The 57,671-nt window shown below is 55.2% G+C and carries 47 protein-coding genes, 1 tRNA gene and 2 pseudogenes (2 of these 50 cut by a window edge); 34 read left to right on the top strand and 16 right to left on the bottom strand.

The window, feature by feature from the left end:
* On the top strand, positions 1–1,725 hold the 3' portion of the coding sequence (locus ACXJJY_RS12070; protein ID WP_456388168.1) for a hypothetical protein. The gene continues 165 nt to the left of window position 1, outside the view; 1,725 of the gene's 1,890 nt are visible here — the last part of the coding sequence; its start codon lies off the left edge, out of view; it ends in the stop codon at positions 1,723–1,725.
* Between the two features lie 19 nt (positions 1,726–1,744).
* Here ACXJJY_RS12070 and ACXJJY_RS12065 read toward each other — a convergent pair.
* Positions 1,745–2,803 (bottom strand): annotated as a pseudogene (locus tag ACXJJY_RS12065) (sigma-54 interaction domain-containing protein); the annotation flags it as partial.
* 20 nt (positions 2,804–2,823) lie between these two features.
* Positions 2,824–3,327 carry a Crp/Fnr family transcriptional regulator gene (locus tag ACXJJY_RS12060; RefSeq protein ID WP_456388166.1) on the bottom strand — a complete coding sequence of 168 codons (504 nt, stop codon included), beginning with the start codon at positions 3,325–3,327 and terminating at the stop codon, positions 2,824–2,826.
* A 166-nt stretch (positions 3,328–3,493) separates the two neighbouring features.
* Here ACXJJY_RS12060 and ACXJJY_RS12055 point away from each other — a divergent pair, with 166 nt between their 5' ends.
* Positions 3,494–4,048 (top strand): thermonuclease family protein, encoded by a 555-nt coding sequence (locus ACXJJY_RS12055; protein WP_456388164.1) that lies wholly within the window; start codon positions 3,494–3,496, stop codon positions 4,046–4,048.
* Between the two features lie 64 nt (positions 4,049–4,112).
* On the opposite strand, the gene ACXJJY_RS12050 is transcribed toward ACXJJY_RS12055, so the two are convergent.
* Positions 4,113–5,471 (bottom strand): hypothetical protein, encoded by a 1,359-nt coding sequence (locus ACXJJY_RS12050; RefSeq protein ID WP_456388162.1) that lies wholly within the window; start codon positions 5,469–5,471, stop codon positions 4,113–4,115.
* Positions 5,468–7,261 (bottom strand): ATP-dependent zinc metalloprotease FtsH, encoded by a 1,794-nt coding sequence (gene ftsH, locus ACXJJY_RS12045; protein ID WP_456388160.1) that lies wholly within the window; start codon positions 7,259–7,261, stop codon positions 5,468–5,470. Before ftsH ends, ACXJJY_RS12050 begins: the two co-directional genes overlap by 4 nt.
* Before the next feature lie 1,208 nt (positions 7,262–8,469).
* Between ftsH and nrfD (ACXJJY_RS12040) the strand changes: the two genes are divergently transcribed.
* Positions 8,470–9,663, top strand: coding sequence for an NrfD/PsrC family molybdoenzyme membrane anchor subunit (nrfD, locus tag ACXJJY_RS12040; RefSeq protein ID WP_456388158.1), 1,194 nt, complete (start codon positions 8,470–8,472; stop codon positions 9,661–9,663).
* A gap of 76 nt (positions 9,664–9,739) precedes the next feature.
* Entirely contained in the window at positions 9,740–10,183 is a 444-nt protein-coding gene (locus ACXJJY_RS12035) for a MerR family transcriptional regulator (protein ID WP_456388156.1), read from the top strand.
* 341 nt (positions 10,184–10,524) lie between these two features.
* On the opposite strand, the gene ACXJJY_RS12030 is transcribed toward ACXJJY_RS12035, so the two are convergent.
* Entirely contained in the window at positions 10,525–11,868 is a 1,344-nt protein-coding gene (locus tag ACXJJY_RS12030; protein WP_456388264.1) for a sigma-54 interaction domain-containing protein, read from the bottom strand.
* 30 nt (positions 11,869–11,898) lie between these two features.
* Positions 11,899–12,927 (bottom strand): annotated as a pseudogene (locus tag ACXJJY_RS12025) (PAS domain-containing protein); the annotation flags it as partial.
* A 432-nt stretch (positions 12,928–13,359) separates the two neighbouring features.
* On the opposite strand from ACXJJY_RS12025, the gene ACXJJY_RS12020 reads away from it, so the two are divergent.
* From ACXJJY_RS12020 to ACXJJY_RS11965, 12 genes are all read left to right on the top strand, one after another.
* A complete protein-coding gene (locus ACXJJY_RS12020) occupies positions 13,360–14,115 on the top strand; it encodes a 4Fe-4S dicluster domain-containing protein (RefSeq protein ID WP_456388154.1) in 756 nt (251 codons plus the stop codon).
* A gap of 101 nt (positions 14,116–14,216) precedes the next feature.
* Positions 14,217–14,909: a c(7)-type cytochrome triheme domain-containing protein gene (locus tag ACXJJY_RS12015; protein ID WP_456388152.1), complete on the top strand. Its 693-nt coding sequence runs from the start codon at positions 14,217–14,219 to the stop codon at positions 14,907–14,909.
* Positions 14,910–15,790: 881 nt separating this feature from the next.
* Positions 15,791–16,021: a hypothetical protein gene (locus ACXJJY_RS12010; RefSeq protein WP_456388150.1), complete on the top strand. Its 231-nt coding sequence runs from the start codon at positions 15,791–15,793 to the stop codon at positions 16,019–16,021.
* A 59-nt stretch (positions 16,022–16,080) separates the two neighbouring features.
* A complete protein-coding gene (nrfD, locus tag ACXJJY_RS12005; RefSeq protein ID WP_456388148.1) occupies positions 16,081–17,265 on the top strand; it encodes an NrfD/PsrC family molybdoenzyme membrane anchor subunit in 1,185 nt (394 codons plus the stop codon).
* 77 nt (positions 17,266–17,342) lie between these two features.
* Positions 17,343–17,711, top strand: coding sequence for a MerR family transcriptional regulator (locus ACXJJY_RS12000; RefSeq protein WP_456388146.1), 369 nt, complete (start codon positions 17,343–17,345; stop codon positions 17,709–17,711).
* 295 nt (positions 17,712–18,006) lie between these two features.
* A complete protein-coding gene (locus ACXJJY_RS11995; RefSeq protein WP_456388144.1) occupies positions 18,007–19,008 on the top strand; it encodes a pentapeptide repeat-containing protein in 1,002 nt (333 codons plus the stop codon).
* Between the two features lie 115 nt (positions 19,009–19,123).
* Positions 19,124–19,396 (top strand): 30S ribosomal protein S20, encoded by a 273-nt coding sequence (gene rpsT / locus ACXJJY_RS11990; RefSeq protein WP_456388142.1) that lies wholly within the window; start codon positions 19,124–19,126, stop codon positions 19,394–19,396.
* Between the two features lie 117 nt (positions 19,397–19,513).
* Positions 19,514–21,001 (top strand): anthranilate synthase component I, encoded by a 1,488-nt coding sequence (gene trpE / locus ACXJJY_RS11985; RefSeq protein WP_456388140.1) that lies wholly within the window; start codon positions 19,514–19,516, stop codon positions 20,999–21,001.
* Between the two features lie 144 nt (positions 21,002–21,145).
* Entirely contained in the window at positions 21,146–21,769 is a 624-nt protein-coding gene (locus tag ACXJJY_RS11980; protein ID WP_456388138.1) for an anthranilate synthase component II, read from the top strand.
* An 83-nt stretch (positions 21,770–21,852) separates the two neighbouring features.
* Positions 21,853–22,890 (top strand): anthranilate phosphoribosyltransferase, encoded by a 1,038-nt coding sequence (gene trpD / locus ACXJJY_RS11975; RefSeq protein ID WP_456388136.1) that lies wholly within the window; start codon positions 21,853–21,855, stop codon positions 22,888–22,890.
* Positions 22,887–23,657: an indole-3-glycerol phosphate synthase TrpC gene (gene trpC / locus ACXJJY_RS11970; RefSeq protein ID WP_456388134.1), complete on the top strand. Its 771-nt coding sequence runs from the start codon at positions 22,887–22,889 to the stop codon at positions 23,655–23,657. Before trpD ends, trpC begins: the two co-directional genes overlap by 4 nt.
* The gene (locus ACXJJY_RS11965) at positions 23,654–24,313 is read left to right on the top strand and encodes a phosphoribosylanthranilate isomerase (RefSeq protein WP_456388132.1); all 660 of its coding nucleotides are present in this window, start codon (positions 23,654–23,656) and stop codon (positions 24,311–24,313) included. Before trpC ends, ACXJJY_RS11965 begins: the two co-directional genes overlap by 4 nt.
* A gap of 29 nt (positions 24,314–24,342) precedes the next feature.
* On the opposite strand, the gene ACXJJY_RS11960 is transcribed toward ACXJJY_RS11965, so the two are convergent.
* Both ACXJJY_RS11960 and ACXJJY_RS11955 read right to left on the bottom strand, forming a co-directional pair.
* The gene (locus tag ACXJJY_RS11960; RefSeq protein ID WP_456388130.1) at positions 24,343–25,110 is read right to left on the bottom strand and encodes a septal ring lytic transglycosylase RlpA family protein; all 768 of its coding nucleotides are present in this window, start codon (positions 25,108–25,110) and stop codon (positions 24,343–24,345) included.
* On the bottom strand, positions 25,107–26,582 hold the full coding sequence (locus tag ACXJJY_RS11955; protein WP_456388128.1) for a hypothetical protein: 1,476 nt from the start codon (positions 26,580–26,582) through the stop codon (positions 25,107–25,109). Before ACXJJY_RS11955 ends, ACXJJY_RS11960 begins: the two co-directional genes overlap by 4 nt.
* Before the next feature lie 88 nt (positions 26,583–26,670).
* Here ACXJJY_RS11955 and ACXJJY_RS11950 point away from each other — a divergent pair.
* Positions 26,671–26,747: transfer RNA gene (locus tag ACXJJY_RS11950), tRNA-Thr, on the top strand.
* A 153-nt stretch (positions 26,748–26,900) separates the two neighbouring features.
* Here the strand turns inward: ACXJJY_RS11950 and ACXJJY_RS11945 are convergent.
* From ACXJJY_RS11945 to ACXJJY_RS11920, 6 genes are all read right to left on the bottom strand, one after another.
* Positions 26,901–27,656, bottom strand: a complete 756-nt coding sequence (locus ACXJJY_RS11945) for an acyl-CoA dehydratase activase (protein WP_456388126.1) — start codon at positions 27,654–27,656, stop codon at positions 26,901–26,903.
* 18 nt (positions 27,657–27,674) lie between these two features.
* Entirely contained in the window at positions 27,675–28,970 is a 1,296-nt protein-coding gene (locus ACXJJY_RS11940) for a double-cubane-cluster-containing anaerobic reductase (RefSeq protein ID WP_456388124.1), read from the bottom strand.
* Positions 28,971–29,381: 411 nt separating this feature from the next.
* Entirely contained in the window at positions 29,382–29,582 is a 201-nt protein-coding gene (locus tag ACXJJY_RS11935) for a cold-shock protein (RefSeq protein ID WP_456388122.1), read from the bottom strand.
* A 134-nt stretch (positions 29,583–29,716) separates the two neighbouring features.
* Positions 29,717–30,943, bottom strand: coding sequence for a DEAD/DEAH box helicase (locus tag ACXJJY_RS11930; protein WP_456388120.1), 1,227 nt, complete (start codon positions 30,941–30,943; stop codon positions 29,717–29,719).
* 168 nt (positions 30,944–31,111) lie between these two features.
* Positions 31,112–31,378, bottom strand: a complete 267-nt coding sequence (locus tag ACXJJY_RS11925; RefSeq protein ID WP_456388118.1) for an RNA recognition motif domain-containing protein — start codon at positions 31,376–31,378, stop codon at positions 31,112–31,114.
* 295 nt (positions 31,379–31,673) lie between these two features.
* Positions 31,674–32,579 (bottom strand): PilZ domain-containing protein, encoded by a 906-nt coding sequence (locus ACXJJY_RS11920; protein WP_456388064.1) that lies wholly within the window; start codon positions 32,577–32,579, stop codon positions 31,674–31,676.
* A 784-nt stretch (positions 32,580–33,363) separates the two neighbouring features.
* Here ACXJJY_RS11920 and fdhF point away from each other — a divergent pair.
* The 6 genes from fdhF (at position 33,364) to ACXJJY_RS11890 (ending at position 40,925) form a co-directional block, all read left to right on the top strand.
* Complete coding sequence (gene fdhF, locus ACXJJY_RS11915) at positions 33,364–35,412, top strand: formate dehydrogenase subunit alpha (RefSeq protein WP_456388062.1); 2,049 nt, start codon at positions 33,364–33,366, stop codon at positions 35,410–35,412.
* Entirely contained in the window at positions 35,412–36,491 is a 1,080-nt protein-coding gene (locus ACXJJY_RS11910; RefSeq protein WP_456388060.1) for a 4Fe-4S dicluster domain-containing protein, read from the top strand. The genes fdhF and ACXJJY_RS11910 overlap by 1 nt, the downstream gene beginning before the upstream one ends.
* Positions 36,488–37,375, top strand: coding sequence for an FAD/NAD(P)-binding protein (locus ACXJJY_RS11905; protein WP_456388058.1), 888 nt, complete (start codon positions 36,488–36,490; stop codon positions 37,373–37,375). Before ACXJJY_RS11910 ends, ACXJJY_RS11905 begins: the two co-directional genes overlap by 4 nt.
* A 66-nt stretch (positions 37,376–37,441) precedes the next feature.
* Complete coding sequence (locus ACXJJY_RS11900) at positions 37,442–37,858, top strand: secondary thiamine-phosphate synthase enzyme YjbQ (protein WP_456388056.1); 417 nt, start codon at positions 37,442–37,444, stop codon at positions 37,856–37,858.
* An 85-nt stretch (positions 37,859–37,943) separates the two neighbouring features.
* Positions 37,944–40,058, top strand: coding sequence for a thioredoxin domain-containing protein (locus tag ACXJJY_RS11895; protein WP_456388054.1), 2,115 nt, complete (start codon positions 37,944–37,946; stop codon positions 40,056–40,058).
* 15 nt (positions 40,059–40,073) lie between these two features.
* Positions 40,074–40,925, top strand: coding sequence for an ion transporter (locus tag ACXJJY_RS11890; protein ID WP_456388052.1), 852 nt, complete (start codon positions 40,074–40,076; stop codon positions 40,923–40,925).
* 72 nt (positions 40,926–40,997) lie between these two features.
* On the opposite strand, the gene tviB is transcribed toward ACXJJY_RS11890, so the two are convergent.
* Both tviB and ACXJJY_RS11880 read right to left on the bottom strand, forming a co-directional pair.
* Positions 40,998–42,275, bottom strand: coding sequence for a Vi polysaccharide biosynthesis UDP-N-acetylglucosamine C-6 dehydrogenase TviB (gene tviB / locus ACXJJY_RS11885; RefSeq protein ID WP_456388050.1), 1,278 nt, complete (start codon positions 42,273–42,275; stop codon positions 40,998–41,000).
* Between the two features lie 188 nt (positions 42,276–42,463).
* Positions 42,464–42,847, bottom strand: a complete 384-nt coding sequence (locus tag ACXJJY_RS11880; protein WP_456388048.1) for a 6-pyruvoyl trahydropterin synthase family protein — start codon at positions 42,845–42,847, stop codon at positions 42,464–42,466.
* Positions 42,848–43,334: 487 nt separating this feature from the next.
* On the opposite strand from ACXJJY_RS11880, the gene ACXJJY_RS11875 reads away from it, so the two are divergent.
* The 11 genes from ACXJJY_RS11875 to ACXJJY_RS11825 all read left to right on the top strand — a co-directional run.
* Entirely contained in the window at positions 43,335–44,705 is a 1,371-nt protein-coding gene (locus ACXJJY_RS11875; protein WP_456388046.1) for a DUF1015 domain-containing protein, read from the top strand.
* Positions 44,686–45,450: a tRNA1(Val) (adenine(37)-N6)-methyltransferase gene (locus tag ACXJJY_RS11870; RefSeq protein ID WP_456388044.1), complete on the top strand. Its 765-nt coding sequence runs from the start codon at positions 44,686–44,688 to the stop codon at positions 45,448–45,450. The genes ACXJJY_RS11875 and ACXJJY_RS11870 overlap by 20 nt, the downstream gene beginning before the upstream one ends.
* A gap of 3 nt (positions 45,451–45,453) precedes the next feature.
* Positions 45,454–46,986, top strand: coding sequence for a YifB family Mg chelatase-like AAA ATPase (locus tag ACXJJY_RS11865; protein WP_456388042.1), 1,533 nt, complete (start codon positions 45,454–45,456; stop codon positions 46,984–46,986).
* A 483-nt stretch (positions 46,987–47,469) separates the two neighbouring features.
* Entirely contained in the window at positions 47,470–47,703 is a 234-nt protein-coding gene (locus ACXJJY_RS11860) for a hypothetical protein (RefSeq protein WP_267928510.1), read from the top strand.
* A gap of 23 nt (positions 47,704–47,726) precedes the next feature.
* The gene (locus ACXJJY_RS11855; RefSeq protein ID WP_456388040.1) at positions 47,727–50,045 is read left to right on the top strand and encodes a molybdopterin-dependent oxidoreductase; all 2,319 of its coding nucleotides are present in this window, start codon (positions 47,727–47,729) and stop codon (positions 50,043–50,045) included.
* The gene (locus ACXJJY_RS11850) at positions 50,045–50,689 is read left to right on the top strand and encodes a hypothetical protein (RefSeq protein WP_456388038.1); all 645 of its coding nucleotides are present in this window, start codon (positions 50,045–50,047) and stop codon (positions 50,687–50,689) included. Before ACXJJY_RS11855 ends, ACXJJY_RS11850 begins: the two co-directional genes overlap by 1 nt.
* Before the next feature lie 16 nt (positions 50,690–50,705).
* Complete coding sequence (locus ACXJJY_RS11845; RefSeq protein WP_456388036.1) at positions 50,706–51,332, top strand: hypothetical protein; 627 nt, start codon at positions 50,706–50,708, stop codon at positions 51,330–51,332.
* 44 nt (positions 51,333–51,376) lie between these two features.
* Positions 51,377–52,309 (top strand): 4Fe-4S dicluster domain-containing protein, encoded by a 933-nt coding sequence (locus tag ACXJJY_RS11840; protein WP_456388034.1) that lies wholly within the window; start codon positions 51,377–51,379, stop codon positions 52,307–52,309.
* A 32-nt stretch (positions 52,310–52,341) separates the two neighbouring features.
* Positions 52,342–53,577 carry a sulfate reduction electron transfer complex DsrMKJOP subunit DsrP gene (dsrP, locus tag ACXJJY_RS11835; RefSeq protein ID WP_456388032.1) on the top strand — a complete coding sequence of 412 codons (1,236 nt, stop codon included), beginning with the start codon at positions 52,342–52,344 and terminating at the stop codon, positions 53,575–53,577.
* 514 nt (positions 53,578–54,091) lie between these two features.
* Entirely contained in the window at positions 54,092–56,704 is a 2,613-nt protein-coding gene (locus ACXJJY_RS11830; RefSeq protein WP_456388030.1) for a PAS domain-containing hybrid sensor histidine kinase/response regulator family protein, read from the top strand.
* A protein-coding gene (locus tag ACXJJY_RS11825; protein WP_456388028.1) for a hypothetical protein crosses the window boundary here: on the top strand, positions 56,701–57,671 show its 5' portion. It continues 760 nt past the right edge of the window; only the first 971 of its 1,731 coding nucleotides appear in the window; its start codon is at positions 56,701–56,703; the stop codon falls past the right edge of the window. The genes ACXJJY_RS11830 and ACXJJY_RS11825 overlap by 4 nt, the downstream gene beginning before the upstream one ends.

Genomic DNA, 57,671 nt, shown 5'->3' with positions numbered 1-57,671 from the left:
GGCGAGATCGAAGGCCATGGAGCCCTGCTGGTCTTGTTGAAGGATGCGATCAGGATTGGTGGCACTCTTATCATGCTTCCCGATTCAGAGCTGGAATCTGTTGTCGCGGAAGAAAGCTATACCGAGGAACTGGAGGATTCCTATGGTGAGATAGCCAATATTGTAGCCGGGGCCCTTACATCAACGTTCGAGGAGCTTTCTCCCAAGAGCTTTCGTCTCGTCCGGACTGAGCAGGAGATAATTGTCCCGGTCAAGGTGGATGTCGAGTCGGATAAACCGATTCCCAACGACACATATTATCTCATGACCTCCACTTTGCGGCTGGACGGGGTTGAAATGGGCGATATGCACCTCCTGCTTCCAGCCGCACCTTTCGGGCTGGTTGATGCCGAATCGTCTCCAGAGAATGAACCTGTGGCGGAAGAAGAGGCCCAGGGTGCCGCTTCGGGACCCGTGTCTTCAGGGGAAGGCGATGCTGAAGACGAGATAGAGGTAATCAGGAACCAGGGAGCTGATTCCGGCGAGACAGAGGTCGAGACGATTCGCCGGGAGCCGGCTCCATCTGAAGAGCCGGAGCCTGGAAATAAAGGGCCGGAAGAAAAAAAGACAGACCCGGCAAAGCAGAAAAAGATCGTTGACCGTATTCTCGAGGGATGTCGGCAGCAATTGGAGACCGAGGTCGGGGGTCTGCTTGGGGGAGAGCTTGAGCTCACCCCGGAAGATCAGGTGTTCCTGACCAAGGAGGATTTTCTCGATCAGCTTGGCAGCAAACAGGTTCTTGCCCGGTTGGCAGTCAGGGGCGAGAAAGAGGGAGAAGCCTATCTCTTCGTGTCTCTGAAAGATGCTATCTTTCTTGGTGGAACCCTGATTATGCTTCCTGAAGGAGAGCTTCAGGAAACTGTCCAGCGTGAAGAGTTCGGACCGGATGCAGAAGATGCCTATGGAGAGATTGCCAACATCATAGCCGGAGTGTATACGGCTGTTTTTGAGGAGCAGTATCGCAAGAAACTGGGTTTTGTCAAAACAGGGCTTGAGAAGATAGTGCCGGCCAAGGTAGACCCTGATTCCGATGACACCTTCCCCAACACCCTGTATTACCTCGTTCGTCTTTCCATGAGCTTCTCAGGACAGAAGCTTGGGTACCTGCAGGTTCTGTTTCCGGCCGAAGTCCTGGATCTTGAACAGCCGGAGCCGGACGGGATCGGTAAAGAGCAGGAGCCCATGTCTGCTGCTCCTTCACAGGCTGGCGCCGGAACCGGTGGAGGAGACAGTCCCTCTTCTGCGGCAGGTTCAGCGGTACGGTCAACGCAGGGTGACAGCGGTCCTGTTGTGGAACAGGTCAGGGGGCATGGCTCGGATGTGCCGGATGTCCTTATCTGTACCGATCACGAGGAGGAGGGAGAGCGGATAGCCAATGTTTTGGGTAAGATGGGGTATGTGCCCCGGGTGTTACACTTCAAGGATCCGGTGGCCAATTTTCTTCCTGGAGCCATAGGTTGTATTTTTCTGGTGATGCGGACTGTGAGTGAGCAGGGTTTTGGAGTGGCCATAAAGATACATGCCGCTGCTCCAGCTGTTCCACTTGTTGCCGCTGGCCCTGCCTGGACGCGGACCACGGTTCTCAAGGCGGTTAAGTACGGTGCCGTGGACATCTTGATCACTCCGGCAACAGAGGAGGATATCAGAGAAAAAATAGAATCTCACCTCGGCCGTAAGGCTGCCTGAGGCCGGAAGCCGGTATTACTTATGCATCTTGCCAGCAATCCTGAATACCTTTCTTTTTTATTTTCTCAAGCAGCGTCGTTCTCTTGAGATTGAGGATCCTGGCGGCTTCTTTTTTATTCCCCCGGGTCATTTTCAGAGCCTGGATGATGAGCTGAGTCTCGTAATCGTTGACCAGGGCGTTGAAGTCCACCCCCTTTTCGTCCCATGATACTTTTTCGGCAGGTGTTGTCCCTGAAAACAGCAGCAGCTGTTCAGGCACTGACACATCTGGGCTTTTTGGTTCCGTATCGGCAGCCAGAGAGTCCGTCTGGCCGTTGTGCGATCCTCGGTACTTGTCGGGAAGGTCGGTAAGGCTGACAACCTTTCCGGCGTGGAGGATGGTCATGTGCTGTACCAGGTTTTCCAGCTCCCGAACATTGCCGCGCCAGTGGTAGGTCATGAGGGCCTCCATGGCAGAGCGGTCAAAACCCTTGAGGGGGTGTTTTCTGTTTTTGCCGATGGTCCTGATGAAGTGTTCCAGCAGCACCGGGATATCCTCACGCCGTTCACGCAGTGGCGGGATGGAGACGGGGATGACACAAAGGCGGTAATAGAGATCTTCCCGGAACTGTCCTTCATTGACCAGTTCTTCCAGGTTCCGGTGGGTGGCGGCAACGATCCGCACGTCCACCGGGATCGGTTTCAGGCCGCCCACCGGTTCGAATTCCCTTTCCTGAAGCACCCGGAGCAGCTTGGCCTGGAGCACCGGTTTCATGTCGCCGATTTCGTCAAGGAAGAGGGTGCCGCCGTCGGCATATTCGATGCGACCGGTCTTGGCGGTGTTGGCGCCGGTAAAGGCGCCCTTGGTGTAGCCAAAGAGTTCGCTCTCCAGAAGATCGTCGGGAATGGCGGCGCAGTTTACCGGTACAAAATTCTTTTTGCTTCGCGGGCTATGGGCATGAATGGCCTTTGCCACCAGTTCCTTTCCTGTCCCGGATTCACCCTGGATAAGGACAGTACTCTGGTCGTCTTCGGCCAGTTTTCCGATCAGGTCAAAGAGGCGCTGCATTTTTTCGCAGCGGCCTATGATGCCGTGGAATGAATTGTTCACGTGAGTTCTCAGGCGGGAAGCTTGTCGGCCAGGCGGCTGGAGGTGCGACGCATATTGAGGCTGAGCAGACGCATTATTTTTTTGAGCAGGGTGATGCCGATGGATGGGTAGCGCTTTGTGAGGATATCAAAGCCTTTCTTGGTGAGGATGATCACCACCGAAGGCTGCCTTGCAATGACAGATGCCGAGCGGGGAGCCTTGTCGATAATGGACATTTCCCCGATGGTGTTGCCTTTGCCAAGTCTGGCTATGACACGGTAATCACCATCGATTGATTTTTTCAGAACGTCAAGCAGTCCGCGGACCACAAAGCACATGTAATCACCCTTTTCACCCTCTGTGAAAAGGTACTCGCCGCGGTTAATCTCAGCGTAATTCATATGGCGGGCCAGGATATCAAGCTCATCAATTTTAAAGGCGTCAAAGAGCGGGAGTGAGAGTATGAAATCCCTGGTCCGCTCTTCGGTTTCAGTGAGTTCGGCATGATAGCCGCGCAGGTCTTCTGCTTCCATGGATATCTCTTCCCGGCACCGGCCTGGAGTAATATTCACTATAATTTTTTCAGGGTTTTGCTACACTGAAATAAAGAATATCACACCTGTAATGGAAAAAACAAGGGTCTTCCGGTTCGCATGTCATGTTTTTGACAGGATGAGCCGGCTGAAATCGGAGGGGCTGATGGTTTGGACACCCTGGAAGAGCTTTGCGGGTCAACAGTCACTTTTGCTGAGGGTAGGGGCTGGCGCCCTCGTTTTTCTGTATTTACTGGCAGTCCCGCTGTCTCCGGCGCTGGCCTGGCACGCCTACGTGGTCAAGGTCCTGGATGGTGATTCTCTCCGGGTGAAAAAGGGTAACAGGATTCTGGAAATCCGTCTCTACGGTATCGACGCGCCGGAATATGGACAGCCCTATGGCGAGCAGGCTAAACGATTCACCCGGCGGCTTACCTATAAAAAGACCGTCTCTCTTACATCCAGGGATGTGGACCGCTACGGTCGTATTGTGGCTCTGGTCAAGAGTGACGGCCGGCTGGTAAACCGGGAGCTGGTCCGCGAGGGACTTGCCTGGGTCTATCCCAAGTACTGCCTGGAGCAGCCTCTGTGTTCCAGCCTGAAGCGCCTGGAGTATAAGGCGCGCAGGGCCCGTCGAGGGTTATGGAAGGCAAAGAATGTCGTGTCACCCTGGAAATGGAAACAGCGGGAGCGAGCCAGGGGACTGGATGGGCGACGATAAGTTCCCTGTGGAGCTGATGTCGTGGAGCAAGAGCAATTCAGGGAACAGTAATTTTTCGCTCGGTTTACCGGTCGCCTGGTTCTTCGCCCGTGGTGTCCTGCTTCACGGTGTCGTTCCAGGGGTCCTGGTCGTATCCCAGCCGCTGCCAGTCCATGCGGCCGTTTTGGCCGTGGCAGTCCAGGCAGTCCAGGGCCTGGTTTGCCGGGGCGACTCCGTGGCTGAGGGTCCGGTAGGTGACGGTCGTGGTATAGCCAAAGGTACCGGAGTAGGGCAGACGGATGGAGTTCATCCCCTCACGGGCCGTGTCGTCCCACGGCTTTTCCGAAAAAAGACGCGTCGGGGTGTCGGCCAGTTGTGGAGAAATAAGATAACGATACCTGACATCGTAGAGCTGGGTGGCATAGACCGCGGAAAAGGGGGTTATCTTTGCCTGCGGGCTGCGCTGGGCAGGTTGCTGGATGGCGGTCAGGTGTTCCGGTCTGATCCGGGTTCCACGGCGGTAGAGAAGCTCTGACCCGTCACTCCAGAGATACTGCGGTTCGATATTCCGGGTCAGCGTAAAGCCGTTGCGGTCCAAAGTGATGTCCCTTTGGCCATCGATCAGCAGTCGCGAGATGGTATCGGCCCGGTTGCCCATGACCCAGTTCCAGGTGACCGGGGCCGGGGCCGTGCGTCCAAAGCTGGGAATGTGACAGGTCTTGCAGCTGATTTTGCGGCCATGTTCATTGAGCCGGGTCAGCTGATGGGGGGCCTGGCCATGGCAAGCCTGACACCCCTTGGCCGTGGCTTTCAGGTCTTTGATCGGAACCCGCTGGAACCGGTGCTGTCCCTTGGTCTGGTGGCAGCTCTGACAGGTGAAAGAGATCCGTTCGGAGGCAAGGTGGATGTCTTCGGTTATCCGGGATGCTCCCTGGCTGATGCTGTCGGTCAGTCCGCAGTCCCTTCCATGGCAGGTGGTGCAGTTGCGTGGCTCTGGCCGGCCGGCATTGCGGGCCAGAAAGAGATAGTCGTTGTCCTGTCCACGCCGGTAGCTGCCTGTGGTATCGTGGCAGACCAGGCAGTCGATACTTTCCATGTCATTTTCCCAGACTCCGGCAGGATTCTGGCTGATATGGCAGCCCAGACAGTGGGTTGGGTTGCCGGATGCGGAGATGGCAAACGTGGTCAGTCCTTCAAGCTTGGAGTATGCTTCTTTTTGTCCGTCGATAACCCGTGGACGGATCCAGGTCCAGTGGCTGGAGTGGAGCAGGTCCTGACCGGCCCCGGGATGACACGCCAGGCAGGATCTGGTTACCTCGCGGCCACTGTTCAGGGGCCGGGCCAGGTTCCGGTGTGCCTCGGCAGCAGTGGCAGGGCTGCGGGGCAGCCACAGACCAAGCGCTGCCAGTAGAACCAGTGTTACTTTCCGGTGTGTTGCCATCATGCTGTCTCTTTTTTCCCGTGTCGATGGACGATGTTCTCTATGTCCTCTCTGGTGAGGGTCTCCCTTTCCAGGAGGGTCCGGGTCATCTCTTCGAGGATATCTCTATGATCGTCGAGGATCTGCCGTGCCTGTTCATGGGCAGACTCGATGATTTTCTTGACCTCCTTGTCTATGAGCACTGCGGTCTCTTCGCTCATGATCTGGTTTTTCCCGCTCAGCGGGTCCGAGGCTCGGAAGGCGATGGGGCCGATGGCCTCGCTCATTCCCCACTCACAGACCATGCGGCGGGCAATATCGGAGACCCGTTCAATATCGTTGCCAGCCCCGGTGGTGATCTCGTTGAAGATCATCTCCTCGGCGACCCGCCCGCCGAGCAGGGTACACAGAGTATTTAACAGGTAGGTGCGGTCATGGGAGTGTTTTTCCTCTTCCGGCAGCTGCATGGTCAGGCCCAGGGCCTTACCCCGGGGAATGATGGTGACCTTGTGGACGGGGTCGGTTTCGGGCAGCATCCAGGCAACCAGGGCGTGGCCGGCCTCGTGGTAAGCCGTGATGGTTTTTTCCTTTTCCGTGATGATCAGCGAGCGGCGTTCCGCACCCATCATGACCTTGTCCTTGGCTTCTTCAAGCATTGCCATGGTCACGGCCTTTTCCCTGGTTCGGGCCATGAGCAGGGCGGCCTCGTTGATCATGTTGGCCAGTTGCGCTCCGGAGAATCCGGGCGTACCTCTGGCAATGGTTTTCCAGTCCACATCCTCGGCCACTTTGATTTTTCTTGCGTGTACACGGAGAATCTGTTCCCGGCCGCGCACATCGGGCAGCGGGACAAGGATCTGGCGGTCAAAACGTCCGGGCCGCAGCAGGGCCGGGTCCAGGATGTCCTGACGGTTGGTGGCTGCGATGACAATGACATGATCATTGGCCTCAAAGCCATCCATCTCCACAAGCAGCTGGTTTAAGGTCTGCTCCCGTTCATCGTTGCCGCCAACACCACCTGAACTTCGGTGCCGGCCAACGGCATCGATTTCATCGATAAAAATGATGCAGGGCGCCTTCTTTTTTCCTTCCTCGAACAGGTCCCGGACCCGCGAAGCGCCAACCCCGACATACATCTCGACAAAGTTGGACCCTGAGATGGAATAAAAGGGAACGCCAGCCTCGCCGGCAATGGCCTTGGCCAGAAGCGTCTTGCCTGTGCCCGGCTCTCCATAGAGAAGAACCCCGGTTGGTATCCTGGCACCGGCTTCGGTAAACTTGTCTGGATTTTTCAGAAACTCGACGATCTCGAAGACCTCTTCCTTGGCCTCCTCGATGCCGGCGACGTCCTTGAAGGTGACCTGAGGGTGCTGGGTGTCAATGAGCTGGGCCCGGCTCTTGCCGAAGGCCATGGCCTTGGGGCCGCCCCCCTGAGCTTTACCACGCTGCATGAACACAAGCCAGATAATGATGATCAGAAGGAAGGGAACCCAGGAGAGAAACATCTGCAGGAACCAGTGCGGTTTTTTCTCCTTGCGCACTTCGATGCTGATCCCCTTTTTCAGTAGATGTGGCAGGGCGTCGTTGGTGGGCGGGACAATGGTTTTATACAGGGTGCCGTCGGATGTTCGCCAGCTAATGCTGTCCTCCTTGATTGTCACTGTGGAGAGCATGCCCTTGTCCACCTTTTCGAGAAACTCGTTGTAGCGAACCAGGTGGTAGGGTTGCGGTGGTCCTTTGAGCATGTTGAAGAGGAGCATGCCTCCAAGGGCGACCATGAGCCAGATGGCCAGGTTTTTGTAAAAATATTTCAACGATATCTCCTGAACAAGTTTTGAGCTTGACCGCTGGCACACTGCGCGGGTTGAGCAAGGCCTGGTGGATGGGCGCAGAATGCGTCCTCGCCAGGGGTTCTTCAAGGGAGTGGAAAAGGCATTTTGCGGTAATGCCCGGGGCTTGATGATCAGGTACCACAATTTCCGGCAAAGGTAAAGTCTCTATGCGGAGATTGCCTGGAAGGGTCGGGACGCAAACAGGAGGGGAAGGAAGAAGACCCCCGGAGCCGCCACTCCAGGGGTCTGTTTCAGGGCTGTCTCGTTTTTTGGCTTTTTCTCTTGAGCAGCTGTCTTTTATGAAAGCATTTTCAGTGCCGGAAAATTACGCAAAGGATGTTTTTTTCAGGGCATAGAGTCAACCTGCTGAAGATAAAAGTTTTGTTTTTTGAGTCGCTACCACAGGGTGTCTTCATGGGTCGGAAAAACCCCTGACAGTGAAGGCGCAAAATGTGTCTATCTTCATTTTATTTTGGCTTTTTTTGCGTCTTTATGGAAATAATGAATGGTGACTCATTCAGCGGAAATCGCCCATTTGCCGACTTGTGGATGCTGTCTGGGTTGGTAAATGTAACCAGTCGTATTCACGGTACATATTTGGGACATGATAATTTCCAGTTTTTGCAATATAGTTATAAGGGATTAGCCTGCGTCCTTGGGTTGCAAATAATCTTAAAAAAATATGTTAATAAATATTGACATCCGGTTGGCGCTTTCGCTATAAGGAAATCATAAAGAGTTCAGGCTTTCTTCGGTTTGTGTTCCGGAGTGTAAAAAATATGCAGAGGCTATAGCAAAGGAGGTGATGCGGCAGAAAAGATGAAATGACTGATTTTCATCCGCCAGTGAAAACCAGTCAAATATGTTTTTTCCAGTTGAACTGGAAGCAAGGAGGAATCAATGGAAGCTGTAATTTTTCTCGTTTTTTGGCTAGGTGGTGCTGCTCTCCACACCCTGTTTGATATCAAGATCAAACCGGTCCTTCAGGCCGTCAGGGAAGAAGGAGATTTTTCCTAGCCCTACGGCTCTGGTTTTGTCACCATGTGCCTGCTGCACCGGTCGCCTGTCGGCCGGATATGTCTGGATACCCGGTATCCAGTTTAAAAACCAGACAAGCATCCCCGAGGGTAGAGGACCCGTCGGTCTCTGCCTGTCTGGCTGCCAAGAAGGAATTATGGAGGATTGCTATCATGAATAATGTACTGGCCAGGGTACTGCCCCATGAGGGTGGCCTTGAAGCAAGCTCATCAGGTGCTTACAACGCGGCGATTGGAATCTTCGGTCTGCTGACGCTTGTTGGTGTAGCTTTTGGTGTTCACGCTTTTTTTGCCGGCCATGAGCATGTTTACGGTATCTCCAGGGAGATCCCCTGGGGCCTCATGCTTGCTGCCTACGTGTTTTTCGTTGTCACCTCAACCGGTTTGTGTCTCGTGTCCTCCATTGGACATGTTTTTGGTGTCGAGGCCTTCAAGCCAATTGCCAAGCGATCGGTTTTTCTGGCCATCGCCACTATCGTTTCCGGTTTTGTCGTTATCGCCTTTGAAATCGAAAATCCCTGGCGAATGGCCCTTTATAACGTCATCTCGCCCAATCTTACCTCCAATATCTGGTGGATGGGTACCCTGTATGGCGCCTATCTCTTTTTCATGCTCATCGAGTTTGCCCTGCTCCAGGCTGGTCAGCACAAGACAGCCGGCATGTTCGGGCTCGCCGGCGTTGTCGCCGGTGTGGCAGCGCACTCCAACCTTGGTGCTGTTTTCGGCCTTCTTAACGGCCGTGAGTTCTGGCATGGTCCTTACATGCCCATCTACTTCATTACCTCGGCCATGATGTCCGGTTGCGCCGCGGTTATCTTCTTTCACTGGGCCGGTTACAAGATCAACGGCTGGCAGATGAGCGACAAGCTGCAGAAATCTCTTGGTTCGGTTGCCAAGCTCGGTGCCCTGCTCTATGTCACCATCATGTTTTTCACCACCTGGAAAATCCTCTCCGGGATCGCCGGTCATCCGCCGGGAAAATATGAAGCCATTATGTCTCTGCTGACCGGTCCCTATGCCAAGAATTTCTGGATCGCTGAAATCGGGATGGGCCTGGTGCTGCCTTTTGTCATTATTCTGGCTGTGCGGGCCAAAAATATCAATGCCATGGCACTCGGTTCACTGGCCTCCATCATCGGTATCTTCTTCATGCGCTATGATCTGGTGGTCGTCGGCCAGATTGTCCCGGGGCTGCACGAGTACAATATCGTGAGCCTGCCGCACCTCTTTTCGTATACTCCCACGCTCCATGAGTATATGATCACCATGGCAGGCTTTACTTTCTGCGCCATGCTTTTTATGATCGGAGAGCGCATGTTCCGCGGACACCTGTCCGAGGATCACTGAGGTGAATTGATCCGGATCGGGAGGCGGTTTTCCGTTATCCCGTTCCGGTTTCCCAGGAACTGAGGAGAACTGCATAATGGCCAGAAAACGGTCTGAAATCAAGTCGATGCGCCCCGATGTGCCAGTCTATCCAATTGGCGTGGCGGCCAGACTGCTCAATGTACATCCGCGAACCCTGAGGATTTACGAGGCCGAAGGGCTGATCTCTCCGACTCACGTTGGATCCAGGAGGATGTTCTCGGATCATGACATTCAATGGATAACCTGTTTGCGCACCTTGATCCACAAGGAGGGAATCAGTATACCCGGCCTGAAAAAATTGCTTGGCTTTGCTCCCTGCTGGGAAATTGCCGAGTGCCCGCCTGAGGTTTTCGAACAGTGCGGAGCCCGTGTGGACCGGGCTGTTCCCCGGACGCTCCATCCTGTGGGAGACGAGGTCGCAGCGCAGGAAGCCAGGAAGGCGGACCTGGAAAAGCGCAGGACCGTGGGGCAAAAAAAAAAGCGCACCTCATCCGGATAGATATGATGGTCTCCTGTCTGTCCCGCACGGCCGGTACAGCCAGAGTGCAGCGATTATTTATTTGAAACAGGAAAAAAGACAGGGACCGCTCTTTGTTTTGCCGGTATACGCCTGACAGGTCCCGGACCTGACTGCATGGTCATGTTACTCCGGCAGGAAACGAAAACCTGGATAACACTGAAAAGCCACTCCGAATCACCAGGATCAGGGAGTGGCTTTTTTTATTCTGTGGTTGCACAGCTCCAGTGCAGTACACGGGATATTTACACGGGTTATGGAGTCTGGTGCAGGGGGCATCGGATGTGGAATACCCGCTGGTATGTGATGTTTTTAACGCATATTCAGGACGCCTTGCGCAGTTCTCTGTCCAGGGGCCGTTCCAGGCCATATTTTTTTATCTTGCGCCGCAGGGTGTCCTTGGACACTCCCAGTTCCCGGCAGGTGGCCATCTTGCGCCAGTTGTTGCGCTCAAGTGCCAGGTAGATGGCCTGTTTCTCCACCTCCTCCAAGGTCTGGGGCCCGGCCCCGGTGGAGCCGGGCAGGGAAGAGTCCGGGCCACTGCTGCCGGTGAAGGTGTCGGGCAGATGTTCGGGCTGGATGTAACCGCCTTCACAGAGGATAAACGAGTATTCTATTATATTTTCCAGCTCCCTGATGTTGCCGGGATAATCATAGTGCATGAGAATGTTCAGGGCACTGCTGGAAATGCCGACAATATCCTTTCCCTGCTGGGCACTGTATTTTTTGATGAAATGCTCGATGAGGAGGGGGATATCTTCTTTTCTTTTGCGCAGGGGCGGGAGCTGGATTTTAACCACGTTGAGCCGGTAGAAGAGATCCTCGCGGAAGAGCCCCTGCTGGACCAGTTCCTCCAGGTTGCGGTTAGTGGCTGTTATGATCCGTACATCTGCCTTGACAGGAGTATTGGAGCCCAGGGGCTCGTAAACCTTCTCCTGGAGTACCCGCAGCAGCTTGACCTGGATCGAGTGGGGGATGTCACCTATTTCGTCCAGGAAAAGGGTCCCTCCTTCGGCGGCGGCGAACCGGCCTTTTTTGTCCTTGCGGGCATCTGTGAAGGCTCCGGCCTTGTAGCCGAAAAGTTCGGATTCCAGCAGGGTTTCAGGCAGGGCGCCGCAGTTCACCGTGATAAAGGGTTTGTCCCGTCGTTCACTGGCGTTGTAGAGCGCCCGGGCGATCAGTTCCTTGCCCGTGCCGCTCTCACCCAGGACCAGAACGGTGCTTGGGCTTCTGGCGATTTCCGGCATGATTTTGAACAACCGCTGCATGGCCGCAGATTTTGAAATGATTTCGTCAAAGGTGTATCTGCGGGAAAGCTCTCGGCGCAGCTGGGTAATGGTTGAGAGGTCGCGAAAGGTTTCGACCCCGCCGATGATGTTGCCTTCGTGATCGACCAGAGGAGCTGCCGAAATGGAAATGGGAACCGTTTCCCCGCGTGTGTTGCGGATCGTAATGGAGCGATTGGCGACCGGAGTGCCGCTGTACAGGCTTTCTGCTATGGCGCAGTTTTTTCCACAGATGGAAGAGTGAAAGATTTCGCTGCAGGATTTTCCCAGGGCATCCTCGGCACTCCAGCCGGTTATAGTTTCCGCGGCCGGGTTAAACGAGGTTATGCGCCAGTTCCTGTCCACAGTGAAGACCCCGTCGGCAATGGATTCCAGGATCATGCTTTTCCGGATGGAAAGAGTATTGTCACGGAAGGTTTCGATACCGCCGATGATATTGCCCTGATCATCCATCAGGGGGGACGCGCTGATGGAGACCGGAATGGAAGTGTTGTCCCTGGTTTTGATAAAAATCGGCCGATTGATAGTGGTTTTGCCGTTTTTTATAGCCTGGCGCAGCAGGCAGCCGTTACCGCAGATATTGGACTGGAAAATTGTGCTGCACGGTTTACCCAGGACCTCCTCTCTGGTCCAGCCGGTCAGCTTTTCCGCCGCCCGGTTGAACGAAGTGATATTCCAGTTGGCATCCACGGTGAAGACCCCGTCGGCCACCGAGCTTAAGATAAGATCGTTGCGGACATCGATAGTGTTGTCGCGAAAGGTCTGTACTCCGCCGATAATTCTGCCGTCCGGGACGGTGATCGGCGCAGCACTGATGGAGACCGGAATGGAGTTGCCGTGCCGGTTCCGCATGAAGATATTTTTGTCGATAATGGGGCGCCCACCCTTGAGGGAATCTTTGAGCAGGCACATCTTCTTCTGTGCCTTGCTGTGAAAAATATCACCGCAGGAGGAACCGATGACCTCTTCCCTGGTCCAGCCGGTGATTTTTTCCGCCGCCCGGTTGAAAGAGGTGATCTTCCAGTTTTCGTCCACCGTGAATACGCCGTCAGCTATGAAGTCCAGAGTTATCTGGTGAATTAGGGTCTGCTCGGTGGCGTCCTGCATGCTGATGACAGCCCCCCCGCAGCCTTGTGCTTCTGGCAGCGGAATGATGGAAATAAGTACTGCCTTTGCCTTGTCGTTGCTGCCGGGACAAACCAGGACAGGGTGGTTGACAACCACATGGCCCCTGGCTGTCGGCGTGCACAGATTGGTCAAGGCGGAGAACTGAACTTTGGAGCAGAATATCTTCTCGATGGTGATCCCGACGAGTTCCTCGGTCGGGACACCGAGTACCTGCTCGGCTTTGTCGTTGACCGATGTTATGCGCCAGTTGCGGTCTACCTGAAATATCGCAGCCTGTACCGATGATTTTGTTGTGTTTTCCGGGGAGCTCATGGTGGTTGTATTCGTGGGTGCTGCCGATTTTTTATGGTTGCCTGGACGATTTAGATATAACCGGCAATATCGATCAGGGCAAGATATCTGTTGGCGCTCGGTATCGTGAACATGGCTTATTTATTTCGAATTTTGCCGGATCCTTTTCGGGTGCGACGAGGTAATTTCAGAAATTTTGGAAATTATACTTTACAGGGCAGATTCTCTCAAAGATAATCTGTCTGGAGCAGGTGAAAATGATACGGAGGTTTTATGGAAAATTGATCAATATTATGCGCTATATTGATGAGTAAAGCTTGCAATTTGGCAATGCTGTAGTTATAAAATAACCTGTTTTCTGAATGAATTGTCATTCAGGGGAGGGTGGCAACGGCATGTGGTTTACAGGTACAAAGGTTTATACCTTATTCACCATATTCAGGGAGAAGTAGAATGAACATCAAAGAACTGGAAAAGCTTCGGAATGAGGGTGTGGACAGCCTCCCCTCTGAAGAGCGGCGAACTTTCCTCAAGGCCGGTCTGGCAATTACCGGCGTGTTTCTGGGTGGAAAGGTTTTGTCGCTGACAGCAGCAAAGGACGCGCACGCAGCCATCGGACTTCCACCACAGACCAGCGGTTTTCCGTACAAGCCTCATTATTCCATGGTCATCCGCCAGAACCGGTGTGTCGACTGTGAACGGTGCAAGGAAGCCTGCGTCAAGACCAACGACGTGCCCTCCTATGGATACCGGACCACGATCCTGGAACAGCTGCGTATTGTCGGCCCGGCGGAAACAGAGACCATCTTCATGCCGGTGCTCTGTAATCACTGCAACCGGCCACCCTGTGTCAGGGTCTGTCCCACCCGGGCTACCTACAAGGACAAGAAAACCGGCATTGTCATGATGGACTACAAAAAATGTATCGGCTGTAAGACCTGTATGGCCGCCTGTCCTTACAATGCGAGGTATTTCAAGGAAGAAAACCGCGCCATTGATAAATGTAACTTCTGTTATGATACCCGCCTCTCCAAGGGCATGAAAGATACTGCCTGTGTGGCTGCCTGTCCGGCAGATGTCCGCGTGTTTGGAGATCTCAGTGATCCGGAAAGCGAAGTGTACAAACTGGTTCATAAACCGGACCGGCTGGTTTGGGTACTGCGCCCCGAAACAGGCGCCCTGCCCAATGTCTATTACATGAACGACTGATATCTGTCCGGGATGGTTGATTCTGTACAATGAATTTTGAAGTCCGGTTCTCTGTCAAGGGCAGAAGCGGAACTTTATGAAAGATCTGGGAGAGGATAACAATGAAGTTGCAAAAAAAGATTCTATATACCTTTGCGGTGGCTGCCTGTACCGGCCTGATCTATGCTGCAGGCAGTCAGGCTTCCTCCGAAGCCGAGAGTCAGACTGCGGACAGCTACGGCTCCACAGTCATCGTGTCGAAAAAGCCAGTGGAGATGATGTTCAGTCACAAGTACCATGCGATTGGTCTGGGACTGTCCTGTGATACCTGTCATCCTGACATTTTCGAGAAAAAGAAGGGTTGGGCCGAAAGCCAGGAAGATTATAACATGGATGGTCTTGACGAAGGAAAGTACTGCGGAACCTGCCATAATGGTGACGATGCGTTTGCCACCAACGATGAAGAGTCCTGCGTCCAGTGTCATGGGGAAATGAATCCACCCAAGACCATTATCTTCGACAAGCCTGTCAAGGCCGTGGTATTTGACCATCAGATGCATGTCGACATGGATCTTGGCTGTTCATCCTGCCATAACAAGGTGTTCAAAATGCAACTCGGTGCAGCCGAGGAGCATCCTGAAAAGTTCGTTATGCAGGCCCTCTATGATGGAAAGTACTGTGGAGCCTGCCATAACGGCGATGACGCCTTTGCCTCGGATACCAAGTGCACCACCTGCCATATCGGTGTCATCGGCTTTGAACGGCTGATGAGCGGTGGCAAGGGAGAAAAAAAGGAACATGGTGGCGGGCACTGAGCCTCCTGTTCCCCGGCCGCTTTGAAAGGCCGGTGTACCTTTTTTAAAGTTTAACAAGCAGTATTTGTCATTCACTTCATTTTTCAGGGCAGGACCGTTCCGGTTCTGCCCTGATTTGTATTGTATCTTTCCTCCCACCCCTCCTGTACCTTTTTTTTCCCTCCCGGCCTCCAATTTATCGCCTCTTTCTTTTGGCGCCGCCAGCGCACAGAAATCATCTCCCGACTCCAGGGGTCATGATGCGTCCTTGCTGATTCCAGGCTGAAAATTTAAAGAGGAAAAGAGTTTTTCCTCTTAATTGTCACGGGTTAGGTTGGCGGGGCCTCTATGGTTCACCATGTTTCAGATTGCCGTCTGCAATTCTTTTTCACTATTCGGTGATTTGTTCCGGATAAATTTTTTCCCGATGGGTGCATTTTGCGCCATGTGTTCGCCTCGTTTGTGTTAACTATTTGAAATAACGTTATAGTTGCTCTTGGTTGAAGGGGGTGCGCCAGTTTCAAGGAGCTGCTTTGTTCAGAGGCTTTGACCTGGAATGCGGACGGGCAGAATTATTTTTTAAAAATCATTGTTATTACAGTGAGTTGTGTGGATTGCGGCCTGGCTGAAGTCTGGGGCGGGTCTGGGCGCATTTTTCGCCATGCTTCCAGGTGTGATAGGGCGCAAAATGCGCCATAAGAGAAAGTTACCTGAATGTTTTTGTTTCCTCTGAACCCGGCAAGTTTCTTTTTGTATGTTGTTTTACTCCTTTCATATTCGATAGTTAGGATTGGTGTGCCCTGTCTGTCAATCACTTTGTATCAGGGTGGCACATCGCTTGCGAAAGAAGGTGCAAACGAGAAAAAGCACCACCTGGCTGAAAGACGAGAAAGGAGATCATTATGAGAATGTTCAGCAACTTCCTGACAGAGCACAAAACGCGCCGGGCAAACCTGTTCATCGGTAAGCGGATGTCCAGGGTGGTGTCCAGTATGAGCGAGATATTCTGGTTCAGTCTTTCTTTTTTCCTGTTCCTTGTCCTTGGTCCGTTTTCAGCCATAGCCGTTATCGCTGGACTCTGGAACCTGGCCGGGGAACATCGGGACAAAATGATTGAGCCGGCGAGTGTATAGAGGGATTTTTTAAGTTCGAAGAAATACTTCGGGGTAACAAACAATTGAAGGAGGAAAAAATGGCAAACAACTTTTCAATCACTGCTACTATGGAGCCGGAGGTAGCGCGGCCTGGTATCACCATGCTTGCCGCCCTGTTTGGACTGTTGCTGTTCACCGGCATAGGTGTTGGCGTGTACGGGTTTTTCGTCGGTCACGAGCATGTATACAACAACACCCGTGAAGTACCCTGGGGGCTGCTGATTTCCACGTATGCCTTCTTTGCTATTACCTCAACGGGCCTGTGTCTGCTGGCAGCGATCAGCCACATCTTCGGCGGCAACCGGATCGCGCCTCTGGCCAACAGGATGGTCTGGCTATCGCTGGTGACGATCATCAGCGGTTTCACTGTCATCGGCATGGAGATCGAGAATCCCTGGCGGATGGCGATCTGGAACGTTATATCCCCAAACGTGACATCTAATATCTGGTGGATGGGAACCCTGTACGGGATGGCGGTTGGTTTTGTCCTGATCGAGTTCTGGCTGATTCTGACCAGGAATTTCAAGATTGCCATTGCCGTCGGTATCCTGGGTGCCTTTGCAGAGATGGCTGCAAATAGCTGTCTGGGCGGTGTTTTTGCCACTTTGCCCAATCATCCGTTCTGGTATGGTGCTCAGTTGCCTGTTTACTTTCTGAGCTGCGCTTTCCTCTCCGGTGCAGCAGCAACGGTCATCTTCACCCATTACGCCCATGTCATCCGCGGTAAAAGGATCGGCGAGACAGCCTTTTTCGGGATCCAGGCCGCGGCCAAGGTTCTGTTGCTCATGCTTGTCCTGGTCGGCGTTGCCACCTTCTGGAAAATGGTTTCCTTCTATGTCGGTGGTCAGGAGCTCGGTCGTTCATCGGCAACTGCCCTGATGTCTGGCCCGCTTGCCACCAACTTCTGGCTCTTTGAGATTACCATTGGCCTGGTTGCTCCGGCCCTGTTGCTGGCCTTGACCCGCCTTCGGAGCGTGACCGCCATGTCTACGGCCGCGTTGATGGCCCTTGTCGGCATGTTTGTATCCCGTATGGACATGGTTATCGCTGGACAGATCGTGCCCCAGCTCGCCGGTATCGATGCCAATCTGCCCCAGTACCTGAACTATACGCCTTCTGGGTACGAGTGGCTGGTGGCTTTCGCCGGAATCGGACTCACCGGCCTGGCCTTCCTGATGGGAGAGCGCTACTTCGGCAAGGTTTTTGCGGCGACCGGGCATTAAGGAAACGGGAATCTATGTAAACAGGCGGGGAAGGGGCAGGACTCCTTCCCTGTAACTCCTGCCAGAAGAGGATTGAGATGGTTGACGAAAAAAAAGCAATTTTCACCATAGGCGTGGCTGCTCAGATGCTTGATGTCCATCCCAGGACGCTTCGGATTTACGAGCAGGAAGGATTGGTGAAACCCATGCGCAAGGGAAAATGGCGTTATTATACCCTCAACGACATCAAATGGATCGAATGTCTGAGGGAGATGATTCATGAGCATGGAATCTCGATCGCGGCCATCAAGAAACTGCTCAAGTATACTCCCTGCTGGAACATAGCCGAGTGTTCTTTTGAAAAACGTAAACAGTGCACGGCGTTCATGGCCAATGGACTGGTGCCGCGCAAGATCGAGCGAGCCAAGCCGCGTAAGGTGGAGCGGCTCGACCGTAATGTCGCCTGACCGGACAATCCTCTTTCAGCTCCTTTCCTTCCTGCCAGGACAGCGTTCCAGGGCCACGGCCTCGGAACGCTGTCTTTTTTTGTTCGATTTCAGTAGCCGATTGAATGATTCGCCAGACTGCAGTATATGGTATCAGGAGGTGCCTGCCGAATTACCAGGGAATCATCCGGGCCGGTCGCGGTTGCCGGCCTGGCTGTAATGGTGCTGTCTTCATAGACTTAAGTATCTGGAATGCGCAGGATGTTTTTTTGTAACCAAATGCTTCTCTTTCGGCCTGGAGATAAAAATATATCCCATGAAAGTACCATCTCGTCCGTTTTTGTTCTGTATGTTCTTCTCTCTCCTGTCAGCCGGCAGTGGTCTTGCTGCTGACCACTCTCCTGCGCCGGGTGTGGAGTACAATGTCAAACAGCTCATGGAAACAGGTAGCTGTCCCGGCTGTGATCTGAAGGGAGCCAGGCTCAACCGGTTGGATCTGTCTGGAGCCAACCTTGAAGGGGCTGATCTTCAGGATGCGCAGCTCTATCTCGCCAATCTCGCGGGGGCCAACCTGAGGGGAGCCAATCTTCGTGGTGCCGGCCTTGGCGGAGCCGATCTTACCGATGCGGACCTGACCGGGGCCGACCTGACCGGGGCGGTTCTTGAAGGCGCATATCTCAAGGGCGTCCGGCAAGACGAGACGGCTGTCGAGCATCGTGTAACCGATTTGCCGAAGGGTGCTAAGACTGGTGGGGGTTCTGATGGTGGAGTCGTTGACAGAAGCCAGCCTGACAGGGAGGCATCCTCCCGGAAACCTGCCAGGCAAGCGCCAGGCCACAGGGGCGGCCAGGTGATCGAGGCTGCCAGGACGTCGGCGGCTGGCGGGTCGCCACAGGCGCAAAAAAACGGCAGGGATCCGGATTCAGGGAAAATGGTGTACACTGTCGAAACCCCGGACGAGGCGGCTCTTAAACGCCAGGAGACGGTGCGCAGACTGCTTGATACCAATCGTTGCCTGGAATGTGACCTGTCCGGGGCTGACCTTGGGGGTAAGGACCTGGAAGGAGCGGACCTGGAAAGAGCAAATCTGGCCGGGGCCAACCTTTCCGGTGCCGACCTGAGCGAGGCCATCCTCCGCGGTGCCGATTTGAGCGGGGCTGATCTTAGAAACGCTGACCTTCGCGGTGCTGACCTGTATATGGCTGACCTTCGCGGTGCCGACCTGACCGGGGCCAGGCTCAAAAAGGCGCTGGTGGATTCGGCCGAATTTTCCGGCGCCATCGGCGTTCACCTGGAAGGTGCGGCCGAGGCGAATTGAAGGTGATGTTTCGGGTCTGGTGTTGAAATATGCTTGACAAAAAAACGTATATTAGATATACGATATAATTCCTCGCAAAAAATAGATATTAGTTTGATATACGAAGGAGCTTTCCATGGCTAATCACAAGTCTGCAGAAAAAAGAAACAGACAGTCTCAGGTCCGCCGGATGCGGAACCGCATGAACAAATCCAAGATGAAGACCGTGGTCCGCAGGGTTGAAGAGGCTCTGGTGGCCGGTTCCGAAGAACAGGCCCGTGAGGCTCTGCAGAAGGCTATTCCCGTGATTCAGAAAACCGCAGTAAAGGGCTCTATCCATAAGAAGACGGCTTCCCGCAAAATTTCCCGCCTGACCCGGCGGGTCAACCGGATGCAGCCGCTTGCCTGAACCAGGCTGCTTTATCGCCTTGATTGATCATTAGGGAAAAAGCCATGGAAGACGCATCTTCCATGGCTTTTTCTGTTTCCAGGCTTCTCTTGAGCCGTTATGTACCTGAGAATGTCCATGTATTTCCCTGACCAGGAAACTTTTGCAGGGATGATCGGTTCGTCCGGTCTCATTCCTATCTATCGCACCATCATTACCGACCTGGACACGCCACTGACCGTTTTTGCCAAGGTGGCTGGCCAGCGGCGCCATGCCTTTCTTTTCGAGTCCATGGAAGGCGGTGAAAAGTGGGGGCGGTATTCTTTTATCGGTCTGGACCCGTTGGTTGTTTTCGAAAGCACAGAGGATACGGTCACTCTGATCCGTCCGGACCGGGAGCAGGAGCGTGAAGTCCGCACAGGGTGCAACCCCCTGGCCGAACTGCGGAACCTGCTGGCATCCTTTCGGCCCAGCAACGCTCCGGGATTGCCGCGTTTCTACGGCGGCGCCGTGGGCTTTCTCGGATACGACATGGTCCGCTTCATCGAGGAGCTGCCCGATTCCCATCCCCGTCTCGATCTTCCCGATTCCTCGTTCATGGTCCCACGACTTGTGCTGATCCATGACAGTGTGGAACAGACCCTGACTGTGGTCTGTAACGTGGAAGCGGATAAGGCATCTTCCCCGGTAGAACTCCATGCCCGGGGCTGTGCACGCATCGACGAGATCATTTCGCTCATCCGTCAGCCTCTGCCCGAGTCAATCTGCAACTTCAGCCCGGCTTCAACCAGGCACGAGTTCACTTCCAACATGGAGCGGTCGGATTTTGAGGCCATGGTAGAGCGGGCCAGGGAGTATATTCTGGCCGGAGACATCATCCAGGTGGTGCTGTCCCAGCGTTTTCACACCACCACCAGTATGGACCCCTTTCTTCTCTATCGTTCTCTGCGGCACATCAACCCGAGCCCCTATCTCTTTTTTGTCCGTCAGGGGGACGTGGTTCTGATAGGTTCCTCTCCGGAGATTCTGGTTCGCCTGGAAGATGGCGATATCGAACTTCGTCCCATTGCCGGAACCAGGAAACGGGGCCGGACCGAGGAGGAAGACCGGGCCCTGGAAAAGGAACTGCTTGCCGATCCCAAGGAACGGGCCGAGCATCTGATGCTTGTGGATCTTGGCCGCAACGACGTAGGCCGGGTGGCCAGGTCCGGCTCGGTGAAGGTGCGGGATCTTCTGGTCATTGAGCGCTACAGCCACGTGATGCATATCGTTTCCGGTGTCCACGGCGAGCTGGCTGAGGGCAAAGATCAGTTTGACGTCCTGGAAGCCTGCTTTCCGGCCGGTACAGTGAGTGGCGCTCCCAAGATCCGGGCCATGGAAATCATTGACGAGCTGGAGGTGGAACGGCGCGGGCCCTATGCCGGTGCGGTCGGATATTTTGGTTTTTCAGGCAATATGGATTTCTGCATCACCATTCGCACCTTTGTCATGCACGGCCAGGACCTCTGGATTCAGGCCGGTGCAGGTGTCGTGGCTGACTCCGATCCCACCAGTGAATACGAAGAGACCATCAACAAGGCCAAGGGTCTGCGCCGGGCCGTGGAACTGGCAGAAAAAGGCTGGTAGGATAGTGGGGAATCATCCGGATTTCCCTCCGTCGGGTGCCGGCCTGGTCGGTCATGCCGGGTATCCACAGATCAAGTGCCCTGTCTTCGGAACCGGTTTGCGGTTCGTGGGCGGGAAAACCATTGCGCACAGCAGGTAGATCACATGTCCTGTAAGATCGTTATCATCGATAATTACGATTCATTCACCTTCAATATTGTTCAGACCCTGGCTACCAGGCCTTCCCATGGGGACAGCTCCTGGCAGCCACCCGAGATTCATGTTTTTCGCAATGACAAGATCGACCTGGCGGGCATCGAGGCCCTGGGGCCGGATCGATTGCTGATTTCCCCAGGCCCCTGTACGCCTGCCGAGGCGGGTATTTCCATCGAGGCCATCAAACATTTTGCCGGCCGGATACCAATCCTCGGTGTATGCCTTGGTCACCAGTCCATCGGTGAAGCCTTCGGTGGATGCGTGATCCGGGCCGCCAGGATCATGCACGGGAAAACCAGCCCCATCAGCCATGATGGACACGGAGTCTTCACCAGGCTGGACAACCCCTTTGACGGTATGCGCTACCATTCCCTGGTAGTGGAGGAGGAGTCTCTGCCCGCTTGTCTGGAGGCTACCGCTCACACCGATCAGGGCGAACTCATGGGGGTTCGACACCGAAAACTGCCCATCGAGGGGGTACAGTTCCATCCCGAGTCGATTATGACCGGGGTTGGTATTGTCTTGCTGCACAATTTTCTCCGTCCCGATTACGAGACTCTGTTGCGGAGCTGATTCGCAGGAAATGGCTTGTACCGTACCTGTCCGGCACCGGATGAAACAAAGACAAGGATCTGACGATAAGGATACAGAGGAAGATGATCAGAGAAGCCATAGCACAGGTTGTCACCGGAAAGGATCTCGACGAACAGCAGATGGTTGAGGTCATGAACGAGATTATGGGCGGCGAGGCCACCGAGGCCCAGATTGGCGCCTTTATAACCGCTTTGCGGATGAAGGGCGAGACCGTTGACGAAATCGTTGGTGCGGTTCGGGTCATGCGGGAAAAGGCCACTTTTGTTGATACCGGTGTTGACACCTCTACCCAGATCCTGATGGATATTGTCGGTACCGGTGGTGATGGGTCCGGCACCTTCAATGTCTCCACCACCACCGCTTTTGTGGTTGCGGGCGCTGGTGTCCCGGTGGCCAAGCACGGCAACCGCGCCATTTCTTCCAGTTGCGGCAGCGCGGACGTACTCGAGGCTCTTGGAGTGGACCTGAGTCTTCCTGCCGAGCGGGTTGGACAGTGCGTGCGCGAGGTGGGGATCGGTTTCCTGTTCGCCCCCATGCTGCACGGGGCCATGAAACACGCCATTGGTCCGCGACGGGAAATCGGTATCCGGACGATTTTCAATATCCTTGGGCCCATGACCAATCCGGCCGGGGCCAATGTGCAACTCACCGGGGTCTTTGATCGTGAACTTACCGAGGTGCTGGCCCGGGTCCTGGCCCGGCTTGGCATGAAACGGACCCTGGTGGTCTGGGGTGAGGGCAACATGGACGAAATGACGGTCACCGGTACCTCATACGTGGCAGACGCCCGTGACGGTGAGGTGACCACCTATACAGTGGAGCCCGAGCATGTGGGGCTTGGCCGTCACTCTGTGGACGATATCCGTGGCGGAGCGACCGTGGAAGAATCCGCCGACCAGGTGCGTCGGATTCTGGACGGAACCCCTGGGGCCAGGATGGACATGGTTTTGCTGAACGCCGGGGCGGCTCTCATGGCCGCCGGACGGGCGGATGACCTGGAGGCCGGGGTCCGGCTGGCAAGAGAGGTCATTTCTTCGGGCGCTGCCCGGGAAAAACTGGATCGACTTGTAGCCTTCTGTCAGGGTAAGGTGAAACGATGATTCTTGATACCATTACCGAGCGAAAGCGGGAGGAGGTGGCCAAGCTTCGCCGCATGGGTATTCGGGGGCCGGAGTGCGATGTTGATCCGCCCCGCGGCTTCATGCGGGCCCTGGTGAATTTTGAGGGGGTGGCGGTGATTGCCGAGGCCAAGAAGGCCTCGCCCTCCAAGGGGGTGATCCAGCCTGATTTTGACCCGGTCCGCATTGCCCGCAACTACCAGGCCGGCGGAGCCCAGGCCATGTCGGTGCTCACCGACCGGGATTTTTTTCAGGGTGACATCAGCTATATTCCCCTGGTCCGGGAAACCGTGGACCTGCCTGTTCTGCGCAAGGAATTCATCATCGATCCTCTGCAGATCGAGGAGGCTGTCGCCTATGGTGCCGATGCGATCCTGCTTATCGCCGCCATCCTTGATGTGGTCCAGCTGCGGGATTTTCGGCAGATGGCCGAAGAGTACAGTATGGATGTCCTGGTCGAGGTCCATGACGAGAAGGAACTGGAGTCGGCCCTGGAAGCCGGAAGCCGTCTTGTTGGTATCAACAACCGCAATCTCAACGATTTTTCCGTGGATCTGCAGACCACCTTCCGTCTCCAGCGGTTGATCCCCGACCATATTCCAGTGGTCAGCGAGTCAGGAATTTCCACCCGCAGGGACATGATGCTCCTGCGCGAGGCAGGTATCACCGCCGCCCTGATCGGCGAGAGCCTCATGCGCAGTGAGGACCAGTCTCTCCTGCGACAGTTCCTGGAGTCAAAAGTATCATGAATGCGCGAATCAGAGTGAAGATGTGCGGTATAACCCGGATCGAAGACGCCACTGCCGCGGTGGAGGCCGGAGTGGATGCGTTGGGCTTTATCTTTTTTGAGAAAAGTCCCCGGTTCATCGATCCGGAGGAGGCCCGGCTCATCATCGACGCCCTGCCACCCTTTGTCGATGTGGTTGGCGTTTTTGTGGACAAGAAGCGTAACGAGGTCGAGGAAATTATCGATTACTGCCGCCTCAACTACGCCCAGCTTCACGGCACGGAATCACCCAAGTACTGTGAGCGTCTGGCCCGTTTTGCCGCCCCGTGCCAGATTCTCAAGGTGTTGCGGGTAGGGCCCGGTGATGGTCTGAGCGTGGCCGACATCACCCTGTACAACCCGCACGTGCGCGGTTTCCTGCTCGATACCTTTCATAAATCCCGGCTGGGCGGAACCGGTAAAAGTTTTGACTGGTCCCGGATCAGTCAGCTCAAGCTGCAGCGGCCCTTTATACTTGCCGGTGGCCTGACACTTGATAACATCACCGCCGCCATTTCCTCTGTCCAGCCCTACGGGGTGGATATCAATTCAGGAGTGGAAAATCATCCGGGACGCAAAGACCACGAACTGGTCCGCAAGATGATGCAGGCTATCCGCGCTCTGGAGGTAAACGGTTAAGAGTGAGCAGGGGCGGGTGTTCCTGGGCCCTATCTGGCAATTACAAAGGCGTCAGGATAACCGTTTTGCTCCAGTAGTTTTTCTTCTTTCCTCGCTCTGGCCAGTGAGGTCCCGCTGTAGAGCAGTACCCGGTACAATCTGGTTCCTGCAGCTGGAAACTCCTGGATAACCACTCTCCATCCCTGCCCGGCAAAAAGGCGCGCAATCTCCCGGGCCCGGTTTTTCTGTTCAAACGACCCTATCTGAATATAGAATGTACCGCTGTCGAACTTGCGGAGATTGGCCCTGGCGGGAGGCGCTGAGCGGCCGTGGACCGTGGCCGGCGACATTTCTCCCATGGCGATGACCTCCACTTTGGCAGTCCCGTTGCGCAACAGGCCGATCTCCTTTGCCGCCCGGTAACTCAGGTCAATAATACGGCCGTGGATGAAAGGGCCCCGGTCGTTGATGCGGACCACGGTCTGTTTACCGTTTTCCAGGTTTTTTACCAGAACAACGGTATTCATGGGCAGGGTTTTGTGGGCCGCCGTGTGCTCATACATGTTGTACCGTTCGCCGTTGGCCGTATTGCGACCGTGGAACTTGCGCCCATACCAGGAGGCAATACCCACTTCCCGGTAGCCTTCGGCCGAGGGGAGGGGATAATACCTTTTGCCATTGATAATATAGGGCCGCTGGGTAGGCTCCTGACGTGCCGCTGGAACCGATGATCCTGGTGGGGACAAAGAGGGTTTCCGGCCGCAGCCGGCAAGATGGAGAGCGACGATCAGGATGAGGAGGGAGAGTGCTGTCTTCACCGGGAACTTTCGGTCGCAGGATTGGGGTCAAGCAGGTGACGGAAACGATTGCGGTAAAACAACCCGGCCTTGCCCGTGGTATGCGGTGTATAGGGAAGCAGCCCGGATTCCTTGCCCTGCACGTTGTCGAACCGGACGTCGTCCTCGTCCCGGATCCAGGAGAGACGAAGATCAAGAATCGGCCGGAATACCCTGATGACGCCATCCCGGTCCCGGTCGATCACCGGCTCTTCCCAGCGGCGCTGGGTAAAACCTTTGTACCATAGCCCATATTTGGGTATGCCTGTGATTCCGTCGTGCATGGAGGGGTCAAGCTCGTCTTCGTCACTGTACAGGTTGTGTTCAAGTATTTGCTCCACTTCACTGCTGGACTGTACTGTCAACCTCTCCCATTCGTCATAGTCATCAAGGTCGCTGCGCAACAGGTGGGTTGTGAAATCGTTGAAGCTCCACTGGCCGTGGCAGACCTGACACGCTACCTGGCTCCCGAATTCGTTGTGCGCGGGATGACGCATCTGCGGAACGTCCAGTCTCGTGCCGTCTTTGAGTGTGGTGAGCACCAGGGATCCATCCTTAAAGGAGAGGTTTCCGAGGTCCGTTATGTTTTCGTCGGGCCGGTACTCATGACAGCTCCGGCAGGTCAGGGTGGTTTCCTGGTTCAGGTTCATCAGCTCCGAACCACTGTGGCAGTCGAGGCAGGTCATGCCGGCCTGCTGGTGGATGTCTGGTGCGAGATCGTGCTGTTCCACGCCATAGGGCCTGACAAAGGGTTCGGTGGTGGTATAGGGTGTGCGGTATTCCCAGTTGAAATCATGCTCGAACCGGCCGTAATAATCTCCTCCCACGTGGTTGGCGTAGTGGCAGCTCAGGCACTGCCGGTCCGCGGGGCGCGACAGCATTTCATGACTGATCATTTCCTGGCCGCTGTAGGCAACGTGACAGGCTGCGCAACCGGTCCCTCGTCGGGTGTAGGCATACCCGTCGCCGCGAGAATAGACGTGGCAGCGCAGACAGCGGCGGCGCAGCATGTCGTCGGCGAGGCCAAGTGTGTCCTCGGGTACTTCTGTGACAGGTATTTTGGTCAGATCATCCAGCGTGGTCCTGGCGCCAAAATGGGTACGTACCAGGTTGACAGTGTTTTTGAGCGTGAAGTGGGGGGAGGTATGGGCAGCCTGAATTGTTTGCTGGTGGCAGGGGCCGCAGACCATCTCCATGGAGTCGGGATGGGCCGGTTGCTTGACCAGGCCCTCGTGAGCTTTTTCTATCTCCCCCGTGTCATTCCGACCCCTGTGGCAGGTGACGCATGTCAGGCTTTCATGGGCTCCAAGCGAGATCGAAGGATGGCACCCCTGGCAGTCGGTGGGCTTTGTCTGTACAACTGGAGGCTTTTCAGGTGCCTCGACCGGTGCTGTTTTGTTGTCTTCTTCCCTGCAGCCACACAGGATGACGGCTGTGGCCAAGAGAATGATCAATTTCTCCCTCATGATCTTGACACTCTACCATAAAACTGCTACATCAATAAACCTCAAAATCAGGCCCATCCAGGGCAGAAACCAACATGCCGATATAGCTCAGTTTGGTAGAGCAACTGATTCGTAATCAGTAGGTCACCGGTTCAAGTCCGGTTATCGGCTCCAGAAAAATTAAAGGGGAGGTTGGGCCAGTTTGGCTTAACCTCCCCTTTTTTTCAAAGCAGAATAATTCCACTCTTGACTTGTATTCAAGGGTTTATGACCCGGCAACGAAAATTATTGGCGAATATCGGACACCCGGGTGCCGGGAGGAACCTCTCAGTGCCCATCTGCCATGGAAGCAGCAATTGCTGCACCCAATGCGCCGATAATAGTAGGGTTTTCTGGAACTGTGACCTGGGCATTTTCAAGGCGGTCACGGATCATCTCCACGATACACGGATTATTTGCGACTCCACCGGAAAAAGCCACAGACTTGCCAAATCCGATACGGTTCAGCATGGCAAAGATTCTGTCAGCTACAGCAGAGTGGACAGCCCTGGCAATTTGTTCTCTGGGGATACCACGATTTTTCATCGAGATCACTTCTGATTCGGCAAAAACCGTACACATTGAATTGATCTGTACTGCCTGGTCAGCTTTAAGTGCTGCCGGGCCAAAGTCCTTCAGGGGATAGCTCAGTGAAGCTGCCATTATTTCCAGGAACCTGCCGGTGCCGGCTGCGCATTTGTCATTCATCTGAAAGTTTGTTATCTTCCCTGCGGCATTCAGGCTGATAACCTTACAATCCTGGCCGCCGATATCCACTATGGTGGTAACCTCTGGGAGTAACGAATGAATTCCCATTCCATGTGCCTTTATTTCGGTAATCACCTGGTCGGCAAAATGTTCTCTGGCAAGATGACGGCCATAACCGGTGGCAACAATGTATCGTGGGCGATAGCTGGACACCATCTCCCTGGCCTGCTCATGTGGTTCAAATCCACTTTCTTCAATTTTGTGGTCCACCAGCCCACCATCCTGCCAGACGGCGACCTTAATGGTCCTGGACCCGAGGTCAACTCCTGCATACATCAGGTATCGCTCCCAGCTCTAATTGCTTATCTGCTCAAGAAAGGCCTCTACCCTGGTCTGCAGCTGGCCGACATCCTCAGGGGAGTAATCAGACTCGATGAACATGTAGGGTATTTTTTCTTTTATACATGCCCGACGGATTTTAACTTCTTCGACATTATAGGTATGACAGAACTGCAATGAGTAGTAAATAAGCCCATGGGCCCCGGATTCTTTATACTCCTTGAGTACCTGCTCGATTCGTTCATCGTTGGGGGTAAAACATGAGCAGTCAATCTGCATGTATCGTCTGGTCAGTTCTTTAAGAATCGCATTCATGTCCTCTTTGTCCCCTGCCATCAAGTCCTTGTAATACCTGGTGCCAATGCAGCTTTCCTCGTTAACGATCACCGCCCCGGTCCCTTCAACAAGATTGTGCAGTTTCCAGTTCGGCAGGGCCATGGGCACCCCTGCAACCATTACCCGTGGTGTCCCGGGGTTTTGAACGGTGACACCATCAGCTATTCGTTGTTCGAGTTCATCGCAGAGTTCATTAACCCTGGCTGCAAAACGAACAGGTTCATCATAAAAGGCAATCTGTTCGACCAGAAGCGCATCTTTACCGGAAATAGGGGTCGGATCATTGTGACGCAGTCTGTTTAACCGCTGCAGTGCTTTTCGCTTGTTGTTCATGACCGTTACGGCTTTTTGAAGATTGTCCAGGGTCACTTCATTGCCCGCGATGGATTCAACCTTTGTTTTAAAATCTTTCACCTCTGAAAACCACATCTTTACGGCACTTGGCCTCTTGGTCTGTGGAATTTCCATGACGTGCGTAGGGACCAGGTCTTCGAGGAGTTCCCAGGTTTTCTTTTTGGCATCACAGGTCGTTTCACCGTATACTAAGTCAACCACCTGAAAATATGGACAAATATTACCAGCTTTAAAGCCGAAGGCAGATTTCACCATCGGGCAGATATTTCGAGGCAGGACTTTTTCCGCATCTGGTATTGAACCCTGGGAACCTCCACACAGGCCAACGCAAACACCGCCGGCAGCCAGGACAATCTCTTCTGGTATGTAGACGCAAAACGTGCCAATGACCGGCTTGCCTTCTTTTTTGGCATTAATCAGTTCCTGTATTCGTCCACCGTGAATTTCAGCTATCATGTTGTCAAAGTAGGCCATTGAGTCAGGACGATTCTTCTGGGTCAGATATGATTGCGCATACATATCACCAAGCATCAGGCGCATTTTGTCGAAACGCTCCACATCCATATTAAGATCTTTCCACATCTCGGGATAAGCCTTGATTTCAAAATGTGCAGTACTCATAATGACTCCTTTTTGAAAGGGGTGATGGGCTCTATTACGACGGGTGAAAAAAACACTCCCGGCTATTTATTATTTTTGGTCGTGACTGAAGGTGGATGACAGGCAGTGAATTGTCTGTCGCAGATTCAAGGTTCTGTGAGACTCTGAATTGCCTCAACAGATTATCATAGACGGTGGTGATTGGTCTAATAGGAAATATCTATTAAAAAGGGTGGGAAGATAGGAAAGGAGGTGTGTGGCTGCCGGTTGTAAGGTTAAAGGAGTAAAGGAGGAATAAGGCCCTGGCAAAACGTTTTTTCAGAGCAAAGCAGTGCTGTCCTTTTCCTCACCAGAGCCGGGTTTTGGGGGTAGTCAAAAACACAAAAAGCCCCGCTGCAGGCGGGGCTTTTTGTGGCGATACCAGGGGAGGGATCACAGGGCTATGACGTTCTCCGCAGCCGGGCCTTTGGCACCGTCCACAACGTCAAAGCTGACACGCTGACCCTCTTCCAGGCTTTTGAAACCTTGGGCCTGAATAGCGGAATGATGGACAAAAACGTCTTTACCGCCATCCTGCTCGATAAAACCAAATCCCTTGGAATCATTAAACCATTTTACTGTTCCTTCAGCCATTTTGTAAACTCCTTACTACGCGGTTTCTTGTTGAAACCATTTTTAAAAAACCGTGTTTCCGTTGGTGAAAACCGGCATGCAGCCTGACTGTTCAGTCTGCGGTTCATTATATTGAAAGGGCGGTCAGGCCACGATCAAACTCTGTTGCCCGCTCGGCGGGACTTGCTTCTTCTTTTCCGGGGCGGAGCAAAGCACCGTTTGGTTGGTTTGGCCGCTGCTCCAATATTGAAAGCTGCCGAGGCACCGCAGTCAAAGTCCTCTACGGTCTCGCGCGGTATTTTCTGCCCCAGGGTCCGTTCGATAACATGGACCAGCCCCGAATCACCAGACGTGACAAAAGTAAAGGCCTCGCCGTTCTTTTCAGCTCTGCCTGTACGGCCTGTACGGTGGGTGTACGCTTCGACTGTATCAGGAATGTCGTAGTTTACCACGTGGGATATTCCTGAGACATCTATGCCCCGGGCGGCGATATCGGTTGCGACCAGGATGTTGTATTTGCCTGCCTTGAATCCGTCCATGGCCTGTTTTCTCTGATTTTGGGACATATTACCCTGTAGAGAGGTGGCCTTGAACCCTGCGCTCTGCAGCTGCCTGGCAAGGTTTTTGGCCTTGTGCTTGGTGCGGGTAAAGATGAGGGTCGTTGGCATGTCTTTGTTTTGCAGGATATTTTTAAGTAGAGCGGTTTTGCGCCCCTGTGATACCTGGAAGAGCACGTGGCTGATGGTGGCGGCCGGTTTTTCATGGTCCACCTGGACCGTGACCTGGTCTGAGAGGATATTTTCCACCAGGTGCCGGATCGGTCCGGGCATGGTAGCGGAAAAAACCATTGACTGCCTCTTCAGGGGTATCTGTTTGAGTATTCGACGTATATCGGGCAGAAAGCCCTTGTCAAACATCTGGTCTGCTTCGTCCAGAACCAGGATCTCAATGCTGGAAAGGTCTATGGAATGTCCATTGAGATGGTCGAGCAGTCGTCCAGGGCAGGCCACCACGATTTCCACACCGCTTTCCAGTTTTTTTATCTGCCCGAACTTGCTGACGCCACCATATATGGTGCAGCTGCGTATGCCGGTTCCCCGGGCCATCTCACCGATGTTCTCGTGGATCTGTTCCGCCAGTTCCCTGGTCGGGGTGAGAATCAGGGCCCGTGTTTTTTTTCGCGGACCGTCGAGTAATCGTTGCAGGGTCGGCAGGACAAAAGCTGCTGTCTTGCCGGTACCGGTCTGGGCCAGTCCCAGCAGGTCGCGGCCACCAAGCAGGTGCGGTATGGCCTGCTGCTGGATTGCCGTGGGCTCTTTGTAGCCACACTTCTTGATGGCCTTGGCAATGGCCGGATGAAAATTAAATTGTTCGAATTGCATATAACTCCTTAGTATGACTCTTGATAGAGTACTCTGGTCTCCTGACCGGGGATCCAAATTGACTAAGGAGCGACGGCCTGGGGAAGTTTTGTGGTGTACGTTTGTTGTCTTTATCTGTGGTTTGAAAAAAGAAAGATCTCTGGTGTGTAAGGCGAAAAACGATGCAGTTTACCTGCGGCGTGGCCCTTTTTTCTTCTGCATTTTTGCTTCGTTGCAGACCAGTCGCCTATGTTTGTATTCTTTGCCGTTTAGATCTTCCATTGCCCTGTGGCCTTCGCTCCTGGTTTCCATTTCGACAAAGCCAAATCCTTTGGGACGGCCTGAGAAATGGTCAATGATAAGCTTGGCGCTGACAACGTTTCCGTAGCCGCTGAATATGTCGGTTAGTTCGGTTTCGGTGATGTTGTAAGGTAGGCTGCCGATAAACAGTTTCATGCTGGTTCTCCTTGGTAAGTGATCAGCAGAAACTTTATGGCATCCGGGGGGATGGGCTCACGACCGGATTCCGGTGTGATGGAAAAGAAAATGCTTTTACTTAACTTGAAATGTTGAAAGACACTATACAGCGTATTCAGGTTAATGCAATAAAATAACACATCACGGGCATCTTTGTTGACATCAGCGTTTCTCTCCGGCTCATTTTTTCGGAACAGATTGTCTCCTGGAGAGAAGATATTATCTGCCCTGCATTCCTGGATCAGGATGAGGATATATCCATGATTTCACCCTGTTACCATTTTCCGAAATCCACCCCGAATTCATCGGCAAGCTGGGACAGCTCCCGAAGCCTGGCTCGCTGGATGCCGGCGACCAGCTTTTCCACATCCGTGGATATGGCCCGGGAAACCAAGTCGAACTGAACTCCAAACACATACTGCAGTCCCTTGGCATCACGCAATCGGGTGACATGGCGGATGGTGCCATCCAGGTCGAGAATGGTCTCGCCGTTGGCCAGCACATTGAGGTGCACCCGTTCGTCCTGGCGGAGACTGGTTTTGCGTCCGGCCGGGTCATACAGGCACATGCCGCTGACGCTCATGTCCATGGGTCGGGTGGTGAATGTCTGGTTGTTTCGCTTGCGGGTGACCCGGACATCGAACAGCATATTCCTTGGTATCTTGGCCCGATACTCCCTGGCTCCCTCGACCAGGCGGGCCACGATGGGAAACGAGCATTTCAGGGCCGGCAATCCTTGCACCAGGGTTTTTTTCTCAAAAGAGAGGCATAACTCTATGGCCATTCGTGAAGTGAGTATACGCAGCACCATGCGTGGAATGGAACAAACTAAATAATTTCCGATGGCCGGTTCCAGGGGGGTGATAATCACATGGTCCTTGGTTTTGAGATAATCGCCCTTCGTGTAGTCTGACTCCATGGGGTTTTCGTCTTCTTCCCCAGGGATTTCGGTTTCCGGCGGATGATCGAGGATTCGACAGAAAAAGAGCCGGGTCAGGCCTCCGAGTTCAACTTCGAGCAGGCTTTCGTCGTGCAGACCACTTCCCAGATGGTTCGCCAGGGAGACGGGATCGACAATAATCTTGCCATCTTCAATGCCTGTGGCCACAGTCTTCCCCGTGAATTTTTTTTGCGGGAAATAGTCGCTCAGGATTTGTATCAGCCTGGTGGTGTCAGTCATAAGTTTCCGGTCGCTGGCCAGTGCAGGAACAATTTAGCGGGGTTTCCGGGTACAGCTGTCCAGATTGTGTCGCAGGCAACCCCGGAGAGGTCGGGGAGTGCTTGGTTATACGTGGGCGGAGGAGGAATTATTCTACCTCCTTTTTCTTCAGTGTCCAACATTTCCGCCCGCAGGAGAAGGCAAAAATTGCATTGGTCCTGTTTTTTTCCTGAATCCGTGAACGTTCGAGAGCGGGTCGGATGTACGAAGGCGACGTTGTTGATAATATTGATGATATATTAACAATTTGACGACAAAGAAGTCGGCCTGCTATCGATCGTCCCGCAGGGCGGCAGGGTGAATTTTCCGCAGGGGTTTTTGCAAAAACTAATATAAAATCAAACTGTTATATATGAAACAGCACAAAATCGTCACTGGTTCGGGATCTTGCCTTGTCTGGCAGGGCATTCTGTGGCAGCTCACTGGACCGCTTGACGGCTGTGCTTTTTTGGGAGAGACACCAGGTGATCCTCTCCGGGTCGGATCTGAGGACTGTGGTGACAGTGACAGGTTCAGGCACCAATCTGTACCGAGATACGGGTTGATTAACAGAGGTTCTTCATCTATACTTGCCACAAGTGAAAAAGCTTTCTTTTTTCGGTGATACTGCCAGGTTCCATATCCCTGGATCGTTCAGCTCAGGGCAGGATCGCTTACGCAGGCAGTTTTTTTTGGGCCGCCATGGGGTAGCCAGAGAGATCCCCTCCTTTTCAAGGATCCTGCATTTTCTTCAAGGGGGACCGGTATGCGCGATGTGATGACCGTCTGCTGTTACTGTGGCTGTGGTTGTGGACTCTATCTCCATGTGAAAGACGGTCATGTGGTGGGCTCGTCTCCCAGCCGGAACCATCCGGTAACTCGCGGTAATCTTTGTGTACGAGGCTGGCACGCCCATGGTTTTGTCCACTCTCCAGACCGTTTGACCCGTCCTCTCGTCCGCCGGCAGGGCAGACTCGCGCCCGCCTCCTGGGACGAGGCTCTCCGGGTTGCCGCTGACGGACTGTCCCGGGTCCGGCAAGAGCATGGTCCCGATGCCATCGGTATCCTCGCTTCGGCCAAGTGCACCAACGAGGAAAACTACCTGCTGCAGAAGTTTGCCCGGGCGGTGATCGGCACCAACAACATCGATCACTGCGCCAGGCTCTGACATGCCCCCACTGTGGCAGGTCTTGCCACCACTTTCGGCTCCGGAGCCATGACCAATTCCATTGAGGAAATCGGCCAGGTCCAGGCCATCCTCGTCTCCGGTTCCAATACCACCCGCACCCATCCTCAGGTGGCCCGCCGCATCTATGAAGCCGTGGACAACGGGGCTGAGCTCATCGTCATCGATCCCCGCCGTACCCGAATCGCGCGCCATGCCCATGTCCACCTCCAGATCAGGCCGGGAACCGATATTCCGGTACTCAACGGCATGATGCGTTCCATCCTTGATGAGAATATGATCGATGATCTGTTCATCGATATGCGGACGGAAAACTACCTGGCCCTGCGCGACATGCTTCTCACCGTCGACCTGAACGAGGTGGCGGCCATCACCGGGGTGGAGCGTAAACTGATCGCCCGGGCTGCCCGGATGTATGCCAGGGCCCAGCGCTCGGTGATCTGCTACTGTCTCGGCGTGACCCAGCACGTGGCCGGAACCGGTAATGTCCAGTCCTTTGCCAATCTGGCCATGCTTACCGGACACGTGGAGCAGGAGTTCACCGGCGTGGATCCTCTCCGTGGGCAGTCCAATGTCCAGGGTGCCTGTGACATGGGGGCTCTGCCCGGGGTCTTGCCGGGATATCAGTCGGTGAGTGACCCTTCGGTGCGGGCCAGGTTTGCGAAGGTCTGGCAGGCCGAGGTGCCGGAAGCTCCTGGACTGACATTGCTCGATATGACCCATGGGCCTGCAGGCAGGGAGCACCATGGCGGTGAAACCATTCGGGCCATGTACATTACCGGCGAGAATCCGCTGCTCAGCGATCCGGAGCTCAATACTGTCCGGCAGGCCATGCAGGCCCTGGATTTTCTGGTGGTGTCGGATCTGTTCCTTACCGAAACGGCACGGCTGGCCGATGTGGTTTTCCCGGCCGCCTCCTTTGCGGAGAAAAGTGGGACCATTACCAGTTCCGAGAGACGGGTGCAACTGATGAACCGGGCCATTGCTCCGGTGGGTGATTGCTGGCCTGATTACCGTATTGTCGAGGCCCTGGCCTGCCGCATGGGTTATTCCATGGGGTACAGTTCTCCGGCCGAGATTATGGAAGAAATCTGTATGCTGACTCCTATTTACGGCGGGATGTACCATGACCGACTCCAGGGTACCTGGGGGATCCAGTGGCCCAGCACCGACCGGAGGCACGAGGGAACCAAATTTCTGCACAAGTACAGCTTTACCCGCGGGCGGGGGCATTTTGAGCCGGCCCGGCATGTGGCGCCGGCCGAACCTCCTGACAGCCTTTATCCCTTTGCCCTGATCACCGGGCGATTATACCATCAGTACCACACCGGGACCATGACCCGGCGAATACCGTTGTTGGAAAGGGAAGGGGGACAGCCGCTGCTTGAGATGCATCCCGAGGATGGGGTCCGGCTGGGGGTGAACAATGGTGACCGGGTGCGGGTTCGCTCACGGCGCGGTCAGGCGGAATTTGTTGTTGAACTTACCGACCGGGTGGTACCGACCCGGCTGTTCACCAGTTTTCATTTTTCCGAGGCCCCGGTCAACCTGGTGACCATCGCATCCAGCGACCCTGTGGCCCGATGTCCGGAATACAAGATCTGCGCCGTGCAGGTCGAGAGGTTGTGATGGAGACACGTTTACTGCATAAGGATCATCTGGTACCTCTGCTCCGCAGGCTTTCCCGGAAATATCGGCTGGTGGCGCCGATCCGTAACGAGTATGGCGACACGCTCTACAGCGTAATCCATGACCTTGACAGCGCCCGGATCGATCTGGAACAGCAACCCCAGGGATCGCTCAAACCTTTTTTCTTTCCTCAGTCCGAAGTTCTCTGCCAGTATGCCCTGGATCGGAATCACGATGGCGGCCAGACCCGGTATGCCTTTTATCCCCAGCTGCCGGAAAACCAGCCGACGCTCTATTTCGGGGTTCGCTCCTGCGACATGATGGCGGTGATGTATATGGATCTCATTTTCTTCCAGTCGCGCGGCCAGGATATCTACTATGCGCGCCACCGGGAGAATGCGGTCTTCATCACCATCGGCTGCAACCATCCCTTTCCCAACTGTTTTTGCAACGCCACCCACACCGGTCCGTTTCTTGAACACGGGTACGACCTGCAGCTCACCGACATAGGTGAGCAGTACTTTGTCGAAACCGGCCGGGCCCGCGGACGGAAGATTGTCGGGGACTGGTCCTGGTTCTTTTCCGAGGCCGGTGAGCAGGAGCGGCGGGCCCAGTTTCAAGCGGCCCTGGAGGCCCGCGGCCTGTTCAGTGCCCTTATCCATGTGGATCTGGCCATCAAGCTGCTGGAGGAAGGAGATGAGCCGGCCACGATCTTTACCGAGCTCTCCCGCCGCTGTCAGGATTGCGGGGGATGCGCTTTCATCTGCCCCACCTGCACCTGTTTCAATATTCACGATCAACCCCGCACCGACGATTCCGGTGAACGGGTTCGGACCTGGGATGCGTGCACCTTTCGTGGATTTACCCGGATGTCCGGCGACCATAATCCGGTGGACGTGGAGACCCGGCGGGTTCGCAAGCGGTTTCTCCACAAGTTGCTCCATGACGTGCGCCATCACGGCCGAACCAGCTGTATGGGTTGCGGCCGGTGTGTGGGGATGTGCTTTGGCGGCGTGGACATGATCCGTTTTATCACCATGATGTGCCAGTACGAGGCAGCCCAGGAGACAGGGGAGTGAAACAGACAAACAGCACACCGCCCAGGAAGAACAGGGAACGGGCCCGGCAGTTCGCCCAGATGTCTGACAACATCTATTTGCCCAGCCAGGCCCGGGTCGATGAGATCATCCGGGAAAACGACCAGGTCCTTACCTTTGTGTGCAGCTTTGAGGATGTGCTGTGCAATAAAGAATTTTCCTATGTTCCCGGCCAGTTCATGATGGTCTCCATGCCCCATCTCGGTGAAGCGCCCATCTCTTTTTCTTCATCTCCCTCCGAAGGGCCGGGCTTTCGGCTCACCGTCCGTCGGGCCGGCCGGCTGACATCGGCCATGCATGAACTCGAACCCGGCGACCAGATCGGGGTGCGCGGTCCGTGCGGCACGCCGTTTCCGGTCCAGGACCTGGAGGGGAACAACCTGCTCTTTGTCGGCGGCGGTATAGGTATGGCTCCGCTGCGTTCGGTGATCCAGTATGCGCTGGCCAATCGGGAGAAATATGGTGATATAACTGTTCTCTACGGGGCCAGGACCCCGGCGGATCTCTGCTTCAGAAAGGAGATCGGTCTCTGGCGCCGGCAGGGAGTGACTTGTCTGCTCTCTGTGGATCACGGAGACGAAAATTGGACAGAACACGTGGGAGTGGTCACCGGGTTGCTCGATCAGATCCAGGTCTTGCCTGCGGGCGCCCGGGCGCTGGTCTGCGGGCCGGGTATCATGATGCGTTTCGTGCTCCAGAAGCTTGTTGCACAGGGGCTTGAGCCAGGGTCGATCTGGATTACCCTGGAGCGGCACATGAAGTGCGGGGTTGGAATCTGCGGGCATTGTCATTTTGAAGACCGTCTCGTCTGCTGGGACGGACCGGTTTTTTCCATGGCCGAGCTTCCCGACCTGGAAAATCTCTGATCATAAGCGGGCAGACGCCAGCGGCCATCTGCCGACCGGGCGTACCCGCAAGGAACAAATAAAAAGATGAAAAGCTTTCACAGGGAACTCTGGTACGAAATCCCCTCGCGGCGGGGGTTTGTTAATATTACGCAAGATGTGGAGGCCTGTCTGCGGGAGTCCGGGATCCAGGAGGGGCTCTGCCTGGTCAATGCCATGCATATAACAGCCTCGGTATTCATCAATGACGATGAACCGGGTCTGCACCACGACTACGAGGTGTGGCTTGAAAAGCTTGCTCCGCATGCCCCGGTTTCCCGGTATCGGCATAACGGTTTTGAAGACAACGCAGATGCCCATCTCAAAAGGCAGGTCATGGGCCGGGAGGTGGTGGTGGCGGTGACCGGCGGCAAACTTCATTTCGGCACCTGGGAGCAGATATTCTACGGCGAGTTTGACGGCCGGCGCAGGAAACGAGTACTGGTCAAGATCATAGGCGAGTAATAAAAAGAGCCTCCATGAGGGGCAGGGGGGAGGATTTATCTGGCTGCGTAGACCTGCCTACCGCTGTGTCCCGGGAGAACGGATTATGCCTGAACGCACCAACCGGTTGGCTGGCGAAAAGAGTCCCTATCTTCTCCAGCATGCCCATGATCCCGTGGATTGGTATCCCTGGGGGCGGGAAGCCTTTGACCGGGCCCGGGTCGAAGACAGGCCCATCTTTCTTTCCATCGGTTATTCCACCTGTCACTGGTGCCACGTGATGGCCCGGGAATCTTTTTCCAGTCCCGCGATTGCCGAGCTGCTCAACTCCTCCTGCGTTGCCGTCAAGGTCGACCGGGAGGAACGACCCGATGTGGACCAGTTTTACATGGCCGCCATCCAGGCTATGAACGGAGCCGGTGGCTGGCCCCTGTCGATGTTTCTCTTCCCTGACGGTCATCCTTTTTACGCAGCGACCTATATTCCGGCAAAACCAGGACCCGGCCGGCCCGGTTTCGGAGACATTCTGCGCGCTGTTCACCGGGCCTGGAACTCCCGGCGCGACGAGCTGCGTCAGGCCGCAGATTCTCTTGTTCAGGCCCTTACCCCGTCGGAACCGACAGGCCCCTCTGCCGTATCAGCAGATGCGGGCCGGAGCGCTTTTGAATATCTTGCCCAGACGTTTGACAGGGCCTATGGCGGTTTTGGCCCCGCGCCCAAGTTTCCCCGCCCTGTTGTTTATGAGTTTCTCCTCCACTGGTGGTATGCCACCGGCGAGGATGAAGCGCTGGAGATGGTACGGGCCAGTCTGGAAGCCATGATCTCCGGAGGCCTCTACGATCATCTGGGTGGAGGTTTTCATCGCTATTGCGTGGATCGTCACTGGCAGGTTCCTCATTTCGAAAAAATGCTCTATGATCAGGCCCAGATGGCCCTGCTCTGCATCGATCTGCACTGCATCACCGGAGATCCATTTTATGAAACGGTTGTCCGCGAGGTTTTAGGCTATGTTTTACGCGACCTGCGGAGGGATGAGGGTGGGTTCTGCAGCGCCGAGGATGCGGACAGCGCGGATCCGGACGGGGAGGGCGGCCACGGAGAAGGGGCCTTTTATCTCTGGACCTGTGAAGAAATTATGGAGGTCCTGGGCGAGCGGGACGGGACGATTTTCAGTTACTGTTACGGGGTTCGGACCGGGGGGAATGTGTCCGTCGATCCGCAGGGGGAGTTTGGCGGTAAAAATATTTTGTACCGGGCCCATACCCTGCAGGATGCCGCGGCTCATTTCGGTCTTTCTCAAAACACTGTGGCCGGGAGTCTTGCCCGCTCAAAAGAGATTCTTTTTGCAAAGCGCTGCTCCCGGCCGCGACCCCATCGCGACGACAAAATCATCGCGGCCTGGAACGGACTCATGATCGCCGCTCTGGCCCGGGCCGGAGCGGTTATGGACGAGCCCGGGTTCATCGGTACCGCAGTCGAGGCCGCCACTTTCCTGCGCCGGGAGCTTTACCAGGAGGATGCAGGTCGGCTTCACCGTTCTTTCCGGGACGGAATCCGGGGACCGACAGGACAGCTCGCTGATTATGTCTTCGTGGTGGCCGGACTGCTGGAACTCTACCAGGTGGTCCATGAACCGAGCTGGCTGGCCTGGGCAGAGGATTTGACGGACATCCAGATAACTCTCTTTCACGATCGGGAACAGGGAGGCTTTTTTGACAGTGTCCTTGATCCAACCGTGGTGCTGCGGATGAAGGCTGATTATGACGGGGCAGAGCCGGCTCCCAATTCGGTCGCGGTGTCGAATCTCCTGCGCCTTGCCGCCCTCACCGCTCGCGACGACCTGGAGGATCTTGCCGCAGAAACCCTCAGTGCCTTTGCCCCGGCCCTGGACAGGTTCCCGGCTGGCCTGGTCGCCATGCTTTGCGGCTGGATGGAACAGCGGCAGGGACTGGTCCAGGTGGTTGTGGCCGGAGAACGTGGGCGGGAGGATACCCGAAAGCTGCTGGATGTGGTTTATGGTCTCTACCTGCCCGGAAGTCTTGTCCTCCTGGCCGACCAGGCAGACAATCAGGCATGTCTCGGACGCAACCTGCCCTTCATCGCCGCCATGGTTCCCCTGGAGGGACGGGCTACGGCCCATGTGTGCCGGGATCAATCCTGCCTGGAGCCGGTCTCTGATCCGGGGGCTCTCTCCAGGCTGCTGCAACAAACCAAACCGTGATCCTGTGATTTGATTATGGCTCTGCAACCCCCCAGACGTGGATTGAGACCCAATCGCCGGGCCCCTTGGCGGGAACGCCTGTTCACCATCATCTTTGAATCCGATACCCCGGCCGGCAAGGCCTTTGATATGATATTGATTCTGACCATCGGGATCAGTGTCGGAGTGGTCATGCTCGATTCGGTCAGCAGTGTCCGGGAGCAGTGGGGGGCGTGGCTGCGGCTGGGCGAGGCGGTCTTCACCGTCCTCTTTACGGTGGAATACGTGGTCCGCCTGCTCTGCGTCCGAGAACCCAGGCGGTATGCAACCTCCTTTTTCGGCATAGTCGATCTTGTCGCCTTTTTGCCGGGATGGATCGGATTCTTTTTTCCCGGCACTTCCTACATGATCATTGTCCGTGTTCTCAGAATTTTGCGGGTGTTCCGGGTTCTCAAACTGGGTGCCTATCTGAGCGAGTCCTATCTTCTCCTTGCATCCCTGCGGGCCAGCCGCAAGAAGATCGAGGTCTTTCTCTTTACCGTGACCATGCTGGTTATTATCTTCGGATCTCTCATGTATCTTATAGAGGGTGAGGAAAACGGCTTCACTTCCATTCCCCGCGGCGTTTACTGGGCCATTGTCACCCTGACCACGGTGGGATACGGTGATATCACCCCGTCCACCACTCTGGGCCAGGTGCTGGCCTCCATCATCATGATCTGCGGCTACGGGATCATTGCCGTGCCCACGGGTATTGTTTCGGCTGAAATGGTCAGGTCCGCAGGCAGGCCAAGGGAAGAACGAACCTGCGCTGGATGCGAGGCCCGGTTCCACGATCCGGATGCGGTGCATTGCAAATACTGCGGGGAAAAGCTGGAGGGACCCTGAAGCTGACCCCTGACCATCTGCAAACTCTGGGTAGGTGAAATCGCATGGTTACAAGCCCTGTGACGAAATACGTTACAGGCTGCCGTCGACGATTTCCGGGGGCAGCACGTGCTTGACATCGTAGATGACAGCCAGCTGACGGCAGATTCGGTCGAAATCGTTGCGGTCAAGGCCCTGGAACTCCCGGTGGGCCACCGCCAGTACCACGGCGTCGTAATGATTGTCCGGCAGTTCCCCGGTCATGGTCACCCCGTACAGGGATCGGGCTTCGTCATGGTTGGCCCACGGATCATAGACCTCCACGTTGGCTCCATACGACCTGAGCTCGGCGATGATATCGATGACCCTGGTGTTGCGCAGGTCCGGACAGTTTTCCTTGAAGGTCAGGCCGAGGATGAGGATGTTGGCATCGGCCACGTGGATGCGGCGCTTGAGCATCAACTTGACCACTTCTGAGGCGATATAGCGGCCCATGTCATCGTTGAGCCGTCGTCCGGCCAGAATCATCTCCGGATGGTAGCCGACCTCCTGGGCCTTATGGGTCAGGTAATAGGGATCCACGCCGATACAGTGTCCACCCACCAGTCCGGGACGGAAGGGAAGAAAGTTCCATTTGGTTCCGGCTGCCTTGAGCACCTCCACGGTATTGATGCCGAGCCGGTTGAAGATGAGCGCCAGTTCGTTGACCAGAGCGATATTGACGTCCCGCTGGGTATTTTCGATGACCTTGGCTGCTTCGGCCACCTTGATGGAGCTGGCCTTGAAGGTCCCGGCGGTGATGATGGTCCCATACAGGCTGTCGACGAACTCGGCGATTTCAGGGGTTGAACCGGATGTTACCTTGACGATGGTGGGCAGGCGGTGTTCATGGTCGCCGGGGTTGATCCGCTCCGGACTGTAGCCAGCAAAGAAGTTCTGGTTGTATCGAAGTCCGGAAACCTCTTCCAGGATGGGAATGCACACCTCTTCGGTAGCCCCTGGATAGACCGTGGATTCGTAAATCACCACGTCCCCTTCTTTGAGTATCTGGCCAACGGTCCGTGAGGCACCTTCCAGGGGCCGCAGGTCCGGACGTTTGTTGGAATCGATGGGAGTGGGTACTGCGACAATATAGACGTTGCTCTCCTTGAGATCCGCCACCTGGTCGGTGAAGTTGAGATTTCCGGCTCCCTGAAGTTCTTCGGAACTGACTTCTCTTGTGACATCAATACCGCTTTTGAGCTCCGATATCCGTTGACTGTTGAGGTCAAAACCGGTGGTGGGCAGTTTTTTGCTGAATTCGACCGCCAGGGGCAGGCCGACATAACCAAGGCCGATTACGGCAACGCGGGTGGATTCTAGGTCAGGCATGGGGATACTCCTGAAATTCCCTGAATAGATGAGATGGTCCCCGGGCCCGGTCGCATCATCCGGGTCACGGGGCTGGTTGTCATAGGTTGTGGTGGTCCCTGTTTCCTATTGGCCTGGTCAGCAGCTGGTCAGGCTGTGGATTCCGGGTCGTCAGGGAGTCGGGGCACGGCTTGAGACATAGTTGAAATTCAGGTTGTGGCTTGGCCGCCGTAGTAGATTACGCCGCTGGAATCTGTTTCCCGGACCTCGACGGAATAGAGGCTGTAGCGGTCGGTATTCAGAGGACCGTGCAACTGCTCGAACAGGTACATGGCAATGTGTTCCGAGGAGGGATTGCGTTTGATAAAGGCCGGGTGCTCGTTGAGGTCGCAGTGATCAAGCCCGTCGACGATGGCTGCCACCTGCTTCTTGAGGACCTTGAAATCGATACCCATGCCAAGTTCGTCCAGGGCAGTGGCCCGCACGCAGACTTTTACCTTCCAGTTGTGGCCATGGGGTTTTTCGCAGTTTCCGGGGTAGTCGCGCAGATGATGTCCGCCGGAAAAGTGAGTTTTTATAAAGATATCGAACATGTAATCTCCCTGAAAAAAATCGGTTCAAAGGTTGGGGAAAACAGTCTTGCAACCCTGCTCTTGAAAATGGTAAACAGGGGAACAACCAGGGCAGGTCACCGGGTGTCCTGATCTGTGGATGTCTGCTCTTTTTCCGCCTGCGTTTCGATTAATTGTAGCAGTATTATCCTCTCTTGACCAGTACCCAGGAGCTTTAATCTGTGAAGCTGGAAGTTTCTCTGTCTTCAGTCTGTTGTTCAGGGTGTGGCCAGGTGATGTCTTCCCGTATTCCGGAGCGTTGTCCACGCGTTTTTTCGATGCACTGACCAGGATCCATGTAAGGATTGTGACACAGCGCCACTTGTCGGTTGCCGCTGGCAGGGGTCGCTGCAGGTTTCTTGGGGGTGTCCCGTTTTGCGTAATGTTGCAACAGACTGTCAAGCTGTCTTTCAGGTTTATGTTTTTTATATACTAATATTTTTGTCACGGATTCAGGAGGAATATATTCATGGCTGTAATAGCCCCGTTCCGGGGGGTGCGCTTCAATCCCGACAAGATCAGGGTCGAAGACGTGGTTACCCCGCCCTATGATGTCATCAGCGATGAGGATGGAGCCGCTCTGGTCCAGAAAAACCCCTACAACATGATCCGGCTGGATCTGCGCAGTTCCTCGGAAAAGGACGGGGAAAGCCGGGAACGCTATACCGGAGCCAGAGACCGTTTCGACTCCTGGCAGGAAGAAGCCGTCCTTATCCGTGACGAGAAACCGGCGATATATCTCTACTATATAGACTACACCCATCCATCCGGCCAGCGGCTTACGCGCAAGGGTATGGTGGCCCTGGTGGGGCTGGCCGAGTTTTCCGAAGGCATTGTCAGGCCCCATGAAAAGACTTTTGCCGGTGTGGTCTCTGACCGGATAGAGCTCATGGACGAATGTCAGGCCCAGTTCAGTCAGGTTTTTTCCATCTATCCCGACAGCGACCAGGAAATTATCCGCACTCTGGAGCAGGCCCGCGAGCCTGAACCTCTTTACCAGGTCACCGATGCAGGCGGCAATATCCACACCATCTGGCGGGTGACCGACCCGGCCGCCCTGGCGAGGGCGCAGCAGCTTTTTGCCGACAAGCCGGTCTATATCGCCGATGGACATCATCGCTACACCACGGCCCTGGAAGTAAAGAAACGGGCCCGGGAGCGTAATCCTGACCTGCCTGCCGACAGTCCGTATAATTTCATCATGATGTACCTCTGTGCCCGTGAAGACGAGGGCCTTTCCGTACTTCCCACCCATCGGCTCGTGCACTGGCCTGGACGGATGAGTGCAGACGAGCTGGTCGAGCGGCTCAGGCAGGGCATGCATGTGGAGGAGGTCGGCGGCGGGATCCGTGACGCCCTTATCGTGGCAGTACTCCAGCGTATGGACGAGGCGGAGATGTCCGGCCACCTGCCGGCCTTCGGGGTTTATCATCCCGGGGAAGATCGCTGTTTTCTCCTCCGGATCCGGCAGGAGGTCCTGGAGAAACATGGATCGCTGCGCGGCAAGCCGCCTGTGTTGCGGGATCTGGACGTGGTGGTGCTCTCCGAGCTTTTGATCCACGATTATTTGGGGCTGTCCCACGAACAGTGCGTGCAAGACAACCTGGTCGCCTACATCAGTGACGTGGACGAGGCCCTGGACCGGGCCGTCAAGGCAAGTGTGGCCGACAGCTCCACGACTCCCCTTCTTTTTCTCCTTAATCCCACCCGGGTGGAACAGGTAACATCTGTAGCCGACAGCGGCGAGATAATGCCCCATAAATCAACCTATTTCTATCCTAAGATCATGACTGGCTTCCTGATCAACAAGCTGGAGAAAGATGAGCACATTCAGGTCTGAGGATGGCCCGGGGGGGGAAGGTGTTATCCGGGACGATACCCTTTTTTCCGGGCGGCTGCATTGTCGGCAGCATGCCGGTGGATATCGTTTTTCTGTAGATTCCGTATTGCTGGCCGGTATGGTCCCGGTTCGGCCGGGCGATCAGGTGCTCGACCTGGGCTGTGGCTGCGGGGTGATCGGTCTCATTCTTGCTTTCAGAAATCCCGGCATTCACCTGGTCGGCCTGGAGCTGCAGTCCTCCCTGGTTCGACTGGCCAGGGACAATGTGGCACTCGGTGGCTTTGAGGACCGGTTCACCATCGTCCAGGGTGACCTGCGCCATATCGACCGCTACCTGGAGCCGGAATCTTTTGACCAGGTAGTCTGCAATCCGCCTTTTTACCCGAAGGGCTCAGGCCGGATGAGCAGGGGTGATGAGCAGCGGATGGCCCGCCATGAAATCAGCGCCACTCTTGCTGATGTGGTGCGGGCGTCCCGGTTTTGTGTCAGGAACCATGGCAGAGTCAGCCTGGTCTATCCGGTCATGCGCCTGGGAGTCCTGGTTGCCACCCTCCATGATCAACGGCTCGGGGTACAAAAAATTGTACCGATCTACAGCTGTCCGGAGGATGACCGGGCCTGTCTGGTGGTGGTGCAGGCGATCAAGAACGGAGGTGGTGAGACCCTGCTGGCTCCGCCAATATATATCTACGCCCACCGCAACGGTCCCTGGAGCCCGGCCATGGAGAGACTGTATGAGGAGTAAGTGATGCTTGCAAAGGTGTTGACCTGCGCTGTGGCCGGAGTCAATGGGCGTCTGGTTCAGGTGGAGGTGGACCTGGCCCAGGGGCTGCCCGGGTTTTCCACCGTCGGTCTGCCCGAAGGGGCGGTGCGCGAGGCCAAGGATCGTGTCCGGGCTGCCATCCGGAATGGTGGCTACGAGTTTCCCGTGCGCCGGATCACCGTCAACCTGGCTCCTGCTTCCCTCAAGAAAGAGGGTTCCGGTTATGATCTGCCCATGGCTCTGGGTATTCTTGCGGCTTCAGAGCAGCTTCTCTGTGAGGGCCTGGATCGCACCGCAATCATCGGCGAGCTTTCTCTGGATGGTTTGGTCCGTCCGGTCCGGGGGGTGTTGTCCATGGCTCTTGCCGCCCGGCAGCATGGAGTGGCCCGTTTCCTGGTTCCGGAGGCCAATGCCAGGGAGGCTGCGGTGGTGGAGGGGGTAGAGGTCATGGGCGTGACCCGGCTGGACCAGGCGGTCGATATCCTTGCCGGGCGCATGGTCTTTTCACCGGTGCAGGTGGATCTGGAGGCCCTTTTCCATCGCCAGGATTTGTACCCGCTCGATTTTTCCGAGGTCAAAGGTCAGGAGCATGTGAAACGGGCCCTGGAGATTGCCGCGGCCGGCGGACATAATATCCTGCTGTCCGGTGTGCCCGGGACCGGCAAGACCATGATGGCAAGGCGCCTGCCCACCATTCTTCCAGATCTCGTCCTGGAGGAAGCTATCGAAACGACCCGGGTCTATTCAGCCTCCGGCCTTCTGCCAGACGATACTCCGCTGCTGGTGACCCGTCCCTTTCGCAGTCCCCATCATACCATCTCCGACGCCGGCCTGATCGGCGGCGGGCAGATGCCCCGGCCCGGTGAGGTATCGCTGGCTCACAACGGGGTTCTCTTTCTCGATGAGCTTCCCGAGTTTCGTAAACATGTCCTGGAGGTCCTGCGTCAGCCCCTGGAAGACGGGACCGTGACCATATCCAGGGCCGCTCAATCGCTCCTCTTTCCGGCCCGGTTCATGCTGGTGGCGGCTATGAACCCCTGTCCCTGCGGCTACCTGGGCGACTCCCGAAAGGAGTGCACCTGCACTCCGATTCATATAAAGCGTTACCGAGCCCGTCTTTCGGGACCACTTCTGGACCGGATCGACATGCACATCGAGGTGCCGCCGGTGCGTCTTGAGGACATGCACGACTGTGAGCCTGGTGAGTCATCGACCATCATCCGGCAGCGTGTCAACCGGGCCCGCCGTGTTCAGCGGCATCGTTTCCGGAAGGCCGGGGGTATATTCTGCAATGCGCAGATGGGGCCGGCCCAGCTCCGGGAGAACTGCCGGCTCGGCAGTGATGCCGCGGCGCTGCTCAGGCGCTCCATCGAGGCCCTGGGCCTGTCCGCCAGGGCTTATAACCGCATTCTCAAGATCGCCCGGACCATTGCTGATCTCGAAGAGGTTTCCGTCATCAATCAGAGCCATATCGCTGAGGCGGTCCAGTACCGGCGCCTGCAGTATGAACTGACCTGATTTTTTTCTTTTTCCCTTTCCCCACCCCCTGTCACTCAGGTAAAGCTGTCCCGGCTTAAGTCTTCCTGATTTCTTTTTGGCCTGCAAAATTTTGGCTCTTCAAGGCCCCCTGGTCAAGATGGTTGCCATTTGCACCCTGGTGTCCGGAGTAAACTGCTGCCTGAACATTTCTGATCTCCGAGCAATGAGCTCAACACCAGGTTGCATGACTGAGCTTTCCGGGATTCGCTGAGGGTACCACTTTGTTACCATTTCGGAACGTATTAGGCGGGAAAGTGTCACGAAGTGGTAACATAAGTTGATCGGCTGAAAAGTATCCATCTGTTTTTGTGTAATTGTTAAACTGGCATGATAGTTGTATGCTTTCGAGCATGTCTTTTGTACCACGTTGATGTATCTGGTATGCGATTTTGTGCAAGATGGTCCGGTTTTCGGCGGGCCGGATCGCAATTTGTAATCAGAAAAGTTTCAAGAGGAGGAACAATGCCCATTCTAAGTTATCTGGCACTGCCCCATAAAGGAGCCATGGACCAGCTCTGCGCTGATCTGTCAGATATGGATTATTGCGAAATCATTCCGGCGGAAAATCAGGAGGTGGTGGTTCTGGTCACCGATACTCCTGATGAGAAGACCGAAAAGACTCTTCAGGAAACATTGAAAAAATTGCCTTCATTACAGTCACTCAGCATGACTTTTGGCCATAGTGCAGAACAATAAACAGGGAGAAGAAAGAGGATAACATGAAATTAAACAGAAGATCATTCATCAAATCTGCGGCTGCGACCAGTGCCATTGCGGCGGCTGGGTCTATTTTCCCTGGGATCAGCTTCGCCAACTGGAAAAGACAGGACGGCTCCATCGGACAGGTAACCTGGAAAAAGACACCGTGTCGTTTCTGCGGCACCGGCTGCGGTCTTCTCGTCGGCGTCATGGGTGACCGGGCCGTGGCAGTCAAGGGCGATCCCAATTGCAGTGTCAACAAGGGGCTCTGTTGCGTCAAGGGGTATCACTCCATCCAGGCCCTGTATGGCAAGGACCGGATCACCAAGGCCAAGGTTCGCAAGGGCAGCAAGATGGTGGAAGTGCCCATCAACGAGGCCCTGGATCTGGTAGCCGCCAAGCTCAAGGAAACCAGAAAAAAGTACGGCAAGGATTCTGTGGCCATCTATGGCTCCGGCCAGTGGACCATTCCGGACGGTTATGTGGCCTCGAAGCTCTTCAAGGGTTGCCTTGGCACCAATAACGTCGAGGCCAACGCCCGACTCTGCATGGCCAGCGCTGTAACCGGCTTCTTCACCTCCTTTGGTATCGACGAGCCCATGGGATGCTACGAGGATATCGAGCATGCCGATGTCTTTGTGACCTGGGGCAACAACATGGCCGAAATGCACCCGGTCCTTTTCTCCCGGATGCTGGCGACCCGCAAGCGGCGTGGCAACGTGACCATCATTGACCTGGCCACCAGGACTACCAGGACAAGCCAGGCGGCCGACAAGTCGATCCTGTTCAAACCCAATACCGACCTGGCGGTGGCCAATGCCATTTGCTACGAGATCATCCGCAACGACTGGGTGAACTGGGACTTTGTCAAAAAACATACGACCTTCCACAAGGGCAAGACCAACATCGGTTACGGTACCGAGGACCATTTTTCCTTCAAGGACAAACCAGAAAACATCACATTTGAGGAATACAAGGAGTTCCTCAAGGACTATACCCCGGAAAAGGTGGAAAAGATCTCCGGGGTTTCGGCCCGTGACATCAAGTATCTGGCCTCCCTGTACGGCGACCCGACCAGGAAATGCACCTCTTTCTGGTGTATGGGCATGAACCAGCATGTCCGTGGAACCTGGATCAATAATCTGGTCTACAACATTCACCTTCTCACCGGCAAGATCTCCACCCCGGGTAACTCACCCTTTTCGCTCACCGGTCAGCCCAGTGCCTGCGGCACGGTCCGCGAGGTCGGCACTCTGACCCATAAGCTGCCCCACGGTGTGGTCATGAACGAGCATGACCGCAAGCTGGCGGCAGAGATCTGGGATGTACCGGTTTCCAACATTGACCCCAAGCCCACCTACCATACTGTGGAGATGTTCAGGGCCCTGGATCGGGGCGACATCCGCTTCATGTGGATCCAGGTTACCAACCCGATGATCACTATGCCCAATCTGAACCGCTACCGGAATGGCGCCCTCAAAGAAGATCGGTTCATCGTGGTCTCGGATGTCTATCCTACCCCGACCACCGACGTGGCCGACGTGATTCTGCCAGCCACCTTCTGGATCGAGCAGGAGGGCATGTTTGGCAATTCCGAGCGCAGGACCCAGCATTTTGAGCGTATTGTTCCCGGTCCCGGCGAGACCATGTCCGACACCTGGCAGATCATCGAGGTGGCCAGAAGGCTTGGTTTCCAGAAGCAGTTCCCCTGGAGTGAAGAGAACTATATAGAGAAAATCTGGGAGGAGTATCGGCGTTTTCATAATAATCCCAAGCATAACATGGCTCCCTACAAGGTACTCAAGGCCCGTTCCGGTGTCCAGTGGCCCTTTGTCAACGGCAAGGAAACCAGGTGGCGGTTCAATGCCAAGTATGATCCAGCCTGCAGGCCAGGGACCGATTTCGATTTTTACGGCAAGAAGGATGGCAAGGCCTGGATCTGGGCCCGCCCCTACGAGCCCGCCGCGGAATCACCGGATAATGAATATGATTTCTGGCTCAATACCGGTCGGGTGATCGAACACTGGCACACCGGTTCAATGACCCGCAGGATTCCGGTCCTGCACCGGGCCGTTCCGGAATCATATGTGGAGATCAATCCAGAAGACGCCGCAGAGCTTGGCATTGTCAATGGAGAAAAGGTGCGTATCATTTCCCGTCGTGGATCGGTTGTCATGAAGGCCTTGATCAACGGTCGCGGTGTCCCGCCGCGGGGAATGGTCTTTGTGCCGTTTTTTGACGAGAGCTATAAAATCAACGAGGTCACCCTGGATGCTTTCTGCCCCATTTCAAAGCAGCCCGATTACAAAAAATGTGCCGTACGCCTGGAGAAAGCGTGATGAATATGACAGGTAGAATAGTTGGCAAAATGGCCTTCGCCATTGGTGCTGTCTGCTTGTCCTGGGCATGTGCGGCGCTGTCTTTGCAGGCAGCGCCCGGCATTCCCCAGGGCTTTGACTGGAATGGCGAGAAAATCTATAAACGTTACGATGCAACGCCTCTGGCTGCCATGACTGGTACCGATGGCCGGCGCAATCTCAACACCTTCTACGATCGCCGCCAGTACCCCGGATCGCCGCCAGTGGTGCCTCATTTTGTGCCCAGATCCTTTTCCGGAGACGGCTCAAAGTGTGTTTCCTGCCATGAAAATGGCGGCTATGTGGCTGAACTGGACGCCTTTGCTCCGGTGACCCCACACCCAGAAAACGAAAACTGCTTCCAGTGTCACGTGCCCCAGACCACGGACAAGCTGTTCATGGAAATCAACTGGGAATCGGTGAGGCCGCCCAAGCTTGGTCTGTCCAGACTGGGAGGATCTCCACCACCGGTGCCCCACAGCCTGCAGTTGCGTGGTGACTGTATTGCCTGTCATACGGGCTCCGGTGCCGTGGCCGAGATTCGGGTGGAACATGGATCGCGCGGCAACTGCCGTCAGTGCCATGTCCCGACGGTGACCATGGAAACATTTCAGAGAAAAAACTGAGGGCAAGAGATACGTTATGAGCAAATTACCTTATCGTGCCGGTCTGTCCCTCCTGGCGCTGGCAGCGGTGTTTCTGCCCATTCAGGCCGTCGGAGAGTCCGGTTCTCACGGGTCGGGCTCGGTCATGGCCCGGATTAACCATGCAGTAGAAACGTTTGACAGCATGAAGATCGAATCGGCCTATTCTTTGCCGGTCAAAACAGTGCGGGCAAAAGAGACCTATCAGGGTGGTCGCTTCAAGGTGCTGGCCCGCAAGGGCGAGATCAGGCGTTACCGCTGCAGCAGTTGTCACAACGACAAGCCTATGCTGGTCCAGGACGGTGCGGCTCTTACCCACGGCGACATCAGGCTCAACCATGGTCTGGGAGAGAACCAGCTGACCTGTATCGAGTGTCATTCCATTGAGAATCGAGATTTTCTGATCGATAAACAGGGGCAGAAAATTGATTTTGATCACAGCTATCAACTCTGTGGAAAATGTCATTTTCGCCAGAAGCGTGACTGGCTTGGAGGGGCACACGGCAAGCGCGAGGCATATTGGGCTGGAGAACGGGTGGTACGAAACTGTACCAGCTGCCACAACCCCCACTCCCCTGCCTTTCCTAAAAAAATGCCGGCGACATATTCTCTGCCGTTGGATTGAGAGGGGGTGCGATTATGGAACCCAGCAACAAGAAAGAAGGTCGTATGCAGTTAGAAGAAATTTCAGAGAACAAGTCTTCCCGCCGCGACTTCATGAAGAACATGTCCATTGCCGCTGCGGCCGGTTCGGCCGGCCTGGTGGTCGGTGGCTGCGGTGGTTCACAGGCCACCGAGGAAATGGGCCTGAAGTGGGAGGAGTATTTCAAGAAACATTACCGGCTGATGACCCAGGAAGAAAAAGACGAAACCGTGGCCCGGCTTGAGCGGCTGGCCAAGCTCCAGCGGGGCATCGATATCCAGATGTCCAACCAGGAACCACGTGAGAATGTTCTCTACGGTTATGCCTTCAATATTTCCCGCTGCAAGGGCTACATGGACTGCGTGGAGGCCTGTGTGCAGGAGAACAACCTGGATCGGAGGACCAAGACCCAGTATATCCGGATCTTTGAGATGGATCCGGGTAAACTGGATCCCTCCAGCGGTGATGGCAAGTATTTCCATGAGGTGCCGGTGGACAATAAATTTTATATGGGCGTGCAGTGTTTTCACTGTGAAAACGCCCCCTGTATCAAGGCCTGTCCCACCAAGGCCACCTGGCGGGAGCCCGATGGCATTGTGGTGGTGGACTACGACTGGTGCATCGGCTGCCGTTACTGCCTGGCGGCCTGTCCGTACTGGGGTCGTCGTTTCAACTGGGGCGACCCGGTGGTGCCCAGGGACGAGATCAACCGCAAGCAGCATTATCTGGGTAACCGTATGCGGATGAAGGGGGTCATGGAAAAATGTACCTTCTGCGTGCAGCGGACCCGTCAGGGCAAGCTGCCGGCCTGTGCCGATGCCTGTCCCACCGGTTCCAGGGTGTTTGGAAATCTGCTTGATCCAAACAGTGAGATCCGTTTTGTCCTGCAGAACAAGAAGGTCTTCCGGTTCAAGGAAGACCTGGGGACCGACCCCAAGTTCTGGTATTTCATGGATTGATGGCACAAGGCCAATAACAGAAGGGAAATATAATGACTACCAACCCAAGGAACGGATTCGTTGCTTTCATCTCAGACTGCCTGCGCTGGGCGTTTAGCGGCGGTCTGGGATTCAAGATGTACCTGGCTGTCCTGCTCGTCCTGATGGTGTCCGGAGCCCTGGCTTACGGGCGCCAGTTCCAGGAAGGGCTCATGATCACCGGCATGAGTGATATTGTCAGCTGGGGTCTGTATATCTCCAATTTTACTTTTTTCGTCGGCGTGGCCGCTGCAGCGGTTATGCTGATTCTGCCGGCCTATATCCTCAAAGACCGGGATCTGCACGAAGTGGTCATCATAGGCGAGGGGGTGGCGGTGGGAGCACTCGTGATGTGTTTGCTCTTCATCACCGTTGATATGGGGGGACCGCTCAAGGTCTGGCACATGATACCAGGGATCGGGCTCTTCAACTGGCCCTCCTCCATTCTCACCTGGGACATGCTGGTCTTGAACGGCTACCTGGCTCTGAACAGTCTGGTGCCGCTCTACATTCTCTATTCCAACTATCATGGCCGCAAGCCAGTGGGCTGGAAGTATCAGCCCTTTGTCTTTCTCTCCATTTTCTGGGCTGTCTCCATTCACATGGTTACAGCCTTTCTCTACCAGGGATTGCCGGCAAGGCCGTTCTGGAACAACCCGCTGCTTGGTCCCCGGTTCCTGGCCTCTGCCTTTGCTGCCGGCCCGGCGGTTATCATGATGGTCTTGATCGTTATCAAGGAGATGACCAGCTATCCCATTGATCAGAATATTTTCAGAAAACTGAAGAGAATCATTGTGGTGGCTGCAGTCATCAACCTGGTCATGCTTTTCTCCGAAGTCTTCAAGGAGTTTTACACTGTGACTCACCACTCGCTTTCGGCCCAGTACCTCTTCTTCGGGCTGGACGGGCACGATTCCCTGGTACCCTGGATCTGGTCGGCGATCAGTCTCAATATTCTCGGGACTCTGCTCTTTGCCTTTGACCCGACAAAATGCAATCCCAAGTACCTGATGGTTGCGGCGATCAGCCTTTTCACCGGTATCTGGATTGAAAAGGGCTTTGGCCTGATTATTCCCGGCTTCATTCCCTCGCCCCTTGGCGAGGTGGTGGACTACACTCCGAGTACACCGGAGATCCTCATAACCCTTGGTATTCTGGCCACCGGGGCCTTTGTGGTCACCATCCTGATCAAACCGGCCCTGGTTATAGAACAACGGTTCAAGGAAGGTCGGGCAGGATCCTCTGCCTGATCCTTCTGGTTACCTCCTGCAGGGCCGCCCCTGTCTCCGCTCCCCTTCCGGGGCCGGGCAGGGGCTTTTTTTTTGCTTTTTTTTCACCCGGGACTGCGGTCCGGATTTTCTTTATGAGTGGTATTGCTTTTTCCCTCAGCTGGACTGCCTTTCAACTTTTATTTGATCAGTTGTTTGCCCCGTTCTCGACAGGTAAAATATATCGGCCGGAAAAAGAAATACTTCGCGCTGTTTCAAAGTTTTTGTAATACTTGTAGAATAACTGTGAGGGCTTCAAACGGATCTTCTCCGGAACCTAGCTGGGAAGATCTGGCCGGTTTGAGCCAGGACTTTTCGCTAATTACGTAACCAGATCCTTTCGTTTTTTTGACCATTTTTCATTACATCACCTCCAGGTCACCTGACGCCGGCCGGGGCTGGACGTCTGTCCACACCACCACCAGGTGGGGGAACGGCCAGGGAGACCGTCCAGTTTCCAGTTTTCAGTACCATGTCTGAGTCCGGGACAGCGAAGATGTCGTTTCTGCGTCGTGGCGGGCAGTTCACTGGCGCCATCCGCCGGAGACTGGCGGTGCTTTTCATCCTGGTTTGCCTGACCCTTGCCGGGGTGGTTATCCTGGCAGACCAGGCGGCCCGAATGATCTACAGTGCCCGCCAGCAAACTGCTCTCAGGCATATCGTTTTTGAAATCGACGAGTTTATAGTCTTTCACATGGGAAAGGCCGCTTCCCGCCTGGCTCGTTCGCCGCTGGTCCAGCTGGTGTGCTCTGGTGGCGCACCAGTGGATGAAACGGACCTGATCCGTGTGCTGAGCACGGCCCGGGACGTCCTCGATGCCGCCATTGTCTATGTCATGGACCGCAATGGCACGGTCGTTGCCTCTTCTCCTTATGGCAATGGACAGAGCCTGACCGGCAGGAACTACCGTTTTCGGCCCTACTTCACCCGGGCCATGTCCGGCGAATCGTTTCAGTATGCCGCAGTGGGAGTGACCACCAACAGGCGGGGTATCTATTTCTCGGCCCCGGTTTTTGCCGAGGATAAAACCACTCCGGTTGGGGTGGTGGTGGTCAAGGCAGGGCTGGAATCCATCGATTCGTTCATGGATGTGCTCTCCGATGAACAGGTGGGGCTTCTTCTTTCGCCCCATGGGATCGTTCTGTCGGCCACTGATCCAGATCTGCTCTTCAAGGCTGCCTTTCCCCTGTCACCTGAAGAATTGGCCAGGATTCGTGCCAGCCGTCAGTTCAGCGAGCACCCGTTGGACCCCCTGCCATTTCAACTCATTGATTCCATGGTGGAGTGGAACAACACCCGCTATCTGCTGAACATGGCTCCGCTGGCTCTTGATGGCTGGAAGCTGGCCGGCCTCTATCCGGCTCCCTATCCGGTGTTGGCAGTCCTGTTTGGGTGCCTGGCTGTTCTCGGTCTTGGCCTGACAGCCTTTTTCATGATTGTTCAGCGCCATAAGGAACACCTTCTGGTGGATGAGGTGCGCCAGGGGAGGCTTGAGCGACGCCGGGCCGAGGCTGATCGCCGCGAGGCCATGCAGGAGCTGGAAACGATCCTCAGTGCCAGCCTGGTCGGTATCGCCCTGGTCCGGGATGGGTGCGTCACCACTGTCAACGATCAGTTTGGCAAGATTTTCGGCTACACCAGGAACGAGGTCCTGGGCGCGGATGTGCGTGATTTTTTCCCGTCCCGGGAGTCTTTTCGCAGCTTTGTTCACCAGTTCGGCCGCCAGATGGCCCGGCGGGACCTGGAACATGTTGAATATCAGCTGCAGCGTAAGGATGGCACCATTCTCGATTGCCTGCTGAGTGGCAAGGCCATCGCCGGTCCGGACTTGAGAGAGGGCATGGTCTGGGTTGTGGCCGATATTACCCGCCGCAAGCAGGTGGAGCGTGACCTGGAGAAGGCTCGGAAACAGGCCGAGGCCGCCAGCCAGGCCAAGAGTGAGTTTCTGGCCAATATGAGCCATGAAATCCGTACTCCCATGAATGGTATCATCGGCCTGACCGATCTCTTGCTTGCAGGCAAGCTGACAAAGCCCCAGAGACAGCAGTTGGAACTGATCCGGGTCTCCTCGGATCGGCTCATGTATATCATCAACGACATCCTCGATTTCTCGAAGGTCGAGGCCGGCCGTGTAGAGCTGGACCTGCAGCCGTTTAGTCTCCGTGATCTCCTTGCCGCTCTCCACGGCAACCTCCAGGTTCAGGCTCTGGAAAAGGGACTTTCCTTTGGTATTGATATCGACGATAAAGTCCCGGAGGACCTGGTCGGTGATTCGGCCAGGCTCAGCCAGATTCTCATGAACCTGGCCGGAAACGGCATCAAGTTCACCAGTGAGGGGCGGGTGCACATCAAGGTGGACCTGGAGAAAATCGATTTTGAAACAGACACAGCCTGGCTCATCTTTACAGTTATCGATACCGGTATCGGCATAGCTTCCAGAGACCGGGAAGCCGTGTTCGAGGCTTTTGTCCAGGCCGATACTTCCCATTCCCGTCATTTTGGCGGCACAGGTCTGGGTCTGTCCATTTCACGGCGGTTGGTGGATCTCATGGGCGGACACATCGCCCTGCAAAGTGAACAGGGAAGAGGAACCATTTTCACGGTCCGGATTCCCTTCACCATGGTCTCGGTCAAGGTGTCCGGTGATGGTGGCTCCAGGTCGACCAAAGTTCCGCAGACCTCGCCGGGCGGTGCCATCCTTCTGGTCGAGGATGAATACATCAACACAACCCTGGCCGTGACCCTGCTGGAGCAGGCCGGCTATCAGGTGAGTGTGGCGTCCAGTGGCCGGGAAGCGGTTACGTCCTGGCAGGAGTACCAGTTTGATTGTATTCTCATGGATATCCAGATGCCTGATATGGACGGACTCGAGGCCACCAGGATGATCCGGAAACTTGAACAGGAAAGGGGAGACCATATTACCATCATTGCCATGACCGCTCATGCCATGGAAGAGGATCGGGCCCAGTGTCTTGCCGCCGGTATGGACGATTATATCGCCAAGCCCATCGATGCGGCTTCCCTCCTGGCTCTTTTACGCAAATATCTCTCCTCCGCCGGCCGGTCTGCGCGGACTCAGGCGCCATCTGTTTCGGAGGGAAAGAGGTGAAGCGGTTGCTGCTCCTTTTTGCCCTGCTGGCACTCTTCGCCGGCTCCGGTTATTTCCTTGGTACCGGCCTCAACAAAGAGGTCCGTCCTGAAGAGGTTATTCCAGCTTCGGCAAGTGCTGTTTTTGCCCTGAACAACCCTGTTGCCTCCTATCATAGTTTCCTGCGGACACCACTGGGAGTCCGTCTGTGCGCCATCGACTGGGCCGGGGTCCTGGCTGATCTGGCAATGGACGAAGATATAGCCAGAGAGATTCTCAAACAGATCCCGCAAATTGACCGGCTGGCAACTTCTTCCCTGGCCAGGGAACTTTTCAGCCGCCGGGTCTTTGTCACCCTGCTTCCTGCCCGGGAAACCGGGGCAGGGTCCGGTTCGATCCATAAACAGATTGTGGTGGTCACCGAGCCCGCCTATCCCGCCCGGATATTTGACCTGCTCGACACCGTTGTGGCCCCGGGGCTGGGTGTCGGTATGGAGCACTATCAGGGCAGGGTCATTCGGAAATATCTTTTGTCCCGGAATCTGACCCTCTATGTAACCCGTATTGATGGCCTGTTGCTCTGTTCCCTGGATCCTGAGCCGCTCAGACAATGTCTGGATGAAAACCTTTCCCGCCTGACAAGGAGCCGGACAGGACTTGCTAACAGTTCAGGGTATATGGACCTGCTCAAGAAAGGAGGCCAGGCCCGGGATGTCTTTTTTTATGTTGATTTTTCCGGGATCGCCAACCTGGTTGGTGCCACTTTGTCAGGCGGTGCGGATCAGAAGGAGAACCTGGAATTGTTGCGCGATTTTCTGGCTCAGCTGGAATGCGGCGCTCTTTTTCTGGATCGCGGCCCGGATGTGGTGCGCCTGACCACGGTAATCCGTCCGGACACGGACCGTCTGGGTCCTCTGGGGCAGAATCTGCTTGCCAGGAGCCCGGTTCTCAACAGGAAGATATCTGTCATGCCGGCAGATCTGGTGGT

Source organism: Desulfolithobacter sp., assembly GCF_054025815.1.
The sequence above is the reverse complement of the archived record's forward strand: the minus strand, read 5'-3'. Positions and strand labels throughout refer to the sequence as shown.

Excerpts from the sequence above, each read along its gene's own strand:
- ACXJJY_RS12060 (WP_456388166.1), bottom strand. The coding sequence starts at position 3,327 with ATGGAAGCAGAAGACCTGCGCGGCTATCATGCCGAACTCACTGAAACC.
- ACXJJY_RS12055 (WP_456388164.1), top strand. The coding sequence starts at position 3,494 with ATGGTTTGGACACCCTGGAAGAGCTTTGCGGGTCAACAGTCACTTTTG.
- ACXJJY_RS12050 (WP_456388162.1), bottom strand. The coding sequence starts at position 5,471 with ATGATGGCAACACACCGGAAAGTAACACTGGTTCTACTGGCAGCGCTT.
- nrfD (WP_456388158.1), top strand. The coding sequence starts at position 8,470 with ATGAATAATGTACTGGCCAGGGTACTGCCCCATGAGGGTGGCCTTGAA.
- ACXJJY_RS12035 (WP_456388156.1), top strand. The coding sequence starts at position 9,740 with ATGGCCAGAAAACGGTCTGAAATCAAGTCGATGCGCCCCGATGTGCCA.
- ACXJJY_RS12030 (WP_456388264.1), bottom strand. The coding sequence starts at position 11,868 with ATGATCCTGGAATCCATTGCCGACGGGGTCTTCACTGTGGACAGGAAC.
- ACXJJY_RS12020 (WP_456388154.1), top strand. The coding sequence starts at position 13,360 with ATGAACATCAAAGAACTGGAAAAGCTTCGGAATGAGGGTGTGGACAGC.
- ACXJJY_RS12015 (WP_456388152.1), top strand. The coding sequence starts at position 14,217 with ATGAAGTTGCAAAAAAAGATTCTATATACCTTTGCGGTGGCTGCCTGT.
- ACXJJY_RS12010 (WP_456388150.1), top strand. The coding sequence starts at position 15,791 with ATGAGAATGTTCAGCAACTTCCTGACAGAGCACAAAACGCGCCGGGCA.
- nrfD (WP_456388148.1), top strand. The coding sequence starts at position 16,081 with ATGGCAAACAACTTTTCAATCACTGCTACTATGGAGCCGGAGGTAGCG.
- ACXJJY_RS12000 (WP_456388146.1), top strand. The coding sequence starts at position 17,343 with ATGGTTGACGAAAAAAAAGCAATTTTCACCATAGGCGTGGCTGCTCAG.
- ACXJJY_RS11995 (WP_456388144.1), top strand. The coding sequence starts at position 18,007 with ATGAAAGTACCATCTCGTCCGTTTTTGTTCTGTATGTTCTTCTCTCTC.
- rpsT (WP_456388142.1), top strand. The coding sequence starts at position 19,124 with ATGGCTAATCACAAGTCTGCAGAAAAAAGAAACAGACAGTCTCAGGTC.
- trpE (WP_456388140.1), top strand. The coding sequence starts at position 19,514 with ATGTATTTCCCTGACCAGGAAACTTTTGCAGGGATGATCGGTTCGTCC.
- ACXJJY_RS11980 (WP_456388138.1), top strand. The coding sequence starts at position 21,146 with ATGTCCTGTAAGATCGTTATCATCGATAATTACGATTCATTCACCTTC.
- trpD (WP_456388136.1), top strand. The coding sequence starts at position 21,853 with ATGATCAGAGAAGCCATAGCACAGGTTGTCACCGGAAAGGATCTCGAC.
- trpC (WP_456388134.1), top strand. The coding sequence starts at position 22,887 with ATGATTCTTGATACCATTACCGAGCGAAAGCGGGAGGAGGTGGCCAAG.
- ACXJJY_RS11965 (WP_456388132.1), top strand. The coding sequence starts at position 23,654 with ATGAATGCGCGAATCAGAGTGAAGATGTGCGGTATAACCCGGATCGAA.
- ACXJJY_RS11945 (WP_456388126.1), bottom strand. The coding sequence starts at position 27,656 with ATGTATGCAGGAGTTGACCTCGGGTCCAGGACCATTAAGGTCGCCGTC.
- ACXJJY_RS11940 (WP_456388124.1), bottom strand. The coding sequence starts at position 28,970 with ATGAGTACTGCACATTTTGAAATCAAGGCTTATCCCGAGATGTGGAAA.
- ACXJJY_RS11935 (WP_456388122.1), bottom strand. The coding sequence starts at position 29,582 with ATGGCTGAAGGAACAGTAAAATGGTTTAATGATTCCAAGGGATTTGGT.
- ACXJJY_RS11930 (WP_456388120.1), bottom strand. The coding sequence starts at position 30,943 with ATGCAATTCGAACAATTTAATTTTCATCCGGCCATTGCCAAGGCCATC.
- ACXJJY_RS11925 (WP_456388118.1), bottom strand. The coding sequence starts at position 31,378 with ATGAAACTGTTTATCGGCAGCCTACCTTACAACATCACCGAAACCGAA.
- ACXJJY_RS11920 (WP_456388064.1), bottom strand. The coding sequence starts at position 32,579 with ATGACTGACACCACCAGGCTGATACAAATCCTGAGCGACTATTTCCCG.
- ACXJJY_RS11910 (WP_456388060.1), top strand. The coding sequence starts at position 35,412 with ATGGAGACACGTTTACTGCATAAGGATCATCTGGTACCTCTGCTCCGC.
- ACXJJY_RS11900 (WP_456388056.1), top strand. The coding sequence starts at position 37,442 with ATGAAAAGCTTTCACAGGGAACTCTGGTACGAAATCCCCTCGCGGCGG.
- ACXJJY_RS11895 (WP_456388054.1), top strand. The coding sequence starts at position 37,944 with ATGCCTGAACGCACCAACCGGTTGGCTGGCGAAAAGAGTCCCTATCTT.
- ACXJJY_RS11890 (WP_456388052.1), top strand. The coding sequence starts at position 40,074 with ATGGCTCTGCAACCCCCCAGACGTGGATTGAGACCCAATCGCCGGGCC.
- tviB (WP_456388050.1), bottom strand. The coding sequence starts at position 42,275 with ATGCCTGACCTAGAATCCACCCGCGTTGCCGTAATCGGCCTTGGTTAT.
- ACXJJY_RS11880 (WP_456388048.1), bottom strand. The coding sequence starts at position 42,847 with ATGTTCGATATCTTTATAAAAACTCACTTTTCCGGCGGACATCATCTG.
- ACXJJY_RS11875 (WP_456388046.1), top strand. The coding sequence starts at position 43,335 with ATGGCTGTAATAGCCCCGTTCCGGGGGGTGCGCTTCAATCCCGACAAG.
- ACXJJY_RS11870 (WP_456388044.1), top strand. The coding sequence starts at position 44,686 with ATGAGCACATTCAGGTCTGAGGATGGCCCGGGGGGGGAAGGTGTTATC.
- ACXJJY_RS11865 (WP_456388042.1), top strand. The coding sequence starts at position 45,454 with ATGCTTGCAAAGGTGTTGACCTGCGCTGTGGCCGGAGTCAATGGGCGT.
- ACXJJY_RS11860 (WP_267928510.1), top strand. The coding sequence starts at position 47,470 with ATGCCCATTCTAAGTTATCTGGCACTGCCCCATAAAGGAGCCATGGAC.
- ACXJJY_RS11855 (WP_456388040.1), top strand. The coding sequence starts at position 47,727 with ATGAAATTAAACAGAAGATCATTCATCAAATCTGCGGCTGCGACCAGT.
- ACXJJY_RS11850 (WP_456388038.1), top strand. The coding sequence starts at position 50,045 with ATGAATATGACAGGTAGAATAGTTGGCAAAATGGCCTTCGCCATTGGT.
- ACXJJY_RS11845 (WP_456388036.1), top strand. The coding sequence starts at position 50,706 with ATGAGCAAATTACCTTATCGTGCCGGTCTGTCCCTCCTGGCGCTGGCA.
- ACXJJY_RS11840 (WP_456388034.1), top strand. The coding sequence starts at position 51,377 with ATGCAGTTAGAAGAAATTTCAGAGAACAAGTCTTCCCGCCGCGACTTC.
- dsrP (WP_456388032.1), top strand. The coding sequence starts at position 52,342 with ATGACTACCAACCCAAGGAACGGATTCGTTGCTTTCATCTCAGACTGC.
- ACXJJY_RS11830 (WP_456388030.1), top strand. The coding sequence starts at position 54,092 with ATGTCGTTTCTGCGTCGTGGCGGGCAGTTCACTGGCGCCATCCGCCGG.